This window comes from Curtobacterium sp. Curtsp22 (assembly GCF_059492135.1).
The window spans coordinates 1,078,390-1,134,567 of record NZ_CP168519.1 but is presented as its reverse complement, the minus strand read 5'-3'; the positions used below and the strand labels follow the sequence as shown (position 1 = coordinate 1,134,567).

The window sequence follows — 56,178 nt, the reverse complement described above, 5'->3', positions numbered from 1 at the left end:
AGGACGACGCGATGGTCGACAGCACGGCCGTGCAGGGCATCGCCTACGTGCCGTACTTCCCGCTCGGCGGTTTCTCGCCGCTGCAGTCCGGTGCGCTCGACGCCGTCGCGGAGCGGCTCGGAGTGTCGCGGCTGACCGTGGCGCTGTCGTGGCTGCTCCAGCGCTCGCCGAACATGCTCCTCATCCCCGGGACCTCGTCCGTCGCGCACCTGCGCGACAACGTCGCCTCGGCAGGCTTCGCCCTGCCGTCCGACGCGCTCGCCGAGCTGGACGCGATCGGCGCCTGAGCCGCGGGCCGGGGCGGACTGGAGGCGCGGTGCGGGTCCGCACCGCGCCTCCGGTGTGCGACGATGACCGCCGGGGCGGCGCCCGACGCGGCGTCCGGCGGCGGTCGTCGTCGCAGCGGCGGGGTTGTTCGTGGCCGGCGCGACGCTCCTGGTCGACGTGGCCGTCGTGGTCTTCCTGCAGTGGGTTGCCGACGGTCTGAGCAACCCGAACGGCTGACGACCGGGTCAGGCGACCGTGGCCAACGCGAACGGGAGCACGGCCGACGCCCCCGCCCGCCGCAGTTCGCGCCCCGCCACGGTCATCGTCCACCGACTGTCGACGAGGTCGTCCACGAGCAGCACCGGCCCCTCGTGCGACTGCAGCGCGGCCCCGAGCGCCGGATCGACCACGAACGTGTCCCACACCCCCGACAACCGGTAAGCGCTGTTCGTCGCACCGTCGCCGCGCGGCGTCCCACCGTTCCGACCGAGGGTGCCCAGGAACTGCAACCGCCCGATCGAGGACAGTGCCTGCGCGAGCGACCCGACGAGTTCGGGCCGGGACCGCGACGACATCGCGACGACCCCGGTCGGACGGGTCTCCCACGGCCAGTCCTTGAGCGCACGGACGCACCCGTCGACGAGCTCCCGCGAGATCGGGGCGTCGGGGACCCCCGGTGCGAAGAGGGCACGGAGCGGCCCACCCCACCCGAGGTCGGTGAGCCGGGCGACGGCGCGTCCGGGCTGGACGAGCTCGTCGGCGCTGATCTTGCCGCGCACGGGGACGCCGAGCGACGACATGCCCGACGGCCACTGGGCGCGCGGGGCGATCTCGACCCCGACCTTGTCGAGCGCCGCGGCGGCACCCGAGGCGTCCGACGACGACACCGACGTCGGGTACCAAGCGTCGGTGCAGTTGTCGCAGCGACCGCACGGTTCGGCGGACGGGTCGTCGAGGTCCTGCTGCAGGAGCTGCATGCGGCACTGCGACGTGGACTCGTAGTCGAGCATCGAGGCGGCCTCGGCAGCGCGGGCTGCGGCGACCCGCTCGTAGCGGGGCGCGTCGTACTCCCACGGCTGCCCGGTGGCGACCCACCCGCCGGCGACGCGCTGGACGGCGCCGTCGACGTCGAGCACCTTGAGCAGGAGTTCGAGGGTGGAGCGCTTGATGTCGACCAGTCCCTCGAGGGCGACGGTCGACATCGCGGAGTCACGGGACAGTGCGTGCAGCACCGCGGACGCCCGGGACTCGGTCGGCATCGAGGCGCTCGCGAAGTACTGCCAGATCTCTTGGTCTTCGCGCCCGGGCAGCAGGAGCACGTCGGCGTTGTCGGTGGCGCGACCGGCGCGACCGATCTGCTGGTAGTACGCCACGGGGGAGGACGGCGCCCCGACGTGGACGACAAAGCCCAGGTCCGGCTTGTCGAAACCCATCCCGAGCGCACTCGTCGCGACGAGGGCCTTCAGCTCGTTGCCCTTGAGCTGCTGCTCGAGCTGCTCGCGCTCGTCGGTGTCGGTGCGCCCGGTGTAGGCGCGGACCGCGTACCCGTTGTCGCGCAGGAGCCGGGCGATGTCCTCGGCCGCCGAGACGGTGAGCGTGTAGATGATGCCGCTGCCCGGCAGGTCGCCGAGGTGCGCGAGCAACCAGCCGAGCCGCTGTCGGGCGTCGGGGAGCGACAGCACGCCGAGCCGCAGCGAGGCCCGTGCAAGGGACCCGCGGATGGTGAACACGGGGTCGTCGGGGCCGGCGGTCAGCTGCTCGGCGACGTCCTCGACCACGCGCTCGTTCGCCGTCGCGGTGGTGGCGAGCACGGGCACGCCGTGGGGGAGCGACCGGATGAGCTCGGCCAGCCGGCGGTAGTCCGGCCGGAAGTCGTGCCCCCAGTCGGAGATGCAGTGCGCCTCGTCGACGACGAGCATGCCCATGCGGGCGATGAGCGTCGGCAGCTGTTCGTCGCGGAACCTCGGGTTGTTGAGCCGCTCGGGGGAGACGAGCAGGACGTCCACCTCGTCGCGTGCGAGCGCCGCCTGCGTCTCACCCCACTCGTGCGCGTTCGCCGAGTTGATCGACACCGCACGCACCCCGGCCCGGGCAGCCGCGGCGACCTGGTCGCGCATGAGTGCGAGCAGCGGCGACACGAGCACGGTCGGGCCGCCCCCGCGTCGCCGGAGCAGCAGGGTCGCGAGGAAGTACACGGCGGACTTCCCCCACCCGGTGCGCTGCACCACGAGGGCGCGCTGCCGGTGCTCCACCAGCGCCGAGATCGCCTCGAGCTGCCCGGGGTGGAACACCGCGTCGGGCCGCCCGGTCAGGGCGTGCAGCGCCTCCTGCGCCTCCGCAGCGATCGCGGGGGACGGCGGAGCAGGTGACGGGGCTACAGACATGACCCCATGCTGTCAGCACCGACCGACGAAACCCGACCCGCGCCTCCAGTCTGTGGAGAACTGGCCGAGGCGATCCGCTACTGGTACGTGATCAGCGACGGTGTCGGCGCCACGTCCGCCATGGTCTGCTGCGGCGTCAGCATCGGCTGGTCCTCATCGTAGAAGTTCTTCCATCCCCAATGGATGCCCTCGGGCGCCCCGACGTGCAGCGCCTTCCACGTCGCCTGCTTGTCGGGCTGCGACCCCTGTCCGTCGACGTGCACGAGCATGTCGAGCTCCGGGTGCTGCTCGAGCGACGCGCGGTCCTGGATCATCGACAGCCGGAACTGGTGGAGCACGAACGCCTTCGGGGGGAGCCCCTTCGAGCGGACCAGGTCCGCGAGCCACGAGGACACCTCGTTCACCTCGGAGGCCTTCACACTCCCGATCTGCTCGAGCGGGACCTGGTCGTGCCCGAGCCGCCACTCGGGGTCGAGCGCCAGCCACACGCCCGGCTTCGACAGCAGGGACTCGTACCGCTTCGCCTGCGACAGGAAGTCCGCGCGCCCCGGCTGGAGGTCGAGGATCACGGGCATCCCGGCGTCCCGCGCGGCGTCGACGTAGGGCTCGAGCGTCGACACGGGCAGCTCGGTCGAGTAGTCCCCGTCCGCGCCGGCGTCCCCGGCGGCGACGGTCGCGATGACCTCCATCGCGGGCGTGATCGGCACGTCGCCGAGCCCCTCGTAGGACGCCGCGACGGACTTCGCGCGCTGCACCGTCGCCGTCGGGTCCTGCTCGCCGAGGACGCCGAGCGCGGGCGCTCCCGGCGCACCGTAGAGCGCCACGTACCGGTGTCCGTCGAACGGCCGCTGACCGCCGTCGGGCAGCTGCCACCCGTTCTCGGCGGCGCGGACGGTCCACTCCGGGTCCGGCAGGTCGGCGAACGCCGCCCCCACCAGCACCGTCGGGTGGTCGCTCCGCTCGTGCAGTGCGGTCACGACGTTCGGCGCGGCCGCGGGGTCCGTCACACCGTCCGGCATCGTCACGACGCGGGCACCCGCGGCTTTTGCGGTCGCCACGGCTGCGGCGTCGGCGCTCGCGTCCGCCACGACGACGGTGGCCTGCCTGGAGGCGCGGCTCGGCTCCGGCGCCTCCCCGCCGTCCGGCGCGTCCTGCTCGGGGACGTCGGTGTCGAGCCGGACGTCGCCCTCGGCCTGGTACCAGCGGGCGCCGAGGCGCTCGAGTTCGTGCGCCGCCGGCGACCCGCCCTTCGCCGTGGACTCGTCCTTCCCCGGCGCTTCGTCCTGTGCCGTCGACTCGTCCTTCCCGGTGAGGAGGACCGGGACGTGGGCCGCCCCGGCGGCGCTCGCCGCGGACCGCACGGCGTCGGCATCCCCGGCGGGCGCGACGACGGCCCCGGGCGCGGACGCGAACAGTGCGCGGCTCGTCCGGACGGATCGCTCCGCAGCGTCGGACTCGGCCGCGACCGACACGGATCCCGCCGTCGCCTTGGCCAGGGTCGGCCGGGGTGTCTCGGTCTGTGATCCAGTGCACCCGGCGGCTCCGAGCAGCAGGCTGGCGGCTGCGAGTGCGAGGAGGACACGGGAGGTGGGACCGGAACGCATCGGGCCACCCTACGAGCCGGGCGGCGGGGACCCTGGGAATCCGACGGGTGTCGTGTGGAGCCACGACACGCTGCACGACTCGCGCGGGACGACACCGCGTGGCGCGGGAGGGGTCCGGCGTCCGCTATGCTGGTCGGGTTGCTCCGCGCTCCGGTCGGACGCGGGCGACGTGGGTCCCTCGGGGCTCGCGGGCTGTGGCGCAGCTTGGTAGCGCACTTGACTGGGGGTCAAGGGGTCGCAGGTTCAAATCCTGTCAGCCCGACCGGGAAGCCCCGACGGAACGCTGGTTCCGGCGGGGCTTCAGTCGTACAGGGGCGCGCTCGGCGGCGCGGGTGGACGCGCCGCCGAGCGGCGACGCGTCACTTCGAGCTGGGTCGGCCGGGGATGTGGCTGAGGATCGACTTCGAGAACCCGCCGTCGACGCAGATGTCCTGGCCCGTGACGTAGCCGGCGAGCGGCGACACGAGGAACTCGATGACGTTGGCGATGTCGAGGGGATCACCGATCCGGTGCAGCGGGATGATCGCTTCGCGCGCGGCCTTCACGTCGGGGTCCAGGTACATCTTCTCGGTCATCGCGGTCCGGGTCATGCCCGGGGACACCACGTTCACGCGGACGCCGTCGGGCGCCCACTCGAGGGCGAACGTCTGCGCCATCAGGGTCAATGCCGCCTTCGTCGGGCTGTACGGTCCGGAGCCGGCGTGGGGGAGCTGTCCGGACATCGACGAGGTGAAGCACGCGGAGCCACCGCTGGCCTGCAGGTGCGCGAAGCTCGCCTTCGCCAGGAGCCACGCGCCGCGGAGGTTGACCGCGAACATCTCGTCCCAGTCCTCGAGGCTGACGTCGTTCAGGGGTGCGGGGTTCGCGACGCCTGCGTTCGCGACGAGGGCGTCCAGGCCACCGAACGCATCCACGGTGTCGCCGACGAGCCGGCTCGGGACCGCAGGGTCGCCGAGGTTCCCGGTCAGGGCGATGGCGGTGCCGCCCATGCCGCGGATGGTCCCGACGACCTCCTGCTGACGATCGTTGGCCTCGTGCCCGGCGACGGCGATCATCGCCTGCTCGCCCCGGGCCAACGCAGCCTCTGCGAGTCGCACGCTCGCCGCTGCGCCGATGCCGCTGCTTCCGCCGGTGACCAGTGCTCTCATTGCCGTTCTCCTTAGTGGTGTGTGTGTCGGGGACCGTGGGCGGCGTTCAGGCCGCGACGTCCCAGCCGGTGGTGCGCAGTTCGGTCATCGCCTTGTCGAACTCCAGCACGGGGTTCTCCTCGCGGATGACCTCGAGCACGACGTTCTCAGTACCGATCGTCGAGTCGACCGCGGCGCCGAGCGCTCGCCAGTCGATGACCCCGGTGCCGATGGGGTCGTGCCCCCAGGTCTCCAGGCCGGTGTCCGAGACGTGCATCAGCGCGATGGAGTCGGCGTGCGCGAGGAGACCGGCGACCGGGTCCTCCTCGATGAACGCGGCGTTCGCGGCGTCGTACACGATGCGGAGCGCATCGTCGTCGACGGTGCTCACGATCCGGGCGAGGTCGCCGATCGTCGGGGCGAAGCAGTACGGCGTGTTCTCGAAGAGGAGCCGCTGTCCGCTCCGGCGAGCGATCGGGAGGAGTTCGTCGAGACTCTCGTACATCCAGCCGTGGACCTGGTCGACCGTCGGCGAGATCATGGGCCGCCGTGTGCCCGGGGAGATGACGACGTCCCGGGCACCCCACTCCGCGGCCAGATCGATCACGGAGGTGATGTGCTCGATGCTCTTGCGCCGCATGCTCGCTGCGGGGCTCGCGAGGTTCAGGTCGTACCCGCCGGCGTTGAGCGACCGGATGGACGCCCCCGCCTGGTCGAGACGAGCGCGCGTCGACGTCCGTTCGGCGGCGTCGATCTCCTCCGGCCAGCAGTGCGGAGAGCTGATCGGGATCTCGAACGTCGTGTAGCCGTGGTCGATCAGTTCGGAGATCGCATCGGTGGCCGTCGCAGACCAGAGGTAGGAGAAGGTGTTGATGATCATGTGGGACTTCCGTTCGGTTCTGTGCCGCTGTCGTTCCGGGTCCTCGTCGGGCTAGACCTGCGAGGACTCGTTCTGCACGTCCGTCGTGTCGGCGGTCGTCTTCGCGGACTTGTCCTCGACGACGGCGATGCTGTCCGTCACGGAGACGGTTGCCTGCGGGTTCCGGCTGCCGGTCTCGGGGAGGGTGAAGTACACGACGAGGCAGATCGCGACGATGACGATCATGTAGACGGCGACGAGCATCGGGTGACCGGAGCCGACGAACGCAGCCGCGATGAGCGGTGCGGTGCCGCCGAAGACCGCGATGACGATCTGGTGCGCGAACCCGATGCCGGAGACGCGGACGGCCGCCGGGAAGAGCTCGGCCTGGATGGTGGGGTAGACGGCCTGCCAGATGCCGAGGACCACCCATCCGGAGGCGGCCACCAGGATGTAGACGCCGAAGCCGGGCTGGTTCAGGAGCAGCAGGAGCGGGTAGAAGAGGACGACCATGCCGATCGCGCCGATGATGGGGAAGATCTTCCGGCGGCCGAGACGGTCCGACAGGTAGCCGGTGAGCGGGACGGTGATCACGAGCAGGACCAGGCCGATGACGCTGCCGGCGAGGGTCTGCGACAGGTCCCGACCGGAGGTCAGGTTGGCGTAGGTCGGCAGGAACGTCGCCCACGTGTAGTAGGCGACAGCGGGGGCGGACAGCGCGGCCGTCTGGATGATCGCCTTGGGGTGGTTGCGCAGCAGCTCGAGCAGCTTCTTCGGTGCGGACTTCTGGTCGACCGCGGCACTGGCCTCGAACTCCGGGGATTCGTCGGACCGGGCTCGCATGATGAGACCGATGACGCCGATGAGCCCGCCGAAGACGAACGGAATCCGCCATCCGTACGACGCGAGCGCGTCGGGGGCGAACGCCGAGGTGACGATCGCAGCGGCGCCGGTCGCAGCGAGGGTGGCGAGACCGCTGGCGAGGTTCGTGAGGGACCCGAAGAGGCCGCGTCGCTTCGCCGGCGCGTGCTCGACGAGGTACGCGATGGCGCTCTGCCCCTCGCTGCCCGCGGAGATGCCCTGGAGGATCCTGGCGACGACGAACATGATCGGGGCGAGGACGCCCACGGTCGCGTACGGCGGCGTCAGCCCGATGATCAGGGCGCCGAGTGCCATCCCCGAGATGCCGAGCGCCATGATGCGTCGTCGTCCGTACCGGTCGGCGATCGGCGAGATGATGATGCCGCTGAGCGGGCGGACGACGAAGCCGATCGCGTAGGTCAGGAACGCGGCGATGAGCGACGCGAAGGCGGAGTGCGACGGGAAGATCTGCGCGGAGAAGATCGCGGCGAGCAGGCCGTAGACGTACCAGTCGTACCACTCGACGAAGTGGCCGACGGTGCCGGCGACGAGGTTCTTCGTGCGGCCCTTGTGCGCGAGGGGATCGGTGCTGTCCGGAGCGGACGGGTCCGGCGTGGAGTGCGAGGTCGTCATTGAACTCTCCTGTTCGAGTGGTCGTCGTGCGTTCGGGGCACGGCGAGGTTCGACGCGAGGGCGCGCCGGAGAAGGGGACCTCCACGGGCGGGAGGACGCGGGGGTCGGGAGGTGCGGTGCGGGTTCGGTCTACGCGCTGACGGATTCCGAGGTGAGGTACGCGTAGGACGGCCAGGTGGCGGCGATCTCGTCGGCCGCCGCGATGACGGCCGGTGCGAGGTCGGCCAGACGGGCCCTGGTCATGCGCACGGACGGGCCGGCGATGCTGATCGTGCCCGTGGCGGGACGGTCACGCCCGGCGCCGAAGATGGGGGCGGCCACGGCACTGATGCCCGGGTCCATCTCCTCGTAGGTGGTGGCGTACCCGCGGTGTCGCACCGACGCGAGCTCCTCGGCGAGTGCCTCGGGGTCGACGACGGTCCGCGGGGTCTGCGGGGTGAGGTGGTGCTGGTCGATGACGCGCTGCACCTCGTCCGGGGTGAGCGTGGCGAGCCAGGCCTTGCCGGAAGCGGTCGCGTGCGGCACGGCGTCCCGGCCCATGACCGGGTCGAGCCGGAGCGAGGAGTTCGACCCCTGCGCCTTCGCGATCCACTGCAGCGAGTCGGAGGACGCGACCGCGAGACGGACGAGCTCCTCGCTGGTGGTGGCGAGCGCGTCGAGTTCGCGCTGTGCCCACGTGTCGATGCCGGACGCCGAGAGTTGCAGGAGTCCGAGGGCACCGAGGCGGTGTGTCGCCGAGTAGGCCGAGGTCTTCGGGTTCTGGGCGACGTAGCCGGCCGCGACGAGGGCGGCGAGCAGACGGTGCGCGATCGCCTTGTTGAGACCGAGGCTGGTCGCGACCTGGCTGACGCCGAGGCCGTCGGCTTCGGGTGCGAGCAGGTGCAGCACCTTCATGCCGTTGGTGACATCGTCCTGGAGCGCCATTGCTTCTCCTCGTCATCGGGGTCTGTAACAGCGTTACTCGGTAACGCTGTTACAGACCATCGCACGGCCCCCGGGGCCTGTCAAGCGCTCGTCTGGATCACGAAGCGCTCGAGGTCGGCGGCGGCCTGATCCGCGTCGACGTTGCGGATCGTGGCGTGGTGCGCCCCGTCCCAGGTGCAGGCGCGTTCACCGAACCGCGCCCAGTACACGTCCCAGTCCGCGAGCTTCGCGCGGTCCCGATCGAGCCCCCGCTCCTGGAGCCGGGCCCGGACGATCTCGGCCGAGGCGCGGACGTGGACGACGTGGACGTTCGTGGCGGGCCAGCCGGCAGCGACCGTCGACCGTGACAGGAACGCCGGATCGTCGAGGTAGGCGACGAACGGCGCGTCGAGCACCACCGAGTGGCCGAGCGCCAGGTTGTCCGCGGCCACGGCGAACAGCGTCCGGTACTCGAGCGGCATGATCCGCTCGACGTAGGTCGGGTTCGACTCGCGATCCGTGGGGTCGTGTCCGAGTGCCTCGAGGGCCGCCTGGACCAGGGCGCCGGACATCGTGTCCTTGTCGAGGTACACGGCTCCGGTCATCCGGCTGAGCTGTTTCGACACGGTGCTCTTGCCGGACCCAGCGCCTCCGAGCGTGATGAACGCGCTGGGCAGCGCCCCCGTCACCTCCGTGCCCGCTCGATCGCCTCGACGAACTCCGCAGCGGCCGCGGTGATCTTCGTGGTGTCGCCTTCGGGGCCGCCGGCCTTCGTGATCGCACTGCCGACGCCGACGGCAGTGACCCCGGCGGCGAACCACTCGCCGACGTTCGCGGTCGTGACGCCGCCGGCCGGCACCATCGGGATCTGCGCGAGCGGGGCGAGCATGGCCTTGACGTACGGGATCCCCCCGGCCTCGGTCGGGAAGATCTTCACCATGTCCGAACCGGCTTCGGCCGTGTCGAGCACCTCGGTGGGCGTGTAGGCGCCGCTGATCGTCGCGACCTGGTAGCGGTTCGCGACCCGGATCATGGCCGGGTTGAGGTTCGGGCTGACGAGGAACCGTGCGCCGGCCTGGATGCTCGCCCACGCCGCGTGCTCGTCCAGGACGGTGCCGGCGCCGAACACGACGTCGCGATCGGCGAAGCGTTCCGAGAGCCGTTCGATGACCCGCAGTGCTCCGGGGATCGAGAGCGTGATCTCGAGGGCGCGGATGCCGCCCTCGACCGCGGCCGAAGCGGCGTCGAAGGCCTTGTCGGCGGTGTCGAGGCGGACGATGAGCACGTTGCCGGAGTCGCGGATGGTGTTGAGGACGTCGAGTTTCTGAGGCATGGGTCAAGTGGATACACCACTTTTCGGACGCCGTCGACTCAGCGGACTCCCAGCCTTGACACGGTTTCGACCCGCGTGGCACCATCACTGCAATCGATCTCAGCAATCGATCTCAGAAATGCTCCGCAACGACGAGGAAGTCACGTGACCAGCGAACCCGCATCCAGCGAACCCGGCCGCACCCGTGTCGTCGTCTTGGGCGCTTCGCACTGGCACACGCCGCTGTACCGCGACGCCGTGCTGCGTCGGCACGACGTGCTCGCCGTCCAGGACGCCCAGCCCGCCGCCGTCGCCGACGGTGCCGCCTGGGACGCCCCGATCGTCGCCTCGGTCGACGAGGCGCTCGCGTTCCCGGACATCGATCTGGCCTACGTCCTCAGCCCGCACGACGAGGTCGCGGCCGTCTGCCGGACGCTCGTCGACGGCGGGATCCCGTTCGCCGTGGAGAAGCCGCTCGGCGTGGACCTGGCGGAACTCCGCTCCGTCGTGGCCGCCGCACACGCCGCCGACGTCCCGGCCACGGTCGCGCTGGTGCAGCGCGGCGGGCCGGTCGATGCCTGGCTCCGCAAAGCGGGTCGGATCAGCTATGAGCGCGCGTCGTTCATCGCCGGTCCGCCGAGCCGGTACCGCCACGGCGGGAGCCCCTGGATGCTCGACCCGGCGCGCGCCGGCGGCGGAGCGCTCGTCAACCTCGGGCCGCACTTCGTCGACCTCGCGCTCCAGCACCTCGGTCCGGCGGCGGTCAGCCTCCGATCGCGCAGTCACGTGCTGCACGGCGAGACCGTCGAGGACCACGCCACACTGGTGCTCACGACCGACGCCGGCGCCGAGGCCGTCATCGAGGTCGGCTACGCCTTCCCGGACGCGCCAGCCAAGCGCTACTGCAGTTTCACCGCCGCCGGCACGGACGGGTTCGTCTCGATCGACACGGACGGGACGGCGCGGTTCACCGGGACCGACGGTGTCACCGAGCAGACCGTGATCGACGTCGACAGCGACCCGCTCTACACGCGGTTCGTCGACGCGGTCGCCGATGCGCTCGCCGATGGGTTCCGTGGCATGCCCACGCTCGACGACCTGGAGGACACGATGGCCCGCATCTGGCACGGCGGCGGATCCGAGGGGGTGCAGCGATGACCGACGCGAGCATCGACGACGTCGCGGCGGCGGCGGGTGTGCACCGTTCGACCGTCTCCCGCGCGTTCTCGAACCCGACCGCCGTCCGGGCGCAGACCCGCGAACACGTGCTCCGGGTCGCTGCAGAGCTCGGGTACTCCACGAACCCGCTCGCCCAAGCGCTCCGCCGCCGGTCCAGCACACTCGTGCCGCTGGTCATCCCGGACATCACCAACCCCTTCTTCGCCGAGCTCGCGCGGGCGACGGCCGCGGCGGCGGAACAGCGCGGCTACCAGCTCGTCCTCTGCGTCACCGAGAACGACGGCAGCTCCACGGCCGGGTACGTCACCGCGATGCAGGCGATGTACTCACCGTTCGGCATCGTCGCTCCGTCCACCCGCGTCGACCTCGAGGCGTTGCGGACCTACGGTTCGGGGAACCGCGTCGTCGTGCTCGACCGGGTGGAGGACGACCCGACGGTGCCGACCGTGACGGTGGACAGCCGCCGGGGTGTCGAGCTCGCGTTCGAGCACCTCGCGCTGCTCGGGCACCGTGCCATCGCGTACGCCCCGGGCATCGTCGGCACCTACACGGCGCAGGACCGTCACGAGGCGTACGAGGAGATCGCGGCAGGACACGGCGTCGCGCCGCTCGTGCTCGGTGCACCGGACGGCGTCGAACTCGGCCGCGGCATCGTCGATCACTGGCTCGCCGAGCCGGTCCGCGCCACCGCGATCATCGCGTCGAACGACGTCATCGCGTTCGCCGTGATCGCCGAGCTCGAAGCGCGCGGTCACCGCGTGCCGGACGAGGTGTCCGTCGTCGGGTTCGACGGGCTCGACCTCGGCGCGCACGTGGCGCCCCGGCTCACCAGTGTCCGACAGCCCATCGCGGACCTCGGGCGCATCGCGGTCGATCTCGGCGAGAGCCTCCTCGACGGCGGTCCCGTCCGACACGAGGTGCTCCCACCGTCCCTGCTCATCCGATCCTCGACCTCAGGACCCCGATCATGACCGACTCCCGGACGCTGCCGGGCCTGCGCTGGGTGGACCACACCGCGTTCACCGTCCCCGACCTCGAGGCAGCGATCGCCTTCTTCACCGGCGTGCTCGGCGCCGAGGAGCTCTACCGTTCCACCCGGGGACCGGACGCGTCGTTCATGCCGCTGCACTTCGGTGTGCCCGCGGACGCGCGTCTCGAGCTGGCCATGCTGCGTCTGCCGCCGAACCTCAACATCGAGTTGTTCCAGTGGTGGAGCGACGACCGGTCCGCGGTGTTCCCCCGTGCGAGCGACGCCGGCGGTCACCACCTCTGCTTCGTGGTCGAGGACGTCGACGCCGTCGTCGAGGCCATCGCGGAGCACCCGAGCGTCGAGGTGCTCGGGCACCGCAAGGAGGTCGGGGGTGACAGCCCCGCGGTCGCCGGGAACCGCTGGGTGTACGCGCGGACCGACTGGGGACTCATCCTCGAGTTCGTCGACCGCTCACGGGTGCAGGACCCTCCACGCCTGGTCGGACCCGCCGACTGGACGACGCCGACCACCACGACCACGAAGGACCTCCCATGAAGATCGCCGGCCACACGCTCGGCACGCCCGACCAGACCGTTCCCGAAGCACTCCGACTGTTCCGCCGCGCCGGCCTGGACGCCGCCGAGGTCATCTACCAGGACGACTACCGGAGCGGCCTGCCGGTCCGTGACGCGGCTGCCGCGGCCGAGGCGGCCCGGGTCGCGGACGGGGAGGGGATCCCGATCGTCGGGCTCACCCCGTACACGACCGCGATCAACGCCACCGACGAGCGCGTCCGCAGCGACGCGGTGGACGAACTGCGATCGGCGATCGACACCGCGCAGGCGATCGGTGCGAACCGTGTGCGCGTGTACTCCGGAGCGTGGCAGCCGGACCAGCAGGACCACGCGGCGCACTGGTCGCAGCTCGTCCGCTCCTTCGAGGACCTCGCCGGCCCGGCGGCCGATGCCGGTGTCGTGCTCTGCGCCGAGAACCACTTCGGCACGATGACCCAGACCGCCCGGGACACGGCCGCCCTCGTCCGCGCGGTCGGCTCGCCCGCCGTCCGGGTCCTCTACGACCAGGCGAACCTCACCTTCACCCACGACGAGGACGTCGACGCGGCGTTCGCCGTGCAGGGGGACCTCATCGGCCACGTGCACGTCAAGGACCTCGTCTTCAAGGACCCGGACGCTCCGTTCGTCGCCTCGGAGACGGCCCGGGTGCACGCCGAGGAGCGCGCCGTCACGTCGCGCGTCGTCGGCGACGGTTCGCTCGCCTGGTCGCGGATCCTCCGACGCCTGCTCGAGGTCGGCTACGACGACGTGCTCTCCCTCGAGTACGAGTACCGGTGGCACCCGCAGGACCTCGACGACCCGGAGACCGGGTTCCGGCGTGGCGCCGACCACCTGCGGAACCTCCTGCTCCAGCTCGAGCTGCACGGGGCCGACCACGGCGCCGGGGTCCGCTCGTGAGCGCGCTCCGCATCGGCGTGGTCGGTGCCGGCAACATCGCCAGCATCGCGCAGCTGCCGACCCTCGTGCAGCGTGACGACGTCGAGCTGCGCGCGCTGGTGTCGCGGCGCGACGACCCGAGCGCCCTGCAGCGGCGGTGGGGGTTCGGCGCGGTGTACCGCAGTGTCGACGAGATGCTCGCGGCCGAGACGCTCGACGCGGTCTTCGTCCTCACCCCGCGCTCCGAGCACGTCGCCGCGGTCGAGAGCGCGCTCCGTGCCGGTGTCGACGTGTTCTGCGAGAAGCCCCTCGCCACCTCCGCCGCCGACTCGGTCCGCCTCGCCGAACTCGCCGACGAGCACGGTCGGGTCCTCATGGTCGGGCTCAACCGACGCTTCGCCCCGGTCTACGTCGCCGCGCGCGAGGCGTTCGGGAAGTCGGGCGCGTCGTTCTGCGTCGCGCAGAAGAACCGCGCCGGCTCGGAGTACCGGGCGACCTTCGAGAACGCCATCCACATGGTGGACCTGCTCCGGTGGTTCTGCGGCGGGGACGTCGTCGACGTGACGGCGGCGGCCGCCGGGACGGACCAGTGGGAGGAGGACGGCACCGCGGCACTCGTCCGGTTCTCGACCGGGAACACCGGCGTCCTCGTGGCGGCTCGTGCCGCCGGCGCCTGGGGCGAGAAGCTCGACGCGTATGGACAGATGCGCTCCGCCGAGGTCATCGCGCCGGACTCCGTCGCGGTGACCGTCGACGGCGTCCGCACGGTGCGTTCGATGAGTCCCGAGGCGTTCGGCTGGGCGACGGCGACCGAGAGCTTCGGCTTCGCCGACGCCGTCCGCCACTTCCTCGACCGCGTCCGCGACCGGCAGCAACCCCTCACCTCCGGGTGGGAAGCAGTGAAGACCCAACAACTCCTCGATCGGATCCTCGCCGCGGCAGGGCTGCCGACCGAGGAACAGGAAGGACGCACATGGTCCAGCAGAGCGAAGCAGTAGCAGCGACGGCGGATCGCCAGATCGCGCTCGTCACCGGCTCGAGCGGCGGGATCGGCGCCGCCGTGGTCACCGCACTCCGTGCTCGCGGCGACCTCGTCGTCGGAGCAGACCGCGCCCCGCTCGACGGCCAGCCGATCGACGGGTTCCTCGAGCTCGACGTCACCGACGAGCAGCGCACCGCGGACGTCGTCCGACAGGTCGTCGCCGAGCACGGACGCATCGACGTCCTCGTGCACGCCGCGGGCGTGCTCGGCGGGACCCCGGACCCACTCGTGACGACGACCGAGGAGTTCGAGCGCATCATGCGCATCAACGCCACCGGGACGTTCACCATCACGCGCGAAGTCGCGAACACGATGCGCGACGCCGGGACCGCCGGCACCATCCTGCTGCTGTCGTCGGTGGCCGCGAAGGAAGCGCGGGTGGACTACCTGCCCTACAACGCCAGCAAGATCGCGGTGCTCCACATCATGTGGTCGATGGCGAAGATCCTCGGCCCGGCGGGCATCTCGGTCAACGCCGTCAACCCCGGACCGGTGAACACCCCGCTCTGGTCGCAGCTCGCCGACCAGTCGGGGTCCGCGCAGGCCGCTCGCGACGCCCGCGCCGCCCAGCTGCCGATGCGGCGGTTCGCCGAGCCCGACGAGGTCGCGAGCGCCATCACCTTCCTCACCGACCGGGCGAACCGGTACGTCACGGGGGTCTCCCTGGACGTCGCCGGTGGTGCGCACCTCGGCATCGGGTCCTAGGAGCGCGACCCCGGTGGGGGCCCGCTGGGTGTGGGACCTCCACCGTCGGGCCGACGCCCCCGCGTCGGCCGTGCCGCCGTCGAACGCGCGCACACCGAGGACGGGAGGCGCGGTGCGGACCCGCACCGCGCCTCCCGTCCGTCAACGGCATCGGTCGAACCGCGCACCGATGCGGATCCGGCTCGATCGCCGGTCAGCGACCGCCTCAGCGCCCGCCGGCCGACCCCGGCGCCCACCCGAGCGCCGGCCCGAGCCGCTCCGCCATGTCCGTGACGATCTGCGCGTAGTCCTCCGCCTCGAACGAGAACGGCAGCGCGAACGCGACCTCGGTAGCCACCTGGTACCCGGCGTCCGCGCGCAGCCGATCGGCGATCTCGGTCGACGTCCCGACCAGATCGGCGGCGAAGAGCAGCTTCCCCGGCCCCATCGGCACCCCGACGCGTCCCGACCGACCCTCGGCGTAGGCGCGGTAGCGAGCCGCCTGCGAGGGTGTCGCCGTGTCGGTGGGGATCACGACGAGGCCCTGCGACACGCGGGCGGTCCCCGGGGACGGGTGCGCCTCGAGGTAGGCGTCGACCTGCGCGCGCTGGTTCGTCGCGAAGTCCGTGCCGATCTCGCTCCGCGTCACGCTCGAGGTGAGCAGGTGGAAGCCGTTCTGCGCCGCCCACACCGCTGACCGCGTGCTGCCCGTGCCGTACCAGAGGCGGTCGGCGAGGCCGGGGCTCTGCGGCTGCACGGTCGTGGCGAACTCCTCGATGCCGCGCTGCTCGGCGACCTCGACGACCGGCTCGCCCCGGACGAGGTCACGGAAGCGCAGGAGTCGCGCGTCGCCGAAGTCCTCCTGCTCGGCGGTGTCCGGGTACAGCGCGTCCCGGTAGAGGTCGTAGTGCATCGGGGTGCCGGAGGAGAAACCGGGGTGGAGACGACCGCCGAGGAGCACGTCGACCGTCGCCAGGTCCTCGGCGAGCCGGAACGGGTTCTCGGCGTCGATCGGTGTGACGGCGGTCCCGAGCGCGATCCGGGAGGTCCGCTGTGAGGCGGCTGCCATCAGTGCGACGGGGGAGGAGATGCCGTGCTGCACGTGCCGGTGCCGCAACCACGCGCTGTCGAAGCCCAGGGCCTCGGCGCGCTCGATGACCCGGAGGGTCTCCTCGTGACCGAGTCGGGGCCGTGCCGGGTCGAACGACCCGATGGTGAGGAAGCCGAGGCGTTCGAGGGGACGTCCGTCGAGAGGCATGCGTCGATCGTGGCAGACGGACCGACGGAAGATCGTGGCAGACGGACCGACGCAAACCGGACTCCCAGGCGAACACGCATGTTCCGCCCCTAGTGTCGCGCCAAGCGCAAACGCGTGAACTCACTCGCATTGGTTGAAGGACCGATCCGTACCGGAAGGCGGTCCTCATGACCACCACTCCGCTCGCACCGGGTTACACCCGCACCCGTCCCGCAACAGGTCCCCGCAAGGGTACCTCGACCTACTCCGCGCTGCTGGCGCAGGTGAAGGACAACGGCCTCCTGCGCCGCCGCACCGGTTTCTACTGGTCCCTGTTCGGAACCCTCATCGGCACCCTCGCCCTCGCCTGGGTCGCGTTCGCGTTCCTCGGCGACTCGTGGTTCCAGCTCATCGTCGCCGGAGCCCTCGGCGTCCTCTTCACGCAGTTCGCGTTCCTCTCGCACGAGGCCGCGCACCGCCAGGTCTTCGCCTCGCAGAAGTGGAACGACCACGCCGGCCGCTGGCTCGGCACGTTCATGGTCGGCCTCAGCTACTCGTGGTGGATGAACAAGCACACCCGCCACCACGGCAACCCGAACACGGTCGGCAAGGACCCGGACATCGCGCCGGACGGCATCCGCTTCCTGCCGGAGGACGCCGCGTCCGTGAAGGGCCCGCTCATGACGACGTTCATGCGCTTCCAGGGCTGGCTGTTCTTCCCCCTCCTCACGCTCGAGGGCCTGAACCTGCACCGCTACGCCGTGATGAGCATCGTCACGGGCAACGGCACGAAGGCCGACGTGAAGCACCGCTGGCTCGAGGCCGGCCTGCTCGTCGCCCGCTTCGGCATCTACCTGACGATCGTGTTCTGGTTCCTGCCCTTCGGCATGGCGTGCGCGTTCCTCGGGGTCCAGCTCGCCGTCTTCGGTGTGATGATGGGCGCCTCGTTCGCCCCGAACCACAAGGGCATGCCGACCATCGCGCACGACGCCAAGGTCGACTTCTTCTCGCGCCAGGTCCGCACCTCCCGCAACATCCGCGGTGGCTGGTGGGTCTCGTTCCTCATGGGCGGCCTGAACTACCAGGTGGAGCACCACCTGTTCCCGTCGATGCCGCGTCCGGCGCTGAAGCAGGCCCGTCTGCTCGTCCGCGACCACTGCGACACGCTCGACGTGCCCTACACCGAGACCACCCTGCTGCGCTCGTACGGCATCGTCGTCCGGTACCTCAACCGGGTCGGGCTCGCCGCTCGTGACCCGTTCGCCTGCCCGATGGTCGCGCAACTGCGCATCCACTGAGAGGGGTGGCTCTGATGCCCACCGGAACCGTCAAGTGGTTCGACAACAACAAGGGGTTCGGCTTCATCACCCCGGACGACGGGTCCGACGACCTGTTCGCCCACTTCTCCAGCATCGTCGCGTCGACGGGCCTGCGTTCGCTCGAGGACACCGACCACGTCCGCTACGTGGTCGGCCCCGGCAAGAAGGGTCCGCAGGCCGACGAGATCTCCGTGATCCGCGGCTGACGTCACCAGGTGACGGACGGGAGGCGCGGTGCCAGCTGGCACCGCGCCTCCCGTCTTTCCATGACCGGGATCAGGGCGTCAGGACGATCCGTCCGAAGACCTCGCCGTCGTCCATGCGGCGGTGCGCTTCCGCAGCGTCTGCGAGCGGCAGCACCGCGTCGACGACCGGGGACAGGGTCCCCGCGGCGGCCGCGCGGAAGAGCTCCGTCCGCGCCGACGCCAGGGCGTCGCGCGGCACGGAGTCGAGACTGAAGGTCGCGACCGACCGCGACTGCTGGAAGCCGCGGAGCAGGTGCGCGCCGAAGTCCGCCGGGGGCATGCCGGCCACGGCGCCGACGAGGACCAGCCGACCGTTCGGTGCCAGGCGGTCGATGAACGCGGGCATCGCGGGGCCGCCGACGACGTCGATGACCACGTCGTAGGACTCCGGCCCGTCGCCCGCGCCCTGTCGGTCGAGCACGTGGGTGGCGCCGAACCCGCGCAGACGGTCGCCTCGCTCGGCCGAACCCGTCGTCACCGCGACCGCCGCGGCACCGGCCTGTGCGGCGAGCTCGACGGCGGCGATCCCGATGCTGCCGGCGGCTCCGCGTACCAGCACCCGTTCGCCCGGGGCGAGGTGCGCGTGCGCCAGCGCGAACCGGGCGACCGGGGCGGCCGACCCCACGGCGACGGCGTCCACGGCGTCGAACCCGTCGTCGAGCGGTGTGAGGTCCCCGGTCTCGGCGACGACACGCTCGGCGTACGCGCCACCGACGCCCGTGAACGCCCAGACCCGACGGCCGAGCCAGCCGGCGTCCCGATCGTCCCCGACGGCGACGACGCGCCCGGCGACCTCGCTGCCCGGGACGTACCCGGGCTCGAGTCCGGGGCGCGCGATGGTCCCGCGCCGGATGACGGCGTCCACGCCGCCGACGCCGATCGCCTCGACGTCGACGAGGACCTGGCCGGGTGCGGCGACGGGTTCCGGGAGCTCGGTGGGGACGAGGCCGTCCGGCGGGCCGAAGGACTGGATGGTGACTGCGTGCATGCTCGCGACGCTAACGGACGCCCGCGTCCACTTGACTAAAGTGGGAGCGATGACCGACGAGACGTCTCACCTCCGATCCGACGCGCGCGAGAACCGCGACCGCGTGCTGCAGGCCGCGCGCGAGCTGTTCGGCGCGCGGGGCCTCGACGTGACGATGCGCGACGTGGCCCGGCACGCGGGGGTCGGGCCGGCGACGCTCTACCGGCGGTTCCCGACCCGGCAGGACCTCGTCGACGCCGCGTTCGAGGACGAGCTCGAGCTCTGCCGGAGCATCGTCCTCGAGGGTGCAGCGCTCCCGGACCCCTGGCTGGGCCTGCGTTCCGTCGTCGAACGGACCGTCGAGTTGAACGCCCGCAACCAGGGCTTCGTCGATGCGCTCGTCGCCGCGGGCCAGGTGTCCGACCGGCTCGCCCGGCACCGCGCCGAGCTCCTGCACGCGATGGCGGGCCTGGCGTTGCGAGCCAAGGCCGAGGGACGGTTGCGGCCCGACTTCGTCGTCGACGACCTGCTCCTCGTGCTGCTCGCGGCGCGGGGGCTGGGCGGGGACGACCCGGCCGAGCGACTCGGTGCCGCGCGGCGGTTCGCCGCGCTCGCACTCGACTCCTTCCGGGCGTCGGCCACGAACGAGCGGCTGCCGGAGCCCGCTCGCGTCGTGGGGGCCGTGCTCCGCGCCGCGGTCTGACCGGGCTGCCGTCCCGACCAGGTACGCCGGCGCGCCCGCGGCCTACTTGATCCCGGTCGAGGCGATGCCCTGCACGAACTGCCGCTGGAACGCCAGGAACACCACGAGCAGCGGCAGCACCGTCACGGTGGCGATCGCCATCACGGCGCCCCACGGCGAACTGAACGCCGGGTTGTTCGTCAGCGTCGACAGCGCGACCGGCACCGTGAGGTTCTCGTTGCCCTGCAGCACGACGAGCGGCCAGAGGAAGTCGTTCCACCGCGTCATGAAGCCGAGGATCACGAGCACCCCGACGAGGGGACCGCAGGTCGGCAGCACGACCCGGAAGAAGGTCTGGAACTCGCCGGCGCCGTCGAGCCGCGCGGCCTCCATCAGGGCGTCCGGCACCCCGAGCATGAACTGCCGGGCGATGAAGATCCCGACCACGTCGAACACCGTCGGCAGGATGACCGCCCAGGGGGAGTCGACGAGCCCGATCTTCGCGACGACGAGGAAGCTCGGCACGAGGGTGACCTGGATCGGGATCATGATCGTGACGAGGAACGCCGAGTAGAGCAGCCCCCGCCCGACGAACCGGAACTTCGCCAGGGCGTACCCGGCCATCAGCGAGACGACGACGCTCAGCGCGGTGCCGACACTGGTGATGAGCGCGGAGTTCCCGAGCCACCGCCAGACCGGCTGCGTGCTGAACACCTGCGTGTAGTTCTCGAAGGTGGGCCGAGTCGGGAAGAGCGAGAACGTGCCGCTCTGCGACTGACCGCCAGGGGTGAGCGCGGAGACGACCATCCAGTACAGCGGGAAGACCATCAGGATCGCCAACGCGGTGAGTGCGCCGACGAGCACCCAGCGGCCCGGGCGCGGCTTCCGCCGCGCGGCGGTCGGACGGGAGGCGCGGGTCGACCCCGCAACGGACAGTGCCATCAGATGGCCTCCTCAGCCTTCTTGTTGGCCCGCTGCCGGAGCAGCGTGAACACGAGCAGGATCGCGACGAGCACCAGCCCGAGCGCCGCGGCGTACCCCATCCGCGCGTCGATGAACGCGGACCGGAACACGTACTGGATGAGCACCGTGGTGGAGAAGCCGGGGCCGCCGCCGGTCATCACGTAGATGACGTCGAACGCCTGCAGCGAGAACACCACGTTGAGGATGAGCAGGATCGACGTCGTCGGTCGCAGGAGCGGCCACGTGATCGTCCGGAACCGCACCCACCGCGAGGCGCCGTCGATCGCGGCGGCCTCCTTGAGCTCGGCGGGCACGGACTGCAGCGCGCCGAGGTAGATCACCATGCAGAACCCGATCCGGGTCCACACGACGACGATCACCAGGGTCGCCATCGCCCAGCCGGGCGCGGTCAGCCAGGGGACGCGGCCGAGACCGAGCGCCTCGAGCAGGTTGTTCACCACGCCGTAGTCGCCGTTGAAGATCCACGACATGATGACGCCGACCACGACGCCGGCGGCGACCATCGGCACGAAGAAGAGCGCACGGAACACGGAACGCCCGGGCAGCGGTCGGTTGAGCGCCACCGCCAGGGCGAGGCCGATCGCCATCGCGGTCGGGACGGTCCCGATCGTGAAGACGAGCGTGTTCCGCAGCGCCGTCCCGATGAGCGGGTCGGAGCCCATGTCGACGAAGTTCTTCCCGCCGACCCAGGTGCCGTCGCCGAGCGAGGTGCTCGAGTCCTGGAAGCTCAGGGCGATGGCGGTCACGATCGGGATGAGCGAGAAGCCGAGGAACAGCAGTGAGGCGGGGCCGACGAACACCCAGGGGACGAACCGGCCCTGACGTCGTCGTGCGGCACCACCGGCGGGGAGCCCACCGGTCGGCGGGGCGGTCGACGCCGTGGTCCGGACCGGCCCGGTCTCAGTTCGCAGTGACACTGCGCATCGCCTCCATCATCTGGCTCGAGGCCTCCTTCGGGCTGAGCTGCCCGAGCAGGCACAGGTCGAGGTAGTCGGCGAACACCGCGTTGAGCGACGAGAAGTACTGCCCGCTCTCGGCCTTCACCATCGACAGCGGGATGGTCGACCCCTGGTCGATGAACCGCTGCATGGTGTCCGAGTTCGCGGCGTACCCGATGTCCGCCGCGTCGAGGGACTCGCGGGCGGGCAGCCAGTTGCCGTCGTGGCAGAACTGCTGCATCTTCGGCCGCGAGGTGATCATCGCGACGAGTTCGGCCGCGAGCTCGGGGTGCTTGCTCGACTTCGTGACGGCGAGGGCGTTGCCGCCGAGGTCGCTCGCCTCACCGACGTTGCGGATCATCGGCGCCGTGCCCCAGTTGTCCCGCATGTCGGTGTCGAGCTGCACGATCGACTCCGGGTTGTTGAGCATCATGCCGATCTGCCCGGTCAGGAACAGGTTGCGGGAGACGTCCCCGCCGCCGCTCTTCGACAGGTTGCCGGTGGTGGCGAGGCCGTCGGCGTACCACTTGCGTCCGAACGCCAGGGCGTCGATCGCCTCGGGGGTGTCCATCGAGGGGGTGGCACCGTCCTCGCCGAGGAACGCACCCCCGTTCTGGTAGACGAACGGCAGCCACCGGTAGGCGGTCTCCGGCGCGGACCAGCCGTACCCGAACGCGTACTTGCCGGTGACCTGCTTGACCTCCTTCGCGACGTCGAGGAACTCGTCCCACGTCCACGCGTCCGCGAGGCTCTCCGGCGGAGTGACCCCGATCCGGTCCATGACCTCGCGGTTGTAGTAGGTGATGAAGTTGTCGGTGTGCTGGAAGACGCCGTACACACCGTCGTCCCGGGCACCGATCGCCCAGAACGGCGTGCTGTAGTCCTGCTGGTAGTCCTTCGGAATCGAGCCGGAGATGTCGACGAGGCTGCCGTTCGCGGCGTACCGGCCGATCTGCTGCGGGGTGATCCGGATGACGTCGGGCGCGAGGTCCGCGGCGAGCCGGGTGATGAACCACTGGTGGAACTGGCCCGTGGTGACCTCGACGGCGACGCTGGTGCCGGGGTGCGCCGCGACGAACTCGTCGGCGATCTGCTGGTAGCTCGTGATGTCCGTCGGGATGTTCCAGGTCGACAGACGGATGTGCTTCGTGCCGCCGTGGGCAGCGGTGCCCTGGCCGGCGCAGGCGGCGAGTGCGCCGGCCATCGAGATGCCGGCCAACGCGAGGAACCCGCGTCGGGCCAGCTGGGTGGGTGGTCGGGTCGGCATGGTCCTCTCCTTCGAGGTCGTGGTGCCGTGGTGGTCCAGGAGGCGCGGTGCGCGTCCCGGGGTCCGGGTGCGTCCGTGACGGGGCCGGGTCGCGCGGTGGACCCGGCCCCCGCGGCGGGCGGGGCGGTCAGACGAGGGCGGGTCGCGCCTCCTGGACGGCACCCTGCGCGGCCGGTGCCGCGGTCGCCGGACGCAGCGACTCCGGGAGCAGCGCGGCGTGCGCGTGCAGCAGCTCGTCGGTCATCTCGGCGATCCGGTCGAGCGTGAGGTGCGCCGCGGTGAGGGGGTCGAGCGCGACCGCGTGGTGGACGTGCTCGACACTGCCGGTCAGCGCCGCGCGGACGGCCAGGGTCTGCACGTTCGTGTTCGTCCGGTTGATCGCCGCGAGCTGCGGGGGGAGTTCGCCGAACGAGATCGGGGTGACCCCGTTGCCGTCGGCCAGGCAGGCGACCTCGACGCAGGCGTCCGACGGCAGGTTGGCGATCACGCCGGTGCGGTTCGGGACGTTGCCGTAGACCACCGCGGGGACGCCGGTGACGATCGCGTTGACGATGCTCGCGCCGTACTCGACCGACGGGGAGAGATCGGCCTTGAGCTTCTCGAGCTGCTGGTCGACGTCGCCCTGCTCGTCGTGGGCGAGACAGATCTCGTAGTAGTCCCAGCGCTCCGGGATGTACTCGAGCACCGTCTCCGGGTCCTTGCGGAAGTACGGCACGTACTCGCTCGCGTGGTGGCTCGACTCGGTCTCGAAGTAGCCGAACGACCGCATCAGCTGCGTGCGGACCTGCTCGTTGCCGCCCTCGTAGTTGCTCGCCGCCGCAGCCGCTTCGCTGTGGTCGCCGTCGTCGTCGTGCAGGTCGGCCGCCGCGACGCCGCGCCGGTGCTTCGCGGTCATCACCTCGCGGAGGCGCGGGTACAGGTCCTCGCCGTTCCGCCGTTTGAACTCGAGGATCCAGGCCTGGTGGTTGATGCCGGCGCTGACGTACTCGACCTCGTCGTACGGCACGTCGAGGGTCCGGGCGAGCATGCGCGTGGTGCCCTGCACGCTGTGGCAGAGGCCGACCGTGCGCAGGCCCTTCGCGTTGAGGAACGCCGTGGCCATCGCCATCGGGTTCGCGTAGTTGATGAACTGGGCGTCCGGGCAGAGCTCGAGCGCGTCGCGGGCGATGTCCTCGTAGGCGCGCACGGAGCGCAGGAAGCGGAACACGCCGCCGGGTCCCACGGTGTCGCCGACGGCCTGGTCGATGCCGTACTTCCGGGGGATCTCCACGTCCCACTTGTACGACTCCACGCCGCCGACCTGGAACGTGATGATGACGACGTCCGCGTCGGCGAGGGCCTCGCGGCGGTCGGTGGTCTCGAGGACCTCGGTGCCGAGGCCGTGGTGGGCGACGAGCTCGCGGGCAGCGCTCGCGGTGCGGGCGACCCTGCCCGCGTCGAGGTCCATGAGGTGCAGCGTCGCGCCCTGCAGTGCGGGGAAGGAGACGAGGTCGCCGATGAGGCGGAACGGGAAGACGAAGCCGCCGGCGCCGATGATGGTGATCTTGGTCATGCAACGACGGTAGGAAGCGGGGGCGGGTGCGGGCCTCCGGCTTCGGACGGCGGGGTTCCAGGATCCTCGGATGGGCGCGCTCGGGTCGCTGTCGGGCCCGGGGTCGCTGTCGTAGGCTCGCGGTGTGCTCGACGTGGAGACGATGGAAGCGGCGTACTGGAGCCACCGTGGCCCGGCGCCGCTCATGCCGTCGTCCCACCGGCACGACGACCTCGAGATCAACCTCGTGCTCGACGGGCACCTCGACTACCGCTTCGGCGGCGCCCCGGTCAGCGTGCACGCCGGCGAGATCGCGCTCTTCTGGGGCTGGACCCCGCACCAGCTCGTCGGCGACGGGACGGGGACCGGGGAGTTCCGGTGGGTGCACATCCCGCTCGGCGAGGTGCTCGCGTGGAGGCTGCCCGACCACGACCTCGGCGCGATGCTGCTCAACCGGCCGGTCGTCGTGCCGACCGAGGCCGCCGGTCGTGACGTCGAGTCGATGCTCGGCTCGTGGCAGCGGGACTTCGCGGACGAGGGCGCCGAGACCATCGCGAACCTCGAGGCCCAGGCGCTCGTCCGACGGCTGCTGCGGCACCACCGGGACGCCGTCGACCTCCGCCCGGGCGGCGGGCACGGCACCGCGGACGCCATGCACCGGGTGATCGACATGGTGCGGTTCGTGGTCGACCGGTTCCGTGAGCCGATCGAGGTGGCCGACGTGGCCGCGGCGGCGCACCTGCACCCGCACTACGCGATGTCGGTGTTCCGGCAGGACGTCGGGACGACCATCCTCGAGTACCTCACCCGGTGCCGGGTGGCCGAGGCACAGCGGTTGCTCGCGACGACCTCGATGACGACGTCGGAGATCGCGCACGCGGCGGGGTTCGGGTCACAGTCGAGCTTCTACGCGCACTTCACCCGGGCGTGCGGCGGGCCGCCGGGGGAGTACCGGGCGCGGTCGCGCTGACGTCCTCCGCCGGGCGGGCGCGGGTTTTCGCGCTGACCGACACTTCACGCGGTCGCGCTCCCGTGAACTGTCGCGCAGCGCGAAATCCCGTCCGGGGCGCCAGCCGGCCGGGCGCGGCAGTCAGTTGATGATCTCGCCCCGCTCGTCCGCGCGCAGCGCCGCCAGCCGATCGCGCCACGCCTGCAGTGCCTCCGGCGTCAACCGCGGCCAGTCCGTCACCTCGCCGGTGATCCGGAGCGGCGCCGTGCTGCGGTAGGAGCGCGTCGGGTTGCCCGGGAACTTCTTGTCCGTCACGTTCGGGTCGTCCTCGAACGCGCCGGTCGGCTCGACCTCGTACACACGGGGGAGTCCGTCGCCCGCCGCGAGCTCGGCCGCGAGCCCGGCGCCGTCACGGAGCGCGGTGAAGTACACGTGGTTCATCACGACCTCGGGCCGGTAGTTCGAGCGGAACCCGGCGGTCAGCAGGTCGCCGACGTGCAGGTCCGCCTTGGTCCCGTGGAAGAACGGCCCGTCGTCCAGTGCGTCGCTCACGGCGTCAGGGTAGCCCCGGCGATCGCCTGCTGCAGCGCCCGCACGTGCTCGCCGAGGTCGCCCCGCGCGAGGAGTCCTGGACCGAGCGGCCCCGAGGTGTCCGTCCCGATTGCCGGCAAGCGGCGGAGGGCGTCGCGCACCTCGTCGCCCGCGAGCGCGAGCTGTCGGTCCCGTTCGCGGGCCGCGGCGTCCTGGAGGCGCGGCTCGGCCAGTCCCGCAGCCCGCGCCGCGTACGCGGCAGCGCCCAGTGCGTGTGCCCCCATGTGCGCCACGCCGGACGCCTGTGCTGCGGCACGCGCCGCCGCGACGGCAGCTGCCGGGGTCACGGCGTTCGCGGCCCGGCCCGCCTCGAAGCGCCGACGGATCTGCCCGGCGGCGTCGAGCTCCCCGCGGGAGAACGCCCGCGCCCGCTCGATCGCGTCGCGGGCACGGCCGTCGGTCGGGGCTTCACGCTCGAACAGCGGGAGGACGCGCTCGGCGCAGTCGGCCGCCCACCCGGCGACGATGCGCCGGTCGGCCTCGGTCAGCGACTGCGGCGACGGCATGCCTCCACGGTGCCACGTCGGCCCGAATCCGGTCCGGCGGCGGCTGCCTCGACGCGCGGCACGCTCCGCACTCGTCGGGGGGTCCCCCGAGCGGTCCACCCCATCTCCCCCTCAGGGTGGACGCGGCCGACTCCCAGGTCCCCGTAGCGTGGCCGCCGTGATCGAAGTCGAGCACCTCACCAAACAGTACGGTCCGAAGACCGCCGTCGACGACGTCTCGTTCGTCGTGCGGCCGGGCAGCGTGACCGGCTTCCTCGGGCCGAACGGCGCCGGGAAGTCCACCACGATGCGCATGATCATGGGGCTCGACCGCCCCACGGCCGGGCGGGCGACGGTGAACGGGCAGCCGTACACGTCCTTCCGCGATCCGCTCCGGCAGGTCGGGGCGCTGCTCGAGGCCAAGGCCGTCCACCAGGGCCGCAGCGCCTACAACCACCTCCTCTCGCTCGCGGCGACCCACGGGATACCGAAGTCCCGCGTGCACGAGGTCATCGACATGACCGGCCTCGACTCCGTCGCGAAGAAGCGCGTCGGCGGGTTCTCGCTCGGCATGGGGCAGCGACTCGGCATCGCCGCGGCACTGCTCGGCGACCCGAAGACCCTCATCCTCGACGAGCCGGTCAACGGCCTCGACCCGGACGGCGTGCTCTGGGTGCGGCAGCTCGCCCGCCGCATGGCCGCCGACGGGCGCACCGTGTTCCTGTCCAGCCACCTCATGAGCGAGATGGCGCAGACGGCCGACCGCGTCGTCGTCCTCGGCCGCGGCCGGGTCCTTGCCGACGCCCCCATCCAGGAGTTCGTCGCCGCGGGCGGCGGCACCGGCGGCAGCCGCGTCGTCGTCCGGACGCCGGCTCCCGACCAGCTGTTCCAGGCGATCGGCCCGAACGCGTCCGTGACCCCGCGCGAGGACGGCACCTTCATGGTGGTCGGCCCGGACGCCACCACGGTCGGGAACATCGCCGCACAGGTCGGCGTCCCGCTGCACGAGCTCACACCCGTGGGCGCCAGCCTGGAAGAGGCCTACATGGCGCTCACCCGGGACGACGTCGAGTACCGATCGGAGGGCACCCGATGACCGCCACGACCCCGCCGCCCACGACCCTGCCGCCCACGATCGGGCTCGGCTTCGGCCGGCTCGTCCGCAGCGAGTGGATCAAGCTCCGCAGCATCCGCTCCACGATCTGGTGCCTGGCGATCCTCGTCGTGGTCACGATCGCCATGGCGGTCCTCATCGGCAACGCCCTCGACGTCGGCACGCCCGTCGCCCAGGACTCCGCGAACGGCACCCTCGTGACGATCAACACCGCGAGCGTCTCCCTGACGGCACTCGTCGTCGCGGTGCTCGGCGTGCTCATCATCACGGGGGAGTACGGCACCGGTCAGGTCCGCTCGACCTTCACCGCCGACCCCCGCCGAACGGGTGTGATCCTCGCGAAGGCCTCGGTCCTCGCGGTCACCACCTTCGTCGTCAGCGCGGTGTCGATCTGGATCGGGGTGTTCGCCTCGGCAGCCCTGCAGGCGGGCAAGGGCGTGCACGCCGACCTCGCCGATCCGTCGGTGTTCATGCCGCTGCTCGGCGCCTCGGTGTACGTCACGCTCCTCGCCCTGCTCGCGTACGGCATCGGACTCCTCGTCCGGTCGAGCGCCGGCGGGATCGCGATCACCCTCGGGCTCCTGCTCGTCGTCCCGATCGTGCTGTCGCTCATCGCGAGCGTGCTGCAGGCGCAGTGGCTCCTCGACGTCACGAAGTTCCTGCCCGACCAGGCCGGGATGCAGCTGTTCACCTACTCGGCCGGCGACGCCGCGCCGCAGGAGGGCATCGTCCTGAACGGCTGGGGCGGCTTCGGCGTGCTCGCGGCCGAGGTGGCCGTGGTGGGCGCACTCGCACTGGTGGTGGCACGCCGACGCGACGTCTGACGCCACCATCCCCCGGACTGGAGGCGCGGTGCCAGCTGGCGCCGCGCCTCCAGTTCCGTAGGCTCGCACCGTGCACCGCCCCCACCTCCTCGTCCCGCCGCTCGCCGTCCTGCTCCTGCTGGCCGGCTGCACGGCGACGCCGACGGTCGACGAGGAGGCGCTCGCCGACTGGCGGAGCGCGCAGGAGGCGGCGACCGAGACCGACCCGGACGTCCTCGGCGTGCTGACCGCGGACATCCAACCCGGTGACGAGGACCCGTCCGAGGTCGGGACCGGCGTCACACTGCGGTTCCCGGCCTCGAAGGCGATCGACCACCTCGAGTTCTCGTGCTTCGGCAACGGGCACATGCGGGGGATCGTCCGCATCGAGTCCCGGGGCGGATCCGGCGACTTCACCGTCGACCCCGTGGCCTGCCGGGACAGCCCGAACCCGATCCGTCTGACGCGGCTCGCGAGCACGGACGTCGACTCCGTCGCGTTCAACGGCTTCGACAGCGACCGGTCGAGCGCGTGGCGGCTGGTCATCGTCGGGACGGCACCGTCCGCCGGCTGATCAGCGCCGGAGGTCGTACCGGTGCAGCGTCACCCCGTTGTCCCACCGCTGCTGCTCGAGCAGGTCGAGGACCAACGGCGGTCGCGCACCCGACGGCGGCGGGTCGAACAGCGGACGCCCACGGCCGAGGACGGCGGGGTGCGTGAAGACCATCAGCTCGTCGAGGAGTCCGGCGTCGAGCAGCTGCGTCGCGATGCTCGGGCCGCCGACACCGACGTCGCCCTCGGACTCGGCGCGGATGCGGGCGAGCTCGTCGATCGCGTCCTCGTCGCGGCCGATGATCCGCGTGTTGTGGTCCGCCGCCGTCCGCGACCGGGAGACCAGGACCTTCGGCTGCTCGGTCCAGATCTCGCCGTACTCGCGCATGTACGCGGGCAGGGACTCGTCGGTGCGGGCGTCGGGCCAGAACGGGTCCATCATGTCGTGGACGATGCGGCCCTCGACGGACAGCGTCATCGCCCGCGCGCGGCGGTTGAACTCGCGGTGCACGGTCTCGTCGATCCGGATCCACTCCGGGCCCTCGACGCCGCTGTGCTCACCGGCCTCGGTCTCGACGAAGCCGTCGAGCGAGGCGTTGATCCAGTACACGAACCGTGCGGGCATCTCGCGACTCCTTCGTCGGACGGGCCGGTGGGCGTGAGCGTACGCTCGCGCTCGTCCGCACGCTCCTCGACGACGAGAGCAGGTCCACCGTGCGCCGGTCACTCAGAGCAGTCCTCGCGATCGCGACGGTCGCGGGACTCGCGACCCCGTTCCTCCAGATCGGTGCCAGCGGTGCGCCCGCCGTCGCCGCGGAGACCACGTCCGCACGGGGCGGTGCCGCGCCGACCCACCAGAACCCGATGACGCTCGCCCTGCCGGACGGCCAGACCGCGGCGAGCTGCGCCGACCCGACCGTCGTGCGCGGGGTGGGACGCGACCGGAACGGGTACCTCTACTGCACGACCGACGCCCTCACGGCGACGGAACAGAACCCGGACGGGTCACTCGTGCAGCACGGGGTCCCGACGTACCGGTCCACCGACCTGGCGCACTGGACGTACGTCGACGACGCCTTCCCCACGAAGCCGGCCTGGGTGGGCGACGCGAACGGCATCTGGGCGCCGGACGTCGTGTACCGCGCCGGGACGCACGGGCGCCCGGGCACCTGGTACCTCTACTACGCGGCGTCCGACACCCCCAGTGGCACGGCACCGACCGGCGGCGGATCGGCCGTCGGTGTCGCGACGAGCCCGGGCCCGACCGGACCGTGGACGGACTCCGGCGGACCCGTGGTGGCACCGCAGGCGGCACCGAACGGCACCGGGCAGCGGTGGGAGTTCGACCCCGAGGTGATCACCGACCGCGGCAGCACGTACGTGTACTTCGGCAGCTACTTCGGCGGGGTGAACGTCCGCCGGCTGAGCACCGACGGTCTGCGGTCGATCCCCTCGACCGAGCGGCAGATCGCGATCGACAACCGTTACGAGGGCACGTACCTGATGCGGCACGACGGCTGGTGGTACTTCATGGGGTCCGCCACGAACTGCTGCAACGGCGCCCTGACCGGGTACGGCGTGTTCGTCGCCCGGTCGCGTAGCCCGCTCGGCCCGTTCACCGACCAGGACGGCGTGCGGATCACGAGCACCCGGGTGGGCGGCACGCCCCTGCTCGCCCAGAACGGCAACCGCTGGGTCGGCACCGGGCACAACACGGTCGTCACCGACCTCGCCGGACAGGACTGGATCGTCTACCACGCCGTCGACCGGGACGACCCGTACTACGCGGACCAGGGCACCTACACGAAGCGGCCCGTGCTCATCGACCCGCTCGACTGGGTGCACGGCTGGCCCGTGGTCCGCGGCGGAGCCGGCCCCTCGGACGGCGTGCAACCGGGGCCGGTGGCGCAGCCCGGTCAACGGCCGACGTACCGCGCCACCGCCGCACCGGTCGACGTGCCCGGTCGGACGATCCGTGCACTGTCCACCGACTTCGACGGGACGACCCTGCCGTCGGCGCTCCGCTGGACCCGTGAGCCCGATGCCTCCGCGTGGACGGTCGCCGGGGGCGCCTTCCGGTGGCGGACGCAGGACGCCGACATCCACCCGCCGCAGACACCGCTCGCCTCGGTCCTGTCCGAACCGGCTCCCCGGGGCGACTGGGTGGCCGAGACCACCGTCGCGGTCGACACCCCGGCGACCGGCGACGGCGTGAACTACGTGCAGGGCGGGCTCATCGTGTACGGGAGCGACAGCGACTACGTCCGCCTGACCTCGAACTCGATCTTCGACACCCGGCAGACGGAGTTCGGCAAGCAGGTCTCCGGGCAACCGGCCGGTGCCCCGACCTACGGGAACATGGTCGTCGGGCCGGTCGGGGACACCACCACGCTGCGGATCGTGCACCGGTTCGTGGCCGGGGAGCACCGCTACACCGCCTACACCAGCGTCGACGGACGGCACTTCGTGCGGGGCGGGACGTGGACGGCGGACCTCGGGGCGGAGCCGCGGATCGGGCTGATCTCGCTCGGCGGTGCGGGCTTCACGAGCACCTTCGACGACCTGCGGGTGAGCACGGTGGCGACGGGCCGCTGAGCGCGTCGACGGAACACGATCCCCGCCGGGATGCGAAGATGCATCGTTGCCTGCCGGAACCGAGAACGAGGGTCAGATGAGTCCGACCGAGGACACCGCGTCCACGGCCCCACTGCTCGACGGGCGGTACCGGCTCGAACACGCCATCGGCCAGGGCGGCATGTCCGTCGTGTACCGCGGGGTCGACGAGAGCCTCCACCGGCCCGTCGCCGTGAAGGTGTTCCACGCCGGCACCGTCGACGTCGCCCGGCAGGAGGCCGAGCTCGGCGTCCTGGCGTCCCTCGAGCACCACAACCTCGTGAGCCTGCTCGACACCGGCGTCGTCACCGGCCACGACGGCACCCGCCAGCGGTACCTCGTGATGGCGCTGGTCGCCGGGCAGGACCTCGAGGACCGGCTCTCCGTCGGTCCGCTCGCCTCCCGCCACATCGCCGAGATCGGGTACGACATGGCCGAGGCGCTGCACTACATCCACAGCCACGGCGTCGTGCACCGCGACATCAAGCCGTCGAACATCCTGCTCGTCGACTACGGCAACGACTCCGACCGCGCACGCGCCCGGCTGACCGACTTCGGCATCGCGCTCGCCGCCGGTGTCGAGCGGCTGACGGCCGACGGCGTGACCACCGGGACCGCCGCCTACCTCAGCCCCGAGCAGGCGCGGGGCGGCGAGGTCGGTCGGCCGAGCGATGTCTACTCGCTCGGGCTCGTGCTGCTGCAGTGCTTCACCCGCCGTCGGGAGTTCCCGGGGTCGCTCGTCGAGTCCGCGGTCGCGCGGTTGTCCCGCGACCCGGTGCTGCCCGAGCCGCTGCCCGAGCACTGGAAGGTCCTGCTCCGGGCGATGACCGCGCAGGACCCGGCAGCGCGCCCGGCCGGTGCCGATCTGGTGACCATGCTCCGCGACGTCGTCATCGCGGAGACCACCGCCGCCGACCACGTCGTCGAGACGACGTCCGCGGCCCAGACGACAGGCGACGCCGACCGTGCCCGCCCGGCGACGCTCGACAGCCTGCCCGAACAGGCGCTGCAGCGCACGACGGCGATGGCCGCGCGGCTGTTCGACGCCCCGATCGCCCTGGTCGAGGTGCTCGACGAGGACCGTGCCTGGTCGCAGTCGTACATCGCTCCCGGTGTCGACGACGCGGCGCGCCACATCAACTTCCGCAACGGGTTCGCCCCGGTGCCGGTGCCCGTCGTGATCCCGGACGGCCAGACGCACCCCGAGATGCAGCACAGCCCGCTCGTCACCGGCCCGCTCGGCATCCGGTTCTACGTCAGCGTCCCGCTGGTGAAGCACGACGGCACCCCGATCGGCACGCTCGCGGTGCTCGACACGAAGCCGCGCCAGACGTCCGGGGCGGACCTCGCGAACCTGCACGACCTCGCCGCGCTCGCCGTCACCCAGCTCGAGATCCGTCAGGAGTCGCTCCGCACGACGAGCGACGCGCTGCCGCTGGCACCCTGACGGGTGGTCGTGATCAGGAGTCGGTGAGGGCTGCTGCGTAGGCCCGGACCGACCGGTGGTACCGGGGGAGCGTCGGCTCCACCGCCTCGATCGCGACCCGGAGCGCCTCGTCGTGGCGACCGGCACTGTGCAGCGCGAGTGCGAGGAACACCTTCGGCGCTGCGCCGGTCGCCGGGTGCTCGGGGGCGTCGCGGAGCATCGTGATCGCCTCGTCGACCCGGCCGAGGTTGCGGAGCGTCGAGGCGTGCTGGACGACCATCCGCGCCGCTCTCGCCGGATCCACGGTGTCGAGCCCGGCTGCCGTCGCGGCCGTGTAGTGGACGTCGGCCTCGGCTTCGTGGCCGCCGGAGTCGTTCGCCCCGCCGAGCTCGAACGCGCCCAGCGCCGGGTGGGGTGCGGCGTCGGCGAGGACCCGCATGCGGTCGATGCGCTCCTGGTCGTCGATGGTGTCGTCGGCCCAGAGTGCGGCGACGCGGGCTTCCCAGTCCTCGGTGCTCATCCTACCAGCGTACGGCCGCCCGCAGCGGCGCCGTCCTTCCATTTCGGTAGCCCGCCTCCTGCCTGCTAGCTTCGGCCGGTGGAGTACTACGACCTCGACCTCGTCACGCTCGCAGAAGAGCTCGCCGAAGACCTCGGGGAGGAGATTACCGTGCAGCTGTTCGGAAGCCGCAAGTATCCCGGGAAGACGCGTTCGGATCTCGACCTCCTTGTCGCGGGCCCGTCCGGACTCGAGGCTTTGAACGCGTTCCGGGACAGCCGACAGCATTACCAGCCACTCGACCTGTGGCTGCAGACCGGCGATTCTGCGGTGAGTGCCGTGACCGGTTCGGTGCTCCGCGTCGCCGACTTGCGTTCGCGCCCGCTCTACCCGGAGCCGGACGAAGGGTTGGCGCAAACGGTGCGTGTCCAGCGGTTCAGGAGCGACATCGACTACAAGATGAGTGTCGCTCCGCCGAGGTCGGATCCGATGCGGCAACGGCCAGCGCTCGACTTGGCGTCGAAGATCCCCGGGCTGCTCGACCCGAGTCCGTTCCATGCAGCGCAGGCGGTAGTGCAAGTGCTCGACGCGGCGGTCAACGCCGTCGACCGGATGCGCGATGACGGGAATGCTCGACGCGGAAAGGGCACGCAACTCAGGCTTCTGACTGAGTACGACTTCCAGAACCTCACGGAGCTCGTCCTTGCGCCGCTCATTCCACTCGAACGTGAGGCGTACGTGGTTCGGGAGAGCGGCAAGGACCGGACAGTTGACTTCTCGTTGGCACAGGGGAAGGTCGCCCTCGAGTTGAAGTTGGCGAAGACCTCGTCCGAGCTGAACTCAGAGCTGAAGGATGCGCACGGAGTGCTCGACGCCTACCTGAACCATCCCGGCGTGGAGGTTGCGCTCGCAGTGATCGCGATCAAGGACGGGTTCCGGATCGATCGGAACGCGATCCATTCCTGGAGCCAGAACCGCGATGCCAATCGCCGCGCGCTCGTTCGCACAATCATCGTCCCCTCGCGACTCTGTACTAGCGACGGTTGAGCTCGGGACCCCGCTTCATTTGTCCGAGACCGTCGCCCGGAACGACCGGACGAGGGGCACCCCCGGGTGCACGAGCGTCGGGGTGCGCCAGGCGAGCGCCGAGCCGATCGCGGGGTACTCGGCGGCGCGGACGAACCACGGGTCGTCGTGGTCGAGGGCCTCGAACCGGATCGTGGCGCCGACGCCCTCGAACACGGCCGACCACTCGACCCACGGCGCGACCGATCCGTGCACCGCGTCCTCGCCGCTGGCCGTCGCCGTCCGGACCGCGATGTCGGCGCACGGCGGGAAGCGCCAGGTGAAGCCGCCGTACCCGGCCCCGACCCGACCGTTGCTGCCCGGGCCGCCGAGTCGGACGACCGCGTCCCCGGGCACGCGGAACGACGACGACCACGTGAGCTCCCACCCGGTGTCGACCGCCCGCCAGGCGAGGGCGCGGTCCTCGTGCAGGGCGACGTGGTCGTCGGGATCGCGCCAGACGACCTCCTGCCGCAGGGAGGGACCGTGGTGCTCGGCGTGCACGACCGTGGCGCTGCCGTGGTCGTCGCGCCAGACGTAGCCCTCGCCGTGGACGTACGTCCGTCCGCCCCAGCAGTTCACGCCGTCGAGGTCGGGGATCGCGAACCCGACGCCGCAGTGCCAGTCGTGGTCCGGCGGGTGGTGGGCACTCACGACCGTGCCGCCGAGGGTCCGCACCGGGTGCAGGTACGGGCGGGGCGACGACGTCGGGATCGTCCCCGCGCCGTCGAGGACCGACGCGACCGGGACGCCGTCGACGACGAGCTCGTCGAGCACCTCGTCGCGGTCCGCGTGCGCCCAGGGCGCGCCGACCTCGGAGAACAGTGCGCCCTGGTCCGCCGCGCGGTCGACGACCGCCTCGACGTCCGTGACGAGCGGCCGACGCGCGGGCCCCTCGCCGTCCCACGTCACCCACGGGTGGTCGATCTGCACCGGTTCGGTCGCCCGCACGGCTTCGAGCACCTCGACGAACGCGCCGGTCGACACGAGCGGCACGAGCAGTGCGTCGCCGCGGGACCGGTGGGCGAGCAGGTTCTCGAGCAGGTCGGTGCGCCCGAGTCCGTGGGTCACCCCGTCGATCGTGACCTCGTCGGTCGTGTACCCGAGGACCGCGCTCCCGGTCGTGCCGCGGACCCGCACGCTCGGGAGGACCTCGGTCGGCCCGCACAGGGTGAGCGCCGCGGTCGCCTCGCGTCCGGTGGTCGTCGTGACCCGGACGGCCGAGGTGTCGTCGCCCTCGATCGCGTTCGCCCGGTACAGCTCCACCTCGACGCGCGCCACCTCGTCGGCTCGACGGCAGCCGACGAGCGCGAGGGCGGTCGCCACGGCGTGGGCGAGCGGGTTCGTGACGACGCCGTCGAGGACGTCGACCCCGTCCACCCTGCGGCGGCCGGCCCAGGCGGAGCGGTCCCAGTACGCCTGGTCGCGCGTCCAGGTGCCGACGGCCGCGGCGGACCGGACGGTCCCGACGAGCGACCCGTCACGGAGTGCGGGCAGCGCGTGCGACCCGAGGCTCTGGAACCCCACCTGGACCACGCGCCCGCTGCGTCGTTCGGCGTCGAGCAGGGTCGCCAGGTCCGCGCGGGTCGTGACCGGCGGCTTCTCGAGGAGGACGTCGGCGCCGCTCTCGAGCGCGGCGAGAGCGAGGGGGAGGTGCGCGGCGATCGGGGCGGCGACCACGACGACGTCGACCGGGCCGGTCGCGCGGGCCGCGGCGACGTCGTGGACGACCGGCACGCCGCCGTCCTCGTCGGCGTCGAGGGTCGGGTCGACGACGGCCGTCAGCGTGCAGACACCGAGGCCGACGAGCCGGTCGATGGTCGCCCGGTGGTGCAGGCCGTAGCCGCGCGCGCCGACGAGGACGATGCCGGGAGGCGCGGTGCGGCTCGGGTCTCCGGCCGCCGGTCGCTCCGTGGTCACGACCCCACCGACGGGGTGCCGATCACGACACGGGTCCGGCCCGGCGCGCGTCCGGTGACGTGGACGTGCGAGCCCGTCGGCCGGTCCGTCCCGCCGAGGAACGCGTAGTCCTGACCGGGCGCGTAGAACGCGGGTTGCCCGGGGCCGGAGCCGTTGCCCGGCCCGAACGTCACGGTGTCGGTGCCGACGCGGTACGAAGCGGTCCCGGTGACGAGGACGCGTTCTGCGGTGGCGGCATCGGTGCTCACACCGGAGAACGTACCCCCGTCGCGGAACGTCAGCTGGAGCGACCACGGGACGTCGGCCCCAGCGGTCTCGATGTCGAGCGTGACCGCGTCGGCCGTCAGGGCGACGTCGACCGTCGTCGTGAGCGCCACCTCGTCGGCGGTCCGGCTGCCGAACGCCATCGACGCCGAGAACCGCCCCTCGTCGCCGAGCGCGTAGTCACCGTCGGCCAGCCGGTGCTCCGGTGCGAGCGGCTGGTGGTAGCCGGCCGACACGCGTTCGGTCAGCCGGAACCGGCCGGCGCCGAGGTCCTCGAGCCTCGTCGGGCGGAACGGGCCGAGGCCGAAGAACTCCCGCGAGAGCCGGACGTCGGTGAGGACGACCGCGCCGGCGAGTACCCGCAGGAACGTCGGGCTGTTCGCCAGCCCGGAGCGGACGTGTCCTGCCGCCGGGACGTCCGAGCCGGCGAAGAGCACGACGTCGCGGTCGGCCTCGCGGACGTGGACGAGCCGTGCCGCCCGGAACGTCGAGGTGCCCAGGGGGAGCGGTGCGCCCGCCGGCAGCGGGCGCTCGAGCACCGGGTCGGTCATCGCCCGCGCCGCCACCGCACCGGGCTGCCAGGTGTCGGCGACCGCTGCCCGGGCGGCGACGGCGGCGAGGTCGGCTCGGCCGTCGAGCACCGCGACGTGCCAGAGCAGGGGTGCGAACGGTCCGATCCCGAACGGCTGCGACTGGTCCTGTCGTCGGGACTGCACGGTCTCGACGGTGTCGTCGGGCAGGAGCAGCGCGAGCGTCGCGTCGAGCGAGCGGCGCACCGGGTCGAGCAGCTCGGGCCGTCCCAGCACCGACGCCAGCACGAGGAAGGACGGGCACGAGACCGCCGCGGCGTAGTTCGGGCTGCGCTCGGACCACAGGCCGTCGGCGTCGATGTCCGGTCCCTCGGCGAGCCACTCGTCGATCCGCTCGACGAGGGCCGGGTCCGGGTGGAGCCGGTGGACGCGGGCGAGTGCGGCCGCGATCTCCCACCGGTGGTTCGGGGTGTGCACGCCACCCGTCAGCAAGGCCGGGGTCGCGCGGTGCACGATCTCGTCGAGGTCGTCGGCCAGCGCCGCGGCCGCCGGCACGGTCGCACGGTACGGCGCGAGGAGCTCGAGGGCGTCGCACACGTCGTTCACCGTGAACGCGGAGTCGGGTGGGGAGAGGACGTTGTCGCCGCCGACGAACGTGCCGCCGGGGGACTGCCTGGTGGCGAGGTGCCGGACCCAGCCGTGCGCGGTGGCGAGGTCGTCGTCGGTGGGGCGAGCCGCGCCTCCCGTCCGCTCGTTCCGGACCCACGCCCCGACCAGGGTGAGGGCGCGCGCCATGAGTTCGCGGTGCTGCAGCGTCTCCGGGGCGTCGGTGGCCTGCCGGAGCCGGGCCGCGTCGGCGTCGGCCGCGGTGCCGGCGAGGTCGAGGAAGCCCATCAGTCCTTGAGGCCCGCGTTGAGGTCCGCGCCGTTCACGTACTTCTGGAAGACCAGGTAGATGAGGACGAGCGGGATGATCGAGATCACCGACGCGCCGAGCAGGACCGTCCAGTTGACGTTCTCCGCGCCGACGATGCTCTGCAGCGCGATCTGGATCGTGAACTGGTGCGGGTCGTTGAGGACGAGCAGCGGCCAGATGTAGTCGTTCCACCGCCACTGGAACGAGAAGATCGCGAGCGTCAGCATGATCGGGCGGGAGATCGGCAGCATGATCCGCCAGAAGATGCCGAACTCGCTCGCGCCGTCGATGCGGGCGGCCTCGACGAGGTCGTCCGGCACGGTGAGGAAGAACTGCCGGAACATGAAGATGCCGGTCGCGGTGATGACCGACGGCACGATGATGCCGGCGAGTGAGTCGTACATGCCGAGGTCGCGGATCACGATGAACGTCGGCGCGAGGATGACCTCGGTCGGGAGCATCGTCGTCGCGAGGATGCAGACGAAGAAGACCTTGAGCCACCTGTTGTCGTACTTCGCCAGCGCGTACCCCGTCGCCGCGCTCGCCAGCACGGTGAGGACGGTGGTGACCAGTGCGACGATGACGGTGTTGCCGAAGTAGCGGGCGAAGTCGTAGCTCGCCCAGGCCTCCGTGAAGCCGCTGACCGACCACGTCTTCGGGAACAGGGTGAGCGGGTAGGAGAACAGCTCGCCGCCGGGCTTGAACGCGCTCAGGACGAACCAGAGCACGGGGAAGCCGAAGGCGATGATGAAGACCCAGAGCAGGGCGGTGGCGGCGATGGCCCTGGGGCGGGGCGGGCCGTCGAGGCGCTTGGTCCTGTTCGTGTTCCTGGTGGTTCCCGACGTGACGTCGGTCGCGGGTGCGCCGGAGGCGCTGGGCAGGGTGGCGGTCATCGGCGGGCCTCCGTCCGACGGTTCACGGCCAGCTGGATGAGCGCGATGGCCATGAGGATGAGCATGAGGACCATCGACGCCGCGCTCGCGTAGCCGATGTGGGCGTTCTGGAACCCGTTCGTGTAGATGTACTGCACGAGCAGGTTGTTGTCGGTGCCGGGACCGCCGCCGTTGAGTGCCTGGATCGTCGCGAACTCCTTGAAGGCGCCGAGCGACGACAGCAGGACCACGATGAACGACGTCGGTGCGATGCTCGGCAGCGTGATGTAGCGGAACTGGTGCCAGGCGCCGGCGCCGTCGAGGGACGCCGCCTCGTAGTAGGACTGCGGCACGTTCCGGATCGCGGCCACGAACAGCAGCATGTTGAAGGCGGCTCCGGCCCACGCGGTGGCGAACACCACGACGAGCAGCGACAGGTCCGCGTTCGACTGCCACGGGACGGCCTTGCCGCCGAAGGACTCGATGACGAAGTTCGCGAGCCCGAAGTTCTCGCCGAACATCCACCGCCAGATGACGCCGGTCACGATCGGCGAGATGAGCCACGGCACGAAGAAGACGATGCGGGCGACGCTCCGGCCCTTCGCCGCGGGGCTCGTGAGCATGAGCGCCATCGACAGGGAGAGCACGAAGCCGAGCGGCACCGCCACGATCGCGTAGAGGAACGTCCGGAGGAGTGCCGCGTAGAAGGTGTCGTCGGCGAACAGCTCGAAGTAGTTCTCGAGTCCGATGAACTTCGGGGCGACGACACCGTTGTAGTCGGTGAACGAGTAGCCGAGGCCGATGACCGCGGGCCACACGAAGAACACGACGAACAGCACCGCGTTGACGCTGACGAAGAGGATCGGGGCGAGGACGGGCTTGCTGACGCCGGAGCGGCGGCGCTTCGTCGTCTTCGCGGCTCCGGGCCGGCGGGGCGGCACCGGGGTGGGCACGGCGGTCTGCACGTCGCCGGCTGCGGTGGGGATGCTCACGATGATCCTCTTCGTTCGTCGCGGTGTTGCTGGTTCTTCGCGGTGTTGCTCGTTCGTCGCGGTGTTGCTCGGGGGGGACGGCGTCGGGGTCGGGTGCGTGCACCCGACCCCGGTCCGTCATCCGACGTGCTCTTCGTAGTACTTCGTGATCGTCTCGAGGGTCTTCTTGGCCGACTGCTGCCCGTTGATGAGCTTGCCGACCTCGGCGGTGGTCGGGTCGGTGCCGAGTTCCTTGCCCTCGACCGCCCACTTCGCGCTCTCCTTGGCGTAGGAGCTCGAGATCGGGTCCGCCGCGTCGATCTCCTTCTGGTAGAGCGCGAAGGAGTCCTTGGCGGCCTGCGACTCGAACGGGTAGCTGATGTCCAGTCCGGTCTCCACCGGCAGGAAGCCGTTCGTCGTCACGAGCTTGGCGTAGTTCGTCGGCTCGTACATGTAGTCGATGAACTTCTTCGCCGCGGTCCCGCGGGCGTCCGAGTTCTCGAAGCCGACGATGTTGCCGCCGTAGTTGATCTCGGTGGCGTGCGTCGGGTCGGCCGGGGTCGCGGCGCTGGCCCAGTCGAAGTCGGTGATGTTCGACGCGAAGTCCGACGACTGCCAGACGCCCGAGAAGTAGGCGACGACCTGGCCGCTCTTGAACAGGGCGTTCGGGTCCTGCCCGCTCGTCCACACCGACTTCGGCATCGTGGAGTCGTCGTTCATGTCGGCGAAGTCCTGCAGCGCCGAGACGGTCTTCGAGTCGGTCGGGAAGGAGCCGTCCTTCTCCTGCTGCATGAAGTCGGTGCCCTTGGTGAACATGTAGGCGCGCAGGCGGGACGGCGAGGAGTCGAACACCAGGTCGTACTTCGCGCCGGTCTTCGCCTTCACCTGGTCGGCGGCCTGCAGGAACTCGTCCCAGGTCCAGGCCTTCGCGGGGTCCGTCGGGTAGGCGATGCCGGCCTTGTCGAACAGCGACTTGTTCACGAACAGGCCCGCCGCGGTGACATCGGACGGGATCGAGGTGACCTTGCCGTCGTCGTCCTTCGCGATGATGTCCTTGTCGATCTTGTTCGCGTCGTCGTCCACGATCGAGGCCAGGTCGACGGTCTTGCCGGTCCAGATCGGGTCGATGCCCGCGGCTCGCACGACGTCGGGCAGCGAGTTCGCCTGCGCCGACTCGCGGAGCTTCGTCTGCAGCCCGTCGTACGGCAGGTTCACGATCTTGACCGTGACGCCGGTCTTCTTCTCGTAGTCGGTCGCGAGGTCCTGGTAGCCCTTCTCCTGCGCCGTCGACGTGGAGAGCCAGAAGGTCAGCTGGTCGACCTTGCCGCCGTCGCCGGAACCGCTGCCGGAGGCGCAGCCGCTCAGGAGCGCCAGTGCGGCGATGCCGCCGGCGAGCGCGAGCATCTTCTTGGATGACTTCATCGTCACTGCTTTCGTTCGGGACCACTGGCGTCTGCCGTGGGCGAGCGTTCGGGGTGTCTCGGCCGAGGAGACAAGGTCTACACGACGCCCGGGGATTCTGGCAAGCGCTTTCCTGCAGAATGTTTGGACATTGTGACGTGACGGCTCGATCCGTTGCCGCGGCTCCGCCCCGGCGGGCGGGAAATCGCTATCCTCGCCACAGACAGCCCTCGCCACACAGCGCGGAGCCGACGGACTGGAGGCGCGACATGCCCGAACGGAGCTCGGTCACCCTGGCCGACGTGGCTGCGCGGGCAGGCGTCTCCCTCGCGACCGCGTCGCGCGCGCTCAACGGCAGCGTGCGGAAGGTCCGGCAGGAGTCGGTCGACCGCGTCCACGCCGCGGCCCGGGAGCTCCGGTACACCGCCAACGTGCAGGCCCAGGCCGTCGCCCGCGGGACCACCACGACGCTCGCGCTCGTCGTGGGCGACATCGCCGATCCGTACTTCGCGGCCATCGCCGCCGGGGCCATCCGCGCCGCCGACGACGCCGGGCTCGTCGTCACGATCACGTCGACGGGAGGGGACCCGTCGCGCGAGGCGGCCGTCCTCGGCGTCGTCGCGGGGCTCCGGCCGCGGGCCGTGGTGCTCGCGGTGAGCCGTCGCCTCGGTGGTGGCGCCGAGCTGGCGTCGGCCGTCTCCGGGCTCGTCGCGGCCGGCGCGGGGGTCTCGGCGCTCGTGTCCGACCTCGACGGCGCCGTGGCAGGCGTGTCGGGAGTGCAACCACTCGTGATCCGGAACCTCAGCGGTGCTGCGGCGCTCGCCGGGGCCCTGGTGGAACAGGGGCACGACTCGTTCGCGGTGCTCGCCGGGGATCCGTCGCTCGCCACCGCGCACGCGCGCTACGAGGGCTTCGTCGCGGGCCTCGCCGCCCACGGGATCCGGGTGCCCGACGACGCCGTGGTGCCGTCGGAGTTCACGCGGGACGGCGGGTACCGGGCGATGGTGTCGCTGCTCGACCGGGCTGCGGCGGGCTCGGGGGCGTTGCCGCGGTGCGTGTTCGCGGTCACGGACCTCATGGCGGTGGGGGCGGTCGCGGCGATCCGGGAGCGCGGGCTCGTCCCGGGGGTGGACGTCGGGGTCGCGGGGTTCGACGACGTGCGGATGCTCGCCGACGTCGTGCCGGCGCTCAGCACGGTGCGGTTGCCCCTCGAGGAGATCGGGGAGCGGGCGGTGCGGCGGGCCCTCGGGCTCGAGGCGGACGGCGCCATCGACGGCGAGGTCGTGCTGCGCGCGAGCACGGCGCGCTAGCGGGCCCGGCCCGGGCGCGCCGGGCCCGGGCGCCCCGAGCCCGGGCGCCTCGGGCCCGGGCGCCCCGCGCCCGTCCCCGCGCCCGCGCCCATCCCCGTCGCCCGGATCGTGAGCAGAAACGGTCGGGTGCCGTGGCGCGACCCGACCATTCCTGCTCACGAAGTGGCGCGGGGTGCCCACGCCCCAGGCCCGCGCCCCGCACGCCCCGGGCCCCCGCACGCCCCCGCCCGCCCGCGCCGCACGCCCCGCTCCGAACGCACACACCCGAACACGCGCGTGCGGTCGGCACGGGCCGTGGTGTACGGTTCCGGCAAGCGCTTTCCACCACGGTGGCGAGCGGGCCACAGCGAGCAAGGGAGCACGCGTTGACCACGCGCACCATCGGCATCATCATGAACGGCGTCACCGGACGCATGGGCTACCGCCAGCACCTCGTGCGGTCGATCCTGGCCATCCGCGACGACGGCGGGCTCCCGCTCCCGGACGGCACGAGGCTGCAGGTCGAACCGATCCTCGTCGGCCGGAACGCCGCGAAGCTCGAGGAGATCACCACCCGGCACGGCCTCGCGCACTGGACGACCGACCTCGACGCCGCCCTCGCCGATCCCCGCTGGGACGTCTTCGCCGACTTCGCCGTGACGAGCGCCCGCGCCGACGCCCTGCGGAAGGCGATCGCCGCCGGCAAGGCCGTCTACACCGAGAAGCCCACGGCCGAGACCTCCGACGAGGCACTCGAGCTCGCCCGCCTCGCCGCCGACGCCGGCGTGCCGAACGGCGTCGTGCACGACAAGCTCTACCTGCCCGGCCTCCGGAAGCTCCGCCGGCTCATCGACTCCGGGTTCTTCGGCCGGATCCTCTCCGTCCGCGGCGAGTTCGGCTACTGGGTGTTCGAAGGGGACTGGCAGACCGCGCAGCGGCCGAGCTGGAACTACCGCCGCGAGGACGGCGGCGGCATCGTCGTCGACATGTTCCCGCACTGGAACTACGTCCTCGAGCAGCTGTTCGGCCGCGTGGAGTCGGTGTACGCCCGCGCGGTCACGCACATCGACGAGCGAACCGACGAGCAGGGGACCGGGTACGCGGCGACCGCGGACGACGCGGCCTACGGCGTGTTCGACCTCGCCGGCGGCATCACGGCGCAGATCAACTCGAGTTGGGCGGTCCGGGTCGACCGTGACGAGCTCGTCGAGTTCCAGGTCGACGGCACCGACGGCAGCGCCGTCGCGGGACTGTTCGGCTGCCGGATCCAGCCCCGGACGGCGACGCCGAAGCCGGTGTGGAACCCCGACCTGCGGGACGACCGCGACTACAGGGCGCAGTGGCTCGAGGTCCCCGACAACGAGGTGTTCGGCAACGGGTTCCGCGCCCAGTGGGAGGACTTCCTGCGCGACCTCGTGGCCGGCCGCCCGCACCCCTACGACCTGCTGTCCGGTGCCCGCGGCGTGGCGCTCGCGGAGGCCGGTCTGCGATCGAGCGCCGAAGGACGACGCATCGACCTGCCGGAGCTGACCCTGCCCACCGGGGCCGAGCCGCGCCTCCAGGGCGACAGCGCCGACCGCGCCGACAACGCCGAACGCACCGAACGCGCCGACAACGCCGACCGCGCCGACCGCGCCGACCGCGCCGACCGCGCCGACCGCGCCGACCGCGCCGACCGCGCCGACCGCGCCGACCGCGCCGACCGCGCCGACCGCGCCGACGACGCCGAGACCGTCGGAGCACGCGCATGACCACCCTGACCCTCCTCGCGCCCGACGGCACGACCAGCCGGGTCGACCTGCGCGAGCCAGCCGTGGCGGCCACCGCGAAGCCGACCGCCCCGCTCACCGAGCGCGTCGTGTACGCCGCCGCCCACGTCGTCCCGCGCACCGCCGCCGACAACACGCCGGGTGCACCGGCGGACCTCGACTGGGACGCCACCCTCGCGTTCCGGCACCACCTCTGGTCGTGGGGCCTCGGCGTCGCGGACGCGATGGACACCGCGCAGCGGAACATGGGGCTCGACCCGGCCGCCACGCGCGAGCTCATCACCCGCAGCGCCCGCGAGGCGCAGTCCGTCGGCGGCCGCATCGTCGTCGGCGTGAACACCGACGACCTCCCGGACCAGGTCGCCACCGAGCAGCAGGTCGTCGACGCCTGCGTCGCGCAGCTCCACCACGCCGAGGACGCCGGCGCGGGGGTCGTGCTCATGGCGAGCCGGCACCTGGCGCGCCTGGCGCAGCGCAGTGACGCACCGGCCACCGTCTACCGCCGCGTCTACCGCAGGGTCATCGAGCGCGCGAGCGCCCCCGTCGTCCTGCACTGGCTGGGGGAGGCGTTCGACCCCGCCCTCGCCGGCTACTTCGGCGGTCAGCACGGCCCCGACACCGTGCTCGACATCATGGGCGACGCCGGGTCGAAGGTCGCCGGCATCAAGATGAGCCTGCTCGACGCCCGGGCCGAGGTCGCCCTCCGCTCCCAACTGCCCGCCGGCGTCCGGATGTTCACCGGCGACGACTTCCACTACGTCGACCTCGTCGCCGGGACCGATCGGACGCACTCCGACGCCCTGCTCGGCGCGTTCGCCGCCGTGGCGCCGATCGCCTCCGCCGCCGTCCGGGCCCTCCCCGACGAGACCGCCTTCCGCGCGCTGCTCGGCCCCACCGAGGCCCTGTCCCGCCACGTCTTCAGCGCCCCGACCTGGCACTACAAGACCGGCATCGCCTTCCTCGCCTGGCTGAACGGCCACCAGGGCGCCTTCGCCATGGTCGGCGGTCAGCACGCCGGCCGCTCCCTGCCGCACCTGTCCGAGACCGTCCGGCTCGCGAACGCCTGCGGCGCGCTCGAGGACCCGTCGCTCGCGGCGTCGCGGTGGCACGACCTGCTCACCGTGTCCGGTGTGCCCGTGACGGCCAGGAGGCGCGGCTCGACCCCCGCCGACCGCCCGCTCTCCGGGGTGGTCGCGTGAGCACCCCCGTCGGCCGCGCCACGCGGACCGGGGCCGCCCCGGGCTCCGCACCCCCGCATCCGCGGCTCTCGATCAACCAGGCGACGATCAAGTACGCCTCGCTCCGGGACGCCCTCGACACCGTCCGCGCCGCCGGCGTCCAGGCGATCGGAACGTGGCGGGAGCCCGTCGCCGAGGTCGGGCTGTCCGAGGCCGTGCGGATGGTCGCCGACTCCGGCCTCCGGGTGTCCTCGCACTGCCGCGGCGGCTTCTTCACCCTCCCGGCCGGCACCGAACGGCAGCGGGCACTCGACGACAACCGGCGGGCGATCGACGAGACCGCGGCGTTGGCCGAGGCCGGCGCACCCGGTTCCCCCCCGGTGCTCGTGCTCGTCGCCGGAGGACTGCCCGAGGGGTCCCGCGACCTGATCGACGCCCGGGACCGCGTGGCCGACGCCCTCGCCGACCTCGTTCCGCACGCCCTCGATGCCGGCGTCCAGCTCGCCGTCGAGCCCCTCCACCCGATGTACGCCGCCGACCGGGCCGTCGTGTCGACCCTCGCGCAGGCCCTCGACCTCGCGGCGCCCTTCCCGGCCGCTGCCGTCGGTGTGGTCGTGGACACGTTCCACGTCTGGTGGGACCCGGCGCTCGCGGCCTCGGTGGCCCGCGCGGGCGCCGCCGGGCGGATCGCGAGCTACCAGGTGTGCGACTGGCTCACCCCGATCGCCGCCGACCCGCTGCTCTCCCGGGGTGTGATGGGGGACGGGCACATCGACTTCGGGCCGGTCACCGCTGCCGTGAGCGCCGCCGGGTACTCCGGGGACGTCGAGGTGGAGATCTTCAACCAGGCCGTGTGGGACGCCCCGGCGACGGACGTCGTCGACCGGGTGGTCCGGGCGTTCACGGCCTCGGTGCCGCTGCCCCTGCCTCGCTGAGGGGGCGGCGGCGGACCAGCACCACGCTGTCGAGCACCTCGTGCGGCGCTCCCTCGGGCGTCACCGCGGTGCGCGGTCGGAGCTCGGCGGCGACGACCTCCCACCCGTCGTCGAGCCCCAGCGCCGCGAGGTCCTCCGCCGGCGTCGGGAAGCGGTACGCCCGCATCTCCTCGGGCAGGTCCCCGTGCGGGGGCGCGGCGTGCGCCGTCACGAGCAGGTGCCCGCCGGATGCCACGAACCCGGCCGCCCGCCGCAGGATCGCCCCACGCGGGATCTCGACCGGCCACGACTGCAGGAACGACGCCGTGACGAGGTCGAACCGCGCCGCGGTGTCCCACGAGCCGAGGTCCGCCGTGACGAACGCCGTCCGCTCCTCGACCCCGGCGGTGACGGCAGCCCGGGAACCGCGGGTGACCGCCGTCACCGACAGGTCCACCCCGGTGGTCGCCCACCCCTGCCGGGCGAGCCAGACGACGTCGCCGCCCTCGCCACAGCCCAGGTCGAGCGCGCGTCCCGCGGGCAGCGACGACGCGACGTCGGCGAGCACCGCGTTCACCCGCCCCGACCAGATCCCGGGTTGCTCGGCGTAGCGGGCCTCCCACCAGCTGCGTGCGGTCGTGTCGGACGGCTCCCGGTGCGTGTGCATGCCGTCACTCCACCGCATCCCGCGCTCGACGGACAAGGAACGTTGCCGGACCGGCAACGACCCGGTGCCGCGGGGCCTGCGTCGCAGATCCCCGGGGGACAGGTCCCGATCGGCACGGCCTCGCCGATGCCCGGCTGACCGCGCGCCGGGCAGAGCGGGGTCGTCCCCCGTTCGAGGGGCACACTGCCAGGTCGGGTTCACCTCCCCGTCACACGAAGTGCCCGAGCAACCGTCACCATCGAACGATCACCGCAGCACCGTACCTGCACGACTGCAACGCCATTCGTCACGCCTGAACCAGGGGAAGGCCCGACATGACGTCCACGGACACGGTGGTCGACGCGCGCATCCAGCCCGCGACCACGGACAGCACGGATCAGACGGGGGAGCCGCAGTACCTCCCGGCGCCGCCCACGGACCGCGAGAAGTACTGGTACATGGGCGCGCAGCACCGCTGGATGCTGTTCGCCCAGGCCGCCGCCTTCGCGCTCATCGCCTCGAGCATCTGGCGCTTCTCGACGTCGGCCCCGGGGCTGTTGCTGTTCCTCATCCCGACGACGCTCTACTGCCTCACGCTGTGCGTGTCGCTCACCACGAGCGCACGGCGCAAGCGCTTCCACAAGCGCGACCACGTCGAACGCGTCGGCAGCTGGGCCCCGGAGCGGTACCCGACGGTCGACGTGTTCCTCCCCACCGCGGGGGAGCCCCTGGCGATCCTCGCGAACACCTACTCGTGGGTGGCGAAGCTCCGCTGGCCGACGACCCTGACGGTGTACGTCCTCGACGACGCGGACCGCCCCGAGGTCGCCGAGCTCGCCCGGCGCCACGGCTACCGGTACGAGGTCCGTCCGGACCGCGGGCACCTCAAGAAGGCCGGCAACCTCCGGTACGGCTACGAACAGAGCGACGGCGACCTCATCGCGGTGTTCGACGCCGACTTCGTGCCCCGAGCCGACTACCTCCACGAGCTCGTGCCCTACTTCGACGACCAGAGCCTCGGCATCGTGCAGTCGCCGCAGTTCTTCGACGCCCGCAAGGGCATGCACTGGCTGCAGCGGACCGCCGGCGCCACGCAGGAGCTGTTCTACCGCTGGATCCAGCCCGCACGCGACCGCTCGAACGCGGCGATCTGCGTCGGGACCTGCGCGATCTACCGGCGGGCGGCACTCGAGCGCGCGGGCGGCTTCGCCCAGATCGGCCACTCCGAGGACGTCCACACGGGCGTGAACCTCATGCGCGTCGGCTTCCGCGTGCGGTACGTCCCGATCCTCGTCTCGAAGGGCATGTGCCCGGACGACCTCGCGTCGTTCCTCAACCAGCAGTACCGCTGGTGCACGGGGTCGATGTCGCTCCTCGCCGACACCACCTTCCACGAGAACCCGCACATCACGCTCCGGCAGCGCATGTGCTTCTGGTCCGGGTTCCTCTACTACATCTCCACCGCGGTGAACGTGTTCCTGTCCCCGCTGCCCGGGCTCGTGATGCTGTTCGGCCTGCCGCAGTGGATCATGCCGCAGAACTCCGTCTGGCTCCTCGGCGCGATGCTCATGTGGCTCGTGGTCGTCCCGATCATGTACCGGTCCCGGTGGCGCATCGACGTCCTGCGCATCCAGTCCCTGTACTCGTTCGCCCACGCCGTCGCGATCGTGCACGTCCTCACGGGCACGACCCGCGAGTGGGTGCCGACCGGTTCGGCGAAGAAGGTCACCACGCCGCTCGGCACGCAGATCGCGCGGGTGATGCGGATCACGGTCACCACGTCGCTCCTCGTGACGTGGACGGGCCTCGCGTGGGCCACCGTCCGGTTCGGCCCCGACGTGCTGTGGGCCATGTGGATCCTCGCCGCGATCCACGCGTACGTGCAGGTGCCGATGCTCTTCCTGTCGGTCCCGTCCTCGCCGCGGCGCGCGCTCCGCAGGCAGGCACGTGTCGACCGTCGGGAGGCGCGGATCGCCTCCCGCGCACCGGTCACCGCCACCGGTGGCGCGGCTCCGACCCCCGCACTCGCCTCCGTCGCGGCGGCGGACGCGGCCGATGCGTCGCTCCCCGCGCCGCCGCTCTCGCCGACGGTGACCCCGTCGTCACCGGTCGGCGTCGTGCCGGAGCCGAGCCGCGCCTCCGGGCCCGCGTTCGGTGAGCGCCTCGACCCGGTGGTGCTGGCGGACTCCGCAGCACCCGTCGAGGAGCCGGTCCAGGCCGAGCGGCCTCAGGCCGCCGGACCGCGCCGGTTCCGACCCGACATCCAGGGGCTCCGCGCCGTCGCGGTGCTGCTCGTGGTGGTCTACCACACGGGCGCGCCCGTCCTCACCGGCGGGTACGTCGGCGTGGACGTGTTCTTCGCGATCTCCGGCTTCCTCATCACCGGGCAGCTGCTCCGCGAGGTCGAGCGGACGGGACGGATCGACTTCGGCTCGTTCTACGCGGGCCGCATCCGGCGCCTGCTGCCCTCCGCGCTCCTCGTGATCGCCGTGACCGTCGTGGCCACCCGCGTGTTCGACTCGATCCTGCGCGCGTCCAACGTGGCGTGGGACGGCGTCGCCGCGACCTTCTTCGCCCTGAACTACCGGCTCGCCGCGCAGGGCGTCGACTACCAGGCCGCGGACGGACCGGCCTCGCCGCTCGAGCACTTCTGGTCGCTCGGCGTCGAGGAGCAGTTCTACCTGGTGTGGCCGCTCGTCCTGACGCTGGCGATCGTGCTGTGGAAGCGGCACCGTCACCTGGCGGTGGCCGCCGTGGTGACGCTCGTGTTCGGGGCGTCGATGTGGGCGTCCGTGACGATCACCGCGCACGACTCCCCGCTGGCGTACTTCTCGATGCAGACCCGCGCGTGGGAGCTCGCGGCCGGGGCGTTCCTCGCCCTCGGCGCCCGGTGGCTCGCGAAGGCCCCCGGTGCACTGCAGGTCGCACTGACCTGGGCCGGCCTCGGCGCGGTCCTGACGAGCGCGTTCGTGTACTCCGACGAGACGCCCTTCCCCGGCACGGCGGCCCTCCTGCCGGTGCTCGGCGCCTGCGCGGTGATCGCCGGCGGTGGGGTGTACCGCCGCGGCTCGGTCGAGACGGTCCTGCAGCTGAAGCCGTTCCAGGCGATCGGCAAGGTGTCGTACGGCTGGTACCTCTGGCACTGGCCGATGGTCGTGCTCGTGCCCGTCATGGTGAACCGCGACCTCGGGTGGCTCGAGAAGCTCGAGGTGATGGCGGTCGCGCTGTGGGTGGCGACGATCACGTACCACCTCATCGAGTCGCCCTCCGCGCGTGCGCGGTGGAAGCGGGTCCGCTGGGCCGCGATCGGGGCCGGTGCGGCGGCCGCGACGACGGCGACCGCGGTGGTCGTGGTGTTCTCGGTCCCGGCGCTCGTCGGCAGCGGCGGCACGGTGCAGGCGGCATCGCTCGACGAGGGCGACTCCACCGAGATCCAGGCGACGATCCGGTCGGCGCTGACGACCTCGGACGTACCGGCGAACCTGACCCCGAGCCTCACGACCGCCGCCGACGACCAGCCGGACTCGACGGACGACGGCTGCCACGCGGGCTACCTGCAGATCCAGCAGAAGGCGTGCGTGTACGGCGACCCGGACGGCTCACGGACCGTGGTGCTCTGGGGTGACTCGCACGCGCAGCAGTGGCTGCCCGCGTTCGACGCCGCTGGCAAGACCGAGGGCTGGAGGGTCGTCGCGTGGACGAAGGCCGCGTGCCCGGTCGCCCAGGACGTCGAGCTGTTCAACTCCTCGCTCAAGCGCACGTACACCGAGTGCCCCGAGTGGCGGGACGCGTCGATGCGGCGCATCCAGGCCCTCGACCCCGACCTCGTGGTGATGGCGCAGTCGGACAACGTCCCCGGCAAGCAGGTGTCGAACACCACGTGGGCGGACGGCACCGCCGAGACCGCGGCCACGATGCAGGCCGCCGGGCTCCGCACCGTCTACATGCTGGACACCCCGGTGCCGGAGGGCGACGCGGTGTCGTGCGTGGCCGAGCACCTCGACACCGTGGAGGAGTGCAACCAGGCGGAGCAACGCGCCTACGCGGTCTCCGGGCGGCACGAGGACGTCGCCGACACGGTGCGGGCGGCCGGCGTCCCCACCGTCGAGCCGCGGGACTGGTTCTGCACCGACGACGGGTGCCCGGTGGTGGTGCAGGACAAGCTCGTGTACCGCGACCAGACGCACATGTCGACGGCGTACTCGAGGTGGCTCGAGCCGCTGGTGGCCCCGCTGCTCCGCACGTAGGCGGGCGGAGCAGCTGGCTGGCCCCGCCCGTCAGTCGGCGGGGCCGGCGTGCTCGATGCGGGCGCTCGCCGTGGCCATGTGGTCGTCCATCGCCCGCTGCACCGCGAGCACGTCCCCGGCCCGGAGCGCCTCGAGGATCGCACGGTGCTCCTCGTACGCGGCCTCGGTGGCCTGGCGGGTCCGGACACGACGGCCGACCCACACGCTGAGCATCGAGCGGAGGCTCTGCAGCAGGTCGGCGAGCACGTCGTTCCCGGCGGAGCGGGCGAGCAGCACGTGGAACCGGACGTCGGCGTCGATGAAGGCGTCCGGGTCGTCGAGCGCCGGGTGCTGCCGGTCGATGTAGGTCTGGAGCTCGTCGAGCTGCGCCGGCGTCGCACGCTGGGCGGCGAGGATCGCCGCGGTGCGTTCGAGCGATGACCTGACTTCGAGCAACTCCCGGGTCCGGTTCGACGCGAGCATGAGCCCCCACGACAGGGTCGTCGGCAGCAGGTCCGAGGTCCCGCCCTGCAGGTACGTGCCGGAACCCGGGCGGATCTGCACGATGCCGAGGATCTCGAGCGCCGCGAGGGCCTCTCGCACGGCGGACCGACCGACCCCGAGCCGTTCGGCCAGCACCCGCTCCGAGGGCAGCCGCGAGCCGGGTGCCAGGTCGCCGGCGGTCAGCAGGGAGACGAGCTGTCGGGCGACCTCGGATGCGGGGGAGCCCGTCGGCACCGACTCGAGCTCGAGGCGGATGTTGAGCGGGTCGTCCGGGCTGAACGCGGGCATGCAGTGAGCGTACCGGTCGGTCAACCGGTTGCGGTGGGACTCCCTGCCGAGCCGCGGCGGGAGGGAATGGTCAACCGGTTGACAAGTTTCGAGCGACCGCGCACACTGGTCCGTGCGCACCGATGCGTCACCTCCGTTCCCGGCGCAGCAGCCGACCGGAGCACCACCCCACCCGAGCAGGAGTCATCGTGGACATCCCCGCCACGCGAGGCATCCCCACCTCGGTCGTCGAGAAGACGGCCATCCGCAAGATCGCGATCCGCATCGTGCCCTTCGTGGCGCTGATGTTCTTCATCAACTTCCTCGACCGCACCGCGATCTCCTTCGCGGCCCCGAACGGCATGGAGGCCGACCTCGGCCTGACCGCCGCACAGTTCGGGTTCGCCTCGGGCGTGTTCTTCATCGGGTACCTCGTGCTCGAGGTGCCGTCCAACCTGGCGCTGCACAAGTTCGGCGCCCGCGTCTGGCTCGCCCGCATCATGATCACGTGGGGCATCGTCTCGCTGCTCTTCACGTGGGTGCAGAACTACCCGCAGCTCGTCGGCCTGCGCTTCCTGCTCGGCATCGCCGAGGCCGGGTTCTTCCCCGGCGCGATCCTGTTCCTGTCGACCTGGGTCCCCGCCCGGCACCGCGGCAAGATGCTCGCGCTCTTCTACCTGGCGCAGCCGCTCACCAGCGTGATCGGTTCGCCGCTCGCCGGCTGGCTGATGACCCACGAGGGACTGCTCGGCGGCCTCGCGGGCTGGCGCTTCATGTTCCTCTGCGTGTCGATCCCCGCGATCATCGTCGGCATCCTGTGCCTCTTCGTGCTGAAGGACAAGCCGTCGCAGGCGAAGTGGCTCGACGAGGACGAGAAACTCTGGCTCGAGGGCGCCCTCGCGAAGGAGAACAGCCAGAAGGAGGGGAACGCGCACGGCAAGGGCGGCCTCCGAGCGGCGTTCGGCTCCGGTCGCGTCTGGATGCTCGCCGCCGTGTACTTCGGCTTCATCTACGGCCTGTACGCCCTGAGCTTCTTCCTGCCGACCATCATCGACGGCTTCCAGGAGCAGTTCGGCACCACGTTCGACCTGTTCCAGAAGGGGCTCATCACGGCGATCCCGTACGTGCCCGCCGCCGTCGTCCTCTACTTCTGGTCGCGTGACGCGTTCCGGCGCGGCGTCCGGGTGTGGCACATCGCGGTCCCCGCCCTCGTCGGCGGCCTGAGCATCCCGGTGGCCCTCTACATGAACAGCCCGGCCGCCACGGTCGCCGTCATCGCGATCACCGCGTGCTCGATCTTCGCCGCGCTGCCCAACTTCTGGACCGTCCCGACGCAGTTCCTCACCGGTGCCGCAGCGGCCGCGGGCGTCGCGCTCATCAACACCGTCGGCAACCTCGGAGGCTTCGCCGCGCCGTACATCACCGGCGCCGTCAGCGAGTGGACCGGCGGGTACCAGGTGCCGATGTTCATCGTCGGGTTCTTCATGGTCCTGTCGAGCGTCCTGATGTTCGTCCTCGGCCGGACCACGAAGCGGAACGAGCGACGAGACGCCGACGCTGCCGCGCAGGCCGCGACGACCACGACCCAGGAGTCCCACGCATGACCCGCCTGTTCAACGACCCCGCGGACTTCGCGGACGAGATGGTCGACGGCTTCGTCGCCGCGAACCGCTCCCGGGTGCGGAAGGTCCACGGCGGCGTCGCCCGCTCGACCACCAGCCCCGAGGGGACCGTGGCGCTCGTCGTCGGCGGCGGATCCGGGCACTACCCGGCGTTCGGCGGACTCGTCGGGCACGGCCTGGCCGCCGGTGCGGCGATGGGGAACCTGTTCGCCAGCCCGAGCGCCCAGCAGGTCACGGCGGTCGCGACGGCCTCCGAGCACGGCGGCGGGGTGCTGCTGAGCTACGGCAACTACGCCGGCGACGTCCTCAACTTCGACGCAGCTGCCCGGGCACTCACCGCGGCCGGCATCGACGTCCGCACGGTCCGCGTGACCGACGACGTCGCGAGTGCCCCGAGTGCCGAGGCCCACCAGCGGCGAGGGATCGCGGGCGACCTCTGCGTGTTCAAGGTCGCCGGAGCCGCCGCCGAGCGTGGCGACGACCTCGACACCGTCACGGCGATCGCCGAGCGGGCGAACGACCGCACCCGATCGTTCGGTGTTGCGTTCTCCGGCTGCTCGCTGCCCGGCGCGGACGAACCCCTGTTCACCGTCCCCGAGGGCCGCATGGCGATCGGCATGGGCATCCACGGCGAACGCGGCATCGACGAAGCCGACGTCCCCACCGCGTCCGGACTGGCGGACCTGCTCGTCGACAAGCTGCTCACCGAGCTGCCGTCCGGTGTCGCAGTCGACGGAGCACGCGTCGTCCCGATCCTCAACGGCCTCGGTTCCGTCAAGTACGAGGAGCTCTTCGTCGTGTTCGACGCCGTGCAGCGCCGACTGACCGCGGCCGGCGCAGTCGTCGTCGAGCCCGAGGTCGGCGAACTCGTCACGAGCTTCGACATGGCCGGCGTCTCGCTGACGCTGTTCTGGCTCGACGACGAGCTCGAGGAACTCTGGGCCGCCCCGGCCGACAGTCCCGCCTACCGCAAGGGCGGTGCCGTCCCGCAGGAGCCCGTTTCCTCCGACGTCCTCGAGGCCGGCGTGGTCGTCCCGGTGACCGTCGGCACCGACGAGTCCCGGGTGTCCGCCACCCGCATCGCGACGGCGATCACGGCCGTGCGCGCGACGATCGACGCCCACGCCGACGAACTCGGCCGCATCGACGCGGTGGCCGGCGACGGCGACCACGGGATCGGCATGCAGCGCGGCTCCACCGCGGCGGACGCGGCGGCGCAGGACGCCGCAGCACGCGGCGCCGGTGCCGGCTCGGTCCTCGCGATCGCCGGTGACGCGTGGTCAGACAAGGCCGGCGGCACGTCCGGCGCGATCTGGGGTGCGGCCCTGGAGGCACTGGGTCGCGTCCTCGGGGACACCTCGCGCCCGACGGCCACCACCGTCGCCGGCGCCGTGCACGCGGCTGCCGAGGCCGTCCTCGCGTTCGGGGCCGTCCCGGGCGACAAGACCATGGTCGACGCGCTCGTCCCGTTCGACGAGGTCCTCACCGCCCGCACCGCGGCCGGCGACGACCTGGTCACCGCCTGGTCCGCCGCGTCCGCCGCCGCCACGACCGCGGCCGACGCCACCGCCGACCTGCTGCCGCGGATGGGCCGCGCCCGGACCCACGGCGAGGACGCGGTCGGCACCCCCGACGCCGGTGCGATCTCGTTCGCCCTCATCACCGCCGCGGTCCTCGCGACGCTCTCCGAGAAGTAAGGAAGACCCCATGACCGAGCAGCAGTTCCGCATCGTCGTCGGCTCCGACGACGCCGGGTTCGACTACAAGGAGATCATCAAGGCCGACCTCGCCACGGACCCGCGCGTGGTCAGCGTCACCGACGTGGGCGTCGATGCGGACGGGCACACCGCCTACCCGCACGTCGCCGTCGACGCAGCACGGCTCGTCGCGAACGGCGAGGCGGACCGGGCGATCCTGATCTGCGGCACCGGACTCGGCGTCGCGATCGCCGCGAACAAGGTCCCCGGCATCCGGGCCGTCACGGCGCACGACTCGTTCAGCGTCGAGCGCTCGATCCTGTCGAACGATGCCCAGGTCCTCTGCATGGGCCAGCGGGTCGTCGGCGTCGAGGTCGCCCGGCGCATGGCGAAGGAGTGGCTCGGCTACACCTTCGACACGTCGTCCGCGAGCGCGGAGAAGGTGCAGGCAATTTGCCAGTACGACGGGTCGGCCCCGGTCGGGACCGACGCCTGATGCCCGCGTCCACGGCAGCCGCCCCGCTCACGATCGGGGTGTCGCTGAAGATGTACTTCTCCCACGCCCGGACGCTCGAGTGGGCAGCCGCCGTGGCCGACATCGCCCGGACCCACCCCGCGGTGCAGTCCGGCGCCGTCGAGCTCTTCGTCAT

50 protein-coding genes, 1 tRNA gene and 1 pseudogene (2 of these 52 cut by a window edge) are annotated in these 56,178 nt (G+C 71.8%); 27 read left to right on the top strand and 25 right to left on the bottom strand.

The window, feature by feature from the left end:
- Nucleotides 1-287, top strand: partial view of an oxidoreductase gene (locus tag ACEN8D_RS05350; protein ID WP_413400204.1) — the 3' portion only. 583 nt of this gene lie to the left of the window's left edge; the window shows 287 of its 870 coding nt (coding positions 584-870); its start codon lies beyond the left edge, outside the window; the stop codon is at nt 285-287.
- A 225-nt stretch (nt 288-512) separates the two neighbouring features.
- Here ACEN8D_RS05350 and ACEN8D_RS05345 read toward each other — a convergent pair whose 3' ends face one another.
- Nucleotides 513-2,651, bottom strand: coding sequence for a RecQ family ATP-dependent DNA helicase (locus ACEN8D_RS05345; RefSeq protein ID WP_413399824.1), 2,139 nt, complete (start codon nt 2,649-2,651; stop codon nt 513-515).
- Between the two features lie 77 nt (nt 2,652-2,728).
- Nucleotides 2,729-4,255 carry a hypothetical protein gene (locus ACEN8D_RS05340; RefSeq protein WP_413461434.1) on the bottom strand — a complete coding sequence of 509 codons (1,527 nt, stop codon included), beginning with the start codon at nt 4,253-4,255 and terminating at the stop codon, nt 2,729-2,731.
- 188 nt (nt 4,256-4,443) lie between these two features.
- Between ACEN8D_RS05340 and ACEN8D_RS05335 the strand changes: the two genes are divergently transcribed.
- Nucleotides 4,444-4,517, top strand: a tRNA-Pro gene (locus ACEN8D_RS05335).
- Between the two features lie 97 nt (nt 4,518-4,614).
- Here ACEN8D_RS05335 and ACEN8D_RS05330 read toward each other — a convergent pair.
- From ACEN8D_RS05330 to ACEN8D_RS05305, 6 genes are all read right to left on the bottom strand, one after another.
- Entirely contained in the window at nt 4,615-5,403 is a 789-nt protein-coding gene (locus ACEN8D_RS05330) for an SDR family NAD(P)-dependent oxidoreductase (RefSeq protein ID WP_309779106.1), read from the bottom strand.
- 46 nt (nt 5,404-5,449) lie between these two features.
- Nucleotides 5,450-6,262, bottom strand: coding sequence for a sugar phosphate isomerase/epimerase family protein (locus tag ACEN8D_RS05325; RefSeq protein ID WP_309779107.1), 813 nt, complete (start codon nt 6,260-6,262; stop codon nt 5,450-5,452).
- Nucleotides 6,263-6,313: 51 nt separating this feature from the next.
- Nucleotides 6,314-7,735 carry an MFS transporter gene (locus ACEN8D_RS05320; RefSeq protein ID WP_309779108.1) on the bottom strand — a complete coding sequence of 474 codons (1,422 nt, stop codon included), beginning with the start codon at nt 7,733-7,735 and terminating at the stop codon, nt 6,314-6,316.
- Between the two features lie 129 nt (nt 7,736-7,864).
- Nucleotides 7,865-8,659: an IclR family transcriptional regulator gene (locus ACEN8D_RS05315; RefSeq protein WP_309779109.1), complete on the bottom strand. Its 795-nt coding sequence runs from the start codon at nt 8,657-8,659 to the stop codon at nt 7,865-7,867.
- Nucleotides 8,660-8,739: 80 nt separating this feature from the next.
- Nucleotides 8,740-9,327 carry a P-loop nucleotide/nucleoside kinase family protein gene (locus ACEN8D_RS05310; RefSeq protein ID WP_413398801.1) on the bottom strand — a complete coding sequence of 196 codons (588 nt, stop codon included), beginning with the start codon at nt 9,325-9,327 and terminating at the stop codon, nt 8,740-8,742.
- Nucleotides 9,324-9,971, bottom strand: a complete 648-nt coding sequence (locus tag ACEN8D_RS05305) for a bifunctional 4-hydroxy-2-oxoglutarate aldolase/2-dehydro-3-deoxy-phosphogluconate aldolase (RefSeq protein WP_309779111.1) — start codon at nt 9,969-9,971, stop codon at nt 9,324-9,326. The genes ACEN8D_RS05310 and ACEN8D_RS05305 overlap by 4 nt, the downstream gene beginning before the upstream one ends.
- Before the next feature lie 144 nt (nt 9,972-10,115).
- Here ACEN8D_RS05305 and ACEN8D_RS05300 point away from each other — a divergent pair, with 144 nt between their 5' ends.
- From ACEN8D_RS05300 to ACEN8D_RS05275, 6 genes are read left to right on the top strand one after another with little or no spacing between them, the layout of a single operon-like run.
- A complete protein-coding gene (locus tag ACEN8D_RS05300) occupies nt 10,116-11,108 on the top strand; it encodes a Gfo/Idh/MocA family protein (RefSeq protein WP_413398800.1) in 993 nt (330 codons plus the stop codon).
- On the top strand, nt 11,105-12,100 hold the full coding sequence (locus ACEN8D_RS05295) for a LacI family DNA-binding transcriptional regulator (protein ID WP_309779113.1): 996 nt from the start codon (nt 11,105-11,107) through the stop codon (nt 12,098-12,100). The genes ACEN8D_RS05300 and ACEN8D_RS05295 overlap by 4 nt, the downstream gene beginning before the upstream one ends.
- Nucleotides 12,097-12,654 carry a VOC family protein gene (locus ACEN8D_RS05290; protein WP_309779114.1) on the top strand — a complete coding sequence of 186 codons (558 nt, stop codon included), beginning with the start codon at nt 12,097-12,099 and terminating at the stop codon, nt 12,652-12,654. Before ACEN8D_RS05295 ends, ACEN8D_RS05290 begins: the two co-directional genes overlap by 4 nt.
- On the top strand, nt 12,651-13,571 hold the full coding sequence (locus ACEN8D_RS05285) for a sugar phosphate isomerase/epimerase family protein (protein WP_309779115.1): 921 nt from the start codon (nt 12,651-12,653) through the stop codon (nt 13,569-13,571). Before ACEN8D_RS05290 ends, ACEN8D_RS05285 begins: the two co-directional genes overlap by 4 nt.
- Entirely contained in the window at nt 13,568-14,548 is a 981-nt protein-coding gene (locus tag ACEN8D_RS05280; protein ID WP_413398799.1) for a Gfo/Idh/MocA family protein, read from the top strand. Before ACEN8D_RS05285 ends, ACEN8D_RS05280 begins: the two co-directional genes overlap by 4 nt.
- Nucleotides 14,524-15,297, top strand: coding sequence for an SDR family NAD(P)-dependent oxidoreductase (locus ACEN8D_RS05275; RefSeq protein ID WP_309779117.1), 774 nt, complete (start codon nt 14,524-14,526; stop codon nt 15,295-15,297). Before ACEN8D_RS05280 ends, ACEN8D_RS05275 begins: the two co-directional genes overlap by 25 nt.
- A 205-nt stretch (nt 15,298-15,502) precedes the next feature.
- On the opposite strand, the gene ACEN8D_RS05270 is transcribed toward ACEN8D_RS05275, so the two are convergent.
- Nucleotides 15,503-16,534: an LLM class flavin-dependent oxidoreductase gene (locus tag ACEN8D_RS05270; RefSeq protein WP_413399982.1), complete on the bottom strand. Its 1,032-nt coding sequence runs from the start codon at nt 16,532-16,534 to the stop codon at nt 15,503-15,505.
- 167 nt (nt 16,535-16,701) lie between these two features.
- On the opposite strand from ACEN8D_RS05270, the gene ACEN8D_RS05265 reads away from it, so the two are divergent.
- Together ACEN8D_RS05265 and ACEN8D_RS05260 are read left to right on the top strand one after the other, a co-directional pair.
- Nucleotides 16,702-17,811, top strand: coding sequence for a fatty acid desaturase family protein (locus ACEN8D_RS05265; protein ID WP_070416482.1), 1,110 nt, complete (start codon nt 16,702-16,704; stop codon nt 17,809-17,811).
- Nucleotides 17,812-17,825: 14 nt separating this feature from the next.
- Complete coding sequence (locus ACEN8D_RS05260) at nt 17,826-18,038, top strand: cold-shock protein (RefSeq protein WP_070419121.1); 213 nt, start codon at nt 17,826-17,828, stop codon at nt 18,036-18,038.
- Nucleotides 18,039-18,108: 70 nt separating this feature from the next.
- Here the strand turns inward: ACEN8D_RS05260 and ACEN8D_RS05255 are convergent, their stop codons facing one another.
- Complete coding sequence (locus ACEN8D_RS05255) at nt 18,109-19,065, bottom strand: zinc-binding dehydrogenase (RefSeq protein WP_495601188.1); 957 nt, start codon at nt 19,063-19,065, stop codon at nt 18,109-18,111.
- Between the two features lie 49 nt (nt 19,066-19,114).
- Here ACEN8D_RS05255 and ACEN8D_RS05250 point away from each other — a divergent pair, with 49 nt between their 5' ends.
- Complete coding sequence (locus tag ACEN8D_RS05250; protein WP_413461592.1) at nt 19,115-19,747, top strand: TetR/AcrR family transcriptional regulator; 633 nt, start codon at nt 19,115-19,117, stop codon at nt 19,745-19,747.
- Between the two features lie 42 nt (nt 19,748-19,789).
- On the opposite strand, the gene ACEN8D_RS05245 is transcribed toward ACEN8D_RS05250, so the two are convergent.
- The 4 genes from ACEN8D_RS05245 to melA form a co-directional block, all read right to left on the bottom strand.
- Nucleotides 19,790-20,668, bottom strand: coding sequence for a carbohydrate ABC transporter permease (locus ACEN8D_RS05245; protein WP_413399843.1), 879 nt, complete (start codon nt 20,666-20,668; stop codon nt 19,790-19,792).
- Entirely contained in the window at nt 20,668-21,627 is a 960-nt protein-coding gene (locus ACEN8D_RS05240; RefSeq protein WP_413399842.1) for a carbohydrate ABC transporter permease, read from the bottom strand. Before ACEN8D_RS05240 ends, ACEN8D_RS05245 begins: the two co-directional genes overlap by 1 nt.
- Nucleotides 21,611-22,915, bottom strand: a complete 1,305-nt coding sequence (locus ACEN8D_RS05235) for an ABC transporter substrate-binding protein (RefSeq protein WP_071295460.1) — start codon at nt 22,913-22,915, stop codon at nt 21,611-21,613. The genes ACEN8D_RS05240 and ACEN8D_RS05235 overlap by 17 nt, the downstream gene beginning before the upstream one ends.
- 127 nt (nt 22,916-23,042) lie before the next feature.
- On the bottom strand, nt 23,043-24,467 hold the full coding sequence (melA, locus tag ACEN8D_RS05230; protein ID WP_336697941.1) for an alpha-galactosidase: 1,425 nt from the start codon (nt 24,465-24,467) through the stop codon (nt 23,043-23,045).
- 124 nt (nt 24,468-24,591) lie between these two features.
- Here melA and ACEN8D_RS05225 point away from each other — a divergent pair, with 124 nt between their 5' ends.
- Complete coding sequence (locus ACEN8D_RS05225) at nt 24,592-25,416, top strand: helix-turn-helix domain-containing protein (protein ID WP_413399866.1); 825 nt, start codon at nt 24,592-24,594, stop codon at nt 25,414-25,416.
- Nucleotides 25,417-25,536: 120 nt separating this feature from the next.
- Here ACEN8D_RS05225 and arr read toward each other — a convergent pair whose 3' ends face one another.
- Both arr and ACEN8D_RS05215 read right to left on the bottom strand, forming a co-directional pair.
- Nucleotides 25,537-25,947, bottom strand: a complete 411-nt coding sequence (gene arr, locus ACEN8D_RS05220; RefSeq protein ID WP_309779125.1) for an NAD(+)--rifampin ADP-ribosyltransferase — start codon at nt 25,945-25,947, stop codon at nt 25,537-25,539.
- Nucleotides 25,944-26,492 (bottom strand): putative immunity protein, encoded by a 549-nt coding sequence (locus ACEN8D_RS05215; RefSeq protein WP_413461591.1) that lies wholly within the window; start codon nt 26,490-26,492, stop codon nt 25,944-25,946. Before ACEN8D_RS05215 ends, arr begins: the two co-directional genes overlap by 4 nt.
- 157 nt (nt 26,493-26,649) lie before the next feature.
- On the opposite strand from ACEN8D_RS05215, the gene ACEN8D_RS05210 reads away from it, so the two are divergent.
- The 3 genes from ACEN8D_RS05210 to ACEN8D_RS05200 all read left to right on the top strand — a co-directional run bounded on the left by ACEN8D_RS05210 (nt 26,650) and on the right by ACEN8D_RS05200 (nt 28,962).
- Nucleotides 26,650-27,567, top strand: coding sequence for an ABC transporter ATP-binding protein (locus tag ACEN8D_RS05210; protein ID WP_071303698.1), 918 nt, complete (start codon nt 26,650-26,652; stop codon nt 27,565-27,567).
- Entirely contained in the window at nt 27,564-28,409 is an 846-nt protein-coding gene (locus ACEN8D_RS05205) for an ABC transporter permease (RefSeq protein ID WP_413400118.1), read from the top strand. Before ACEN8D_RS05210 ends, ACEN8D_RS05205 begins: the two co-directional genes overlap by 4 nt.
- A 70-nt stretch (nt 28,410-28,479) precedes the next feature.
- Entirely contained in the window at nt 28,480-28,962 is a 483-nt protein-coding gene (locus ACEN8D_RS05200) for a hypothetical protein (protein ID WP_413399140.1), read from the top strand.
- Here ACEN8D_RS05200 and ACEN8D_RS05195 read toward each other — a convergent pair whose 3' ends face one another.
- Complete coding sequence (locus ACEN8D_RS05195) at nt 28,963-29,565, bottom strand: dihydrofolate reductase family protein (protein WP_071303641.1); 603 nt, start codon at nt 29,563-29,565, stop codon at nt 28,963-28,965.
- A gap of 89 nt (nt 29,566-29,654) precedes the next feature.
- Between ACEN8D_RS05195 and ACEN8D_RS05190 the strand changes: the two genes are divergently transcribed.
- Nucleotides 29,655-31,535, top strand: coding sequence for a glycoside hydrolase family 43 protein (locus tag ACEN8D_RS05190; protein ID WP_495601187.1), 1,881 nt, complete (start codon nt 29,655-29,657; stop codon nt 31,533-31,535).
- Nucleotides 31,536-31,611: 76 nt separating this feature from the next.
- Nucleotides 31,612-33,000 carry a serine/threonine-protein kinase gene (locus tag ACEN8D_RS05185; RefSeq protein ID WP_413399142.1) on the top strand — a complete coding sequence of 463 codons (1,389 nt, stop codon included), beginning with the start codon at nt 31,612-31,614 and terminating at the stop codon, nt 32,998-33,000.
- Nucleotides 33,001-33,013: 13 nt separating this feature from the next.
- On the opposite strand, the gene ACEN8D_RS05180 is transcribed toward ACEN8D_RS05185, so the two are convergent.
- The gene (locus ACEN8D_RS05180; protein ID WP_229086652.1) at nt 33,014-33,499 is read right to left on the bottom strand and encodes a tetratricopeptide repeat protein; all 486 of its coding nucleotides are present in this window, start codon (nt 33,497-33,499) and stop codon (nt 33,014-33,016) included.
- 78 nt (nt 33,500-33,577) lie between these two features.
- Here ACEN8D_RS05180 and ACEN8D_RS05175 point away from each other — a divergent pair, with 78 nt between their 5' ends.
- Complete coding sequence (locus ACEN8D_RS05175; RefSeq protein WP_413399143.1) at nt 33,578-34,525, top strand: PD-(D/E)XK nuclease domain-containing protein; 948 nt, start codon at nt 33,578-33,580, stop codon at nt 34,523-34,525.
- Nucleotides 34,526-34,540: 15 nt separating this feature from the next.
- On the opposite strand, the gene ACEN8D_RS05170 is transcribed toward ACEN8D_RS05175, so the two are convergent.
- The 5 genes from ACEN8D_RS05170 to ACEN8D_RS05150 all read right to left on the bottom strand — a co-directional run bounded on the left by ACEN8D_RS05170 (nt 34,541) and on the right by ACEN8D_RS05150 (nt 41,437).
- On the bottom strand, nt 34,541-36,463 hold the full coding sequence (locus ACEN8D_RS05170) for a DUF6807 family protein (RefSeq protein ID WP_413461565.1): 1,923 nt from the start codon (nt 36,461-36,463) through the stop codon (nt 34,541-34,543).
- Nucleotides 36,460-38,151 carry a hypothetical protein gene (locus ACEN8D_RS05165; RefSeq protein ID WP_413461564.1) on the bottom strand — a complete coding sequence of 564 codons (1,692 nt, stop codon included), beginning with the start codon at nt 38,149-38,151 and terminating at the stop codon, nt 36,460-36,462. Before ACEN8D_RS05165 ends, ACEN8D_RS05170 begins: the two co-directional genes overlap by 4 nt.
- Complete coding sequence (locus ACEN8D_RS05160) at nt 38,151-39,065, bottom strand: carbohydrate ABC transporter permease (protein WP_413399553.1); 915 nt, start codon at nt 39,063-39,065, stop codon at nt 38,151-38,153. Before ACEN8D_RS05160 ends, ACEN8D_RS05165 begins: the two co-directional genes overlap by 1 nt.
- Complete coding sequence (locus tag ACEN8D_RS05155; protein ID WP_217647206.1) at nt 39,062-40,036, bottom strand: carbohydrate ABC transporter permease; 975 nt, start codon at nt 40,034-40,036, stop codon at nt 39,062-39,064. Before ACEN8D_RS05155 ends, ACEN8D_RS05160 begins: the two co-directional genes overlap by 4 nt.
- Nucleotides 40,037-40,153: 117 nt before the next feature.
- The gene (locus ACEN8D_RS05150) at nt 40,154-41,437 is read right to left on the bottom strand and encodes an extracellular solute-binding protein (RefSeq protein WP_413399552.1); all 1,284 of its coding nucleotides are present in this window, start codon (nt 41,435-41,437) and stop codon (nt 40,154-40,156) included.
- 248 nt (nt 41,438-41,685) lie between these two features.
- Here ACEN8D_RS05150 and ACEN8D_RS05145 point away from each other — a divergent pair, with 248 nt between their 5' ends.
- The 4 genes and pseudogenes from ACEN8D_RS05145 (at nt 41,686) to ACEN8D_RS05130 (ending at nt 46,587) form a co-directional block, all read left to right on the top strand.
- A complete protein-coding gene (locus tag ACEN8D_RS05145) occupies nt 41,686-42,726 on the top strand; it encodes a LacI family DNA-binding transcriptional regulator (protein ID WP_336697953.1) in 1,041 nt (346 codons plus the stop codon).
- Between the two features lie 392 nt (nt 42,727-43,118).
- A pseudogene (locus ACEN8D_RS05140) lies at nt 43,119-44,240 on the top strand (Gfo/Idh/MocA family protein); the annotation flags it as partial.
- Nucleotides 44,241-44,452: 212 nt separating this feature from the next.
- Complete coding sequence (locus ACEN8D_RS05135; RefSeq protein WP_495601186.1) at nt 44,453-45,673, top strand: DUF993 family protein; 1,221 nt, start codon at nt 44,453-44,455, stop codon at nt 45,671-45,673.
- Nucleotides 45,670-46,587, top strand: coding sequence for a sugar phosphate isomerase/epimerase family protein (locus ACEN8D_RS05130; RefSeq protein WP_495601185.1), 918 nt, complete (start codon nt 45,670-45,672; stop codon nt 46,585-46,587). The genes ACEN8D_RS05135 and ACEN8D_RS05130 overlap by 4 nt, the downstream gene beginning before the upstream one ends.
- On the opposite strand, the gene ACEN8D_RS05125 is transcribed toward ACEN8D_RS05130, so the two are convergent.
- Nucleotides 46,553-47,233, bottom strand: coding sequence for a class I SAM-dependent methyltransferase (locus tag ACEN8D_RS05125; RefSeq protein WP_413399647.1), 681 nt, complete (start codon nt 47,231-47,233; stop codon nt 46,553-46,555). The two genes, ACEN8D_RS05130 and ACEN8D_RS05125, sit on opposite strands and share 35 nt — an antisense overlap.
- Before the next feature lie 314 nt (nt 47,234-47,547).
- On the opposite strand from ACEN8D_RS05125, the gene ACEN8D_RS05120 reads away from it, so the two are divergent.
- The gene (locus ACEN8D_RS05120) at nt 47,548-51,459 is read left to right on the top strand and encodes an SGNH hydrolase domain-containing protein (protein WP_495601184.1); all 3,912 of its coding nucleotides are present in this window, start codon (nt 47,548-47,550) and stop codon (nt 51,457-51,459) included.
- A gap of 30 nt (nt 51,460-51,489) precedes the next feature.
- Here the strand turns inward: ACEN8D_RS05120 and ACEN8D_RS05115 are convergent, their stop codons facing one another.
- A complete protein-coding gene (locus ACEN8D_RS05115; protein WP_413399576.1) occupies nt 51,490-52,230 on the bottom strand; it encodes a FadR/GntR family transcriptional regulator in 741 nt (246 codons plus the stop codon).
- A 188-nt stretch (nt 52,231-52,418) separates the two neighbouring features.
- Here ACEN8D_RS05115 and ACEN8D_RS05110 point away from each other — a divergent pair, with 188 nt between their 5' ends.
- The 4 genes in view from ACEN8D_RS05110 to ACEN8D_RS05095 are tightly spaced (at most 10 nt apart) and all read left to right on the top strand, a layout consistent with a single transcriptional unit that may run on beyond the window.
- The gene (locus ACEN8D_RS05110) at nt 52,419-53,813 is read left to right on the top strand and encodes an MFS transporter (protein WP_071295475.1); all 1,395 of its coding nucleotides are present in this window, start codon (nt 52,419-52,421) and stop codon (nt 53,811-53,813) included.
- Entirely contained in the window at nt 53,810-55,528 is a 1,719-nt protein-coding gene (locus ACEN8D_RS05105; RefSeq protein ID WP_495601183.1) for a dihydroxyacetone kinase family protein, read from the top strand. The genes ACEN8D_RS05110 and ACEN8D_RS05105 overlap by 4 nt, the downstream gene beginning before the upstream one ends.
- Before the next feature lie 10 nt (nt 55,529-55,538).
- Nucleotides 55,539-56,024, top strand: coding sequence for a ribose-5-phosphate isomerase (locus ACEN8D_RS05100; RefSeq protein ID WP_495601182.1), 486 nt, complete (start codon nt 55,539-55,541; stop codon nt 56,022-56,024).
- Nucleotides 56,024-56,178: the 5' portion of a triose-phosphate isomerase family protein gene (locus tag ACEN8D_RS05095; protein WP_413399835.1), read on the top strand. The gene runs 706 nt beyond the window's last position; 155 of the gene's 861 nt are visible here — the first part of the coding sequence; the start codon lies at nt 56,024-56,026; the stop codon falls past the right edge of the window. Before ACEN8D_RS05100 ends, ACEN8D_RS05095 begins: the two co-directional genes overlap by 1 nt.

What these genes read in the sequence shown, in the direction of transcription:
- ACEN8D_RS05345 (WP_413399824.1), bottom strand. Translation starts at nt 2,651, where the DNA reads ATGTCTGTAGCCCCGTCACCTGCTCCGCCGTCCCCCGCGATCGCTGCG.
- ACEN8D_RS05340 (WP_413461434.1), bottom strand. Translation starts at nt 4,255, where the DNA reads ATGCGTTCCGGTCCCACCTCCCGTGTCCTCCTCGCACTCGCAGCCGCC.
- ACEN8D_RS05330 (WP_309779106.1), bottom strand. Translation starts at nt 5,403, where the DNA reads ATGAGAGCACTGGTCACCGGCGGAAGCAGCGGCATCGGCGCAGCGGCG.
- ACEN8D_RS05325 (WP_309779107.1), bottom strand. Translation starts at nt 6,262, where the DNA reads ATGATCATCAACACCTTCTCCTACCTCTGGTCTGCGACGGCCACCGAT.
- ACEN8D_RS05320 (WP_309779108.1), bottom strand. Translation starts at nt 7,735, where the DNA reads ATGACGACCTCGCACTCCACGCCGGACCCGTCCGCTCCGGACAGCACC.
- ACEN8D_RS05315 (WP_309779109.1), bottom strand. Translation starts at nt 8,659, where the DNA reads ATGGCGCTCCAGGACGATGTCACCAACGGCATGAAGGTGCTGCACCTG.
- ACEN8D_RS05305 (WP_309779111.1), bottom strand. Translation starts at nt 9,971, where the DNA reads ATGCCTCAGAAACTCGACGTCCTCAACACCATCCGCGACTCCGGCAAC.
- ACEN8D_RS05295 (WP_309779113.1), top strand. Translation starts at nt 11,105, where the DNA reads ATGACCGACGCGAGCATCGACGACGTCGCGGCGGCGGCGGGTGTGCAC.
- ACEN8D_RS05290 (WP_309779114.1), top strand. Translation starts at nt 12,097, where the DNA reads ATGACCGACTCCCGGACGCTGCCGGGCCTGCGCTGGGTGGACCACACC.
- ACEN8D_RS05285 (WP_309779115.1), top strand. Translation starts at nt 12,651, where the DNA reads ATGAAGATCGCCGGCCACACGCTCGGCACGCCCGACCAGACCGTTCCC.
- ACEN8D_RS05275 (WP_309779117.1), top strand. Translation starts at nt 14,524, where the DNA reads ATGGTCCAGCAGAGCGAAGCAGTAGCAGCGACGGCGGATCGCCAGATC.
- ACEN8D_RS05270 (WP_413399982.1), bottom strand. Translation starts at nt 16,534, where the DNA reads ATGCCTCTCGACGGACGTCCCCTCGAACGCCTCGGCTTCCTCACCATC.
- ACEN8D_RS05265 (WP_070416482.1), top strand. Translation starts at nt 16,702, where the DNA reads ATGACCACCACTCCGCTCGCACCGGGTTACACCCGCACCCGTCCCGCA.
- ACEN8D_RS05260 (WP_070419121.1), top strand. Translation starts at nt 17,826, where the DNA reads ATGCCCACCGGAACCGTCAAGTGGTTCGACAACAACAAGGGGTTCGGC.
- ACEN8D_RS05255 (WP_495601188.1), bottom strand. Translation starts at nt 19,065, where the DNA reads ATGCACGCAGTCACCATCCAGTCCTTCGGCCCGCCGGACGGCCTCGTC.
- ACEN8D_RS05250 (WP_413461592.1), top strand. Translation starts at nt 19,115, where the DNA reads ATGACCGACGAGACGTCTCACCTCCGATCCGACGCGCGCGAGAACCGC.
- ACEN8D_RS05245 (WP_413399843.1), bottom strand. Translation starts at nt 20,668, where the DNA reads ATGGCACTGTCCGTTGCGGGGTCGACCCGCGCCTCCCGTCCGACCGCC.
- ACEN8D_RS05235 (WP_071295460.1), bottom strand. Translation starts at nt 22,915, where the DNA reads ATGCCGACCCGACCACCCACCCAGCTGGCCCGACGCGGGTTCCTCGCG.
- melA (WP_336697941.1), bottom strand. Translation starts at nt 24,467, where the DNA reads ATGACCAAGATCACCATCATCGGCGCCGGCGGCTTCGTCTTCCCGTTC.
- ACEN8D_RS05215 (WP_413461591.1), bottom strand. Translation starts at nt 26,492, where the DNA reads ATGCCGTCGCCGCAGTCGCTGACCGAGGCCGACCGGCGCATCGTCGCC.
- ACEN8D_RS05205 (WP_413400118.1), top strand. Translation starts at nt 27,564, where the DNA reads ATGACCGCCACGACCCCGCCGCCCACGACCCTGCCGCCCACGATCGGG.
- ACEN8D_RS05195 (WP_071303641.1), bottom strand. Translation starts at nt 29,565, where the DNA reads ATGCCCGCACGGTTCGTGTACTGGATCAACGCCTCGCTCGACGGCTTC.
- ACEN8D_RS05185 (WP_413399142.1), top strand. Translation starts at nt 31,612, where the DNA reads ATGAGTCCGACCGAGGACACCGCGTCCACGGCCCCACTGCTCGACGGG.
- ACEN8D_RS05180 (WP_229086652.1), bottom strand. Translation starts at nt 33,499, where the DNA reads ATGAGCACCGAGGACTGGGAAGCCCGCGTCGCCGCACTCTGGGCCGAC.
- ACEN8D_RS05165 (WP_413461564.1), bottom strand. Translation starts at nt 38,151, where the DNA reads ATGGGCTTCCTCGACCTCGCCGGCACCGCGGCCGACGCCGACGCGGCC.
- ACEN8D_RS05160 (WP_413399553.1), bottom strand. Translation starts at nt 39,065, where the DNA reads ATGACCGCCACCCTGCCCAGCGCCTCCGGCGCACCCGCGACCGACGTC.
- ACEN8D_RS05150 (WP_413399552.1), bottom strand. Translation starts at nt 41,437, where the DNA reads ATGAAGTCATCCAAGAAGATGCTCGCGCTCGCCGGCGGCATCGCCGCA.
- ACEN8D_RS05145 (WP_336697953.1), top strand. Translation starts at nt 41,686, where the DNA reads ATGCCCGAACGGAGCTCGGTCACCCTGGCCGACGTGGCTGCGCGGGCA.
- ACEN8D_RS05135 (WP_495601186.1), top strand. Translation starts at nt 44,453, where the DNA reads ATGACCACCCTGACCCTCCTCGCGCCCGACGGCACGACCAGCCGGGTC.
- ACEN8D_RS05125 (WP_413399647.1), bottom strand. Translation starts at nt 47,233, where the DNA reads ATGCACACGCACCGGGAGCCGTCCGACACGACCGCACGCAGCTGGTGG.
- ACEN8D_RS05120 (WP_495601184.1), top strand. Translation starts at nt 47,548, where the DNA reads ATGACGTCCACGGACACGGTGGTCGACGCGCGCATCCAGCCCGCGACC.
- ACEN8D_RS05115 (WP_413399576.1), bottom strand. Translation starts at nt 52,230, where the DNA reads ATGCCCGCGTTCAGCCCGGACGACCCGCTCAACATCCGCCTCGAGCTC.
- ACEN8D_RS05105 (WP_495601183.1), top strand. Translation starts at nt 53,810, where the DNA reads ATGACCCGCCTGTTCAACGACCCCGCGGACTTCGCGGACGAGATGGTC.
- ACEN8D_RS05100 (WP_495601182.1), top strand. Translation starts at nt 55,539, where the DNA reads ATGACCGAGCAGCAGTTCCGCATCGTCGTCGGCTCCGACGACGCCGGG.